At 71.8% G+C, this 54,094-nt stretch carries 58 protein-coding genes and 2 pseudogenes (2 of these 60 only partly in view); 26 read left to right on the top strand and 34 right to left on the bottom strand.

Annotated features, from left to right (window positions below; translation table 11 throughout):
• The 3 genes in view from HN013_RS19445 to HN013_RS19435 are tightly spaced (at most 2 nt apart) and all read right to left on the bottom strand, a layout consistent with a single transcriptional unit that may run on beyond the window.
• Positions 1 to 1,371, bottom strand: partial view of a xanthine dehydrogenase family protein molybdopterin-binding subunit gene (locus HN013_RS19445; RefSeq protein ID WP_171167903.1) — the 5' portion only. Its footprint begins 816 nt before the window's first position; 1,371 of the gene's 2,187 nt are visible here — the first part of the coding sequence; it begins with the start codon at positions 1,369 to 1,371; its stop codon lies off the left edge, out of view.
• A gap of 2 nt (positions 1,372 to 1,373) precedes the next feature.
• Positions 1,374 to 2,357, bottom strand: coding sequence for a xanthine dehydrogenase family protein subunit M (locus tag HN013_RS19440; protein WP_171167901.1), 984 nt, complete (start codon positions 2,355 to 2,357; stop codon positions 1,374 to 1,376).
• Positions 2,350 to 2,871: a (2Fe-2S)-binding protein gene (locus tag HN013_RS19435; protein ID WP_171167955.1), complete on the bottom strand. Its 522-nt coding sequence runs from the start codon at positions 2,869 to 2,871 to the stop codon at positions 2,350 to 2,352. The genes HN013_RS19440 and HN013_RS19435 overlap by 8 nt, the downstream gene beginning before the upstream one ends.
• A gap of 357 nt (positions 2,872 to 3,228) precedes the next feature.
• Here HN013_RS19435 and cobC point away from each other — a divergent pair, with 357 nt between their 5' ends.
• Positions 3,229 to 4,311, top strand: coding sequence for an Rv2231c family pyridoxal phosphate-dependent protein CobC (gene cobC, locus HN013_RS19430; protein WP_171167899.1), 1,083 nt, complete (start codon positions 3,229 to 3,231; stop codon positions 4,309 to 4,311).
• Between the two features lie 117 nt (positions 4,312 to 4,428).
• On the opposite strand, the gene HN013_RS19425 is transcribed toward cobC, so the two are convergent.
• The 3 genes from HN013_RS19425 to HN013_RS19415 form a co-directional block, all read right to left on the bottom strand.
• A complete protein-coding gene (locus tag HN013_RS19425; RefSeq protein WP_249375157.1) occupies positions 4,429 to 5,670 on the bottom strand; it encodes a serine hydrolase in 1,242 nt (413 codons plus the stop codon).
• Positions 5,671 to 6,008: 338 nt separating this feature from the next.
• A complete protein-coding gene (locus HN013_RS19420; RefSeq protein ID WP_171167897.1) occupies positions 6,009 to 7,022 on the bottom strand; it encodes an SCO1860 family LAETG-anchored protein in 1,014 nt (337 codons plus the stop codon).
• 227 nt (positions 7,023 to 7,249) lie between these two features.
• The gene (locus HN013_RS19415) at positions 7,250 to 8,143 is read right to left on the bottom strand and encodes a LysR family transcriptional regulator (RefSeq protein WP_171167895.1); all 894 of its coding nucleotides are present in this window, start codon (positions 8,141 to 8,143) and stop codon (positions 7,250 to 7,252) included.
• 163 nt (positions 8,144 to 8,306) lie between these two features.
• On the opposite strand from HN013_RS19415, the gene HN013_RS19410 reads away from it, so the two are divergent.
• Complete coding sequence (locus HN013_RS19410; protein ID WP_171167893.1) at positions 8,307 to 9,002, top strand: SDR family NAD(P)-dependent oxidoreductase; 696 nt, start codon at positions 8,307 to 8,309, stop codon at positions 9,000 to 9,002.
• A gap of 82 nt (positions 9,003 to 9,084) precedes the next feature.
• Here HN013_RS19410 and HN013_RS19405 read toward each other — a convergent pair whose 3' ends face one another.
• On the bottom strand, positions 9,085 to 10,431 hold the full coding sequence (locus HN013_RS19405; RefSeq protein ID WP_171167892.1) for a ricin-type beta-trefoil lectin domain protein: 1,347 nt from the start codon (positions 10,429 to 10,431) through the stop codon (positions 9,085 to 9,087).
• Between the two features lie 150 nt (positions 10,432 to 10,581).
• Positions 10,582 to 11,394, bottom strand: a complete 813-nt coding sequence (locus HN013_RS19400) for an alpha/beta fold hydrolase (RefSeq protein ID WP_171167890.1) — start codon at positions 11,392 to 11,394, stop codon at positions 10,582 to 10,584.
• Between the two features lie 128 nt (positions 11,395 to 11,522).
• Between HN013_RS19400 and HN013_RS19395 the strand changes: the two genes are divergently transcribed.
• The gene (locus tag HN013_RS19395) at positions 11,523 to 12,428 is read left to right on the top strand and encodes an oxidoreductase (protein ID WP_171167888.1); all 906 of its coding nucleotides are present in this window, start codon (positions 11,523 to 11,525) and stop codon (positions 12,426 to 12,428) included.
• 205 nt (positions 12,429 to 12,633) lie between these two features.
• On the opposite strand, the gene HN013_RS19390 is transcribed toward HN013_RS19395, so the two are convergent.
• Together HN013_RS19390 and HN013_RS19385 are read right to left on the bottom strand one after the other, a co-directional pair.
• Positions 12,634 to 13,737, bottom strand: a complete 1,104-nt coding sequence (locus HN013_RS19390; protein ID WP_171167887.1) for an amidohydrolase family protein — start codon at positions 13,735 to 13,737, stop codon at positions 12,634 to 12,636.
• 76 nt (positions 13,738 to 13,813) lie between these two features.
• A complete protein-coding gene (locus tag HN013_RS19385; protein WP_171167878.1) occupies positions 13,814 to 14,854 on the bottom strand; it encodes a methyltransferase in 1,041 nt (346 codons plus the stop codon).
• A gap of 263 nt (positions 14,855 to 15,117) precedes the next feature.
• On the opposite strand from HN013_RS19385, the gene HN013_RS33710 reads away from it, so the two are divergent.
• The 4 genes from HN013_RS33710 (at position 15,118) to HN013_RS19370 (ending at position 18,497) form a co-directional block, all read left to right on the top strand.
• On the top strand, positions 15,118 to 15,252 hold the full coding sequence (locus HN013_RS33710) for a hypothetical protein (protein WP_283247586.1): 135 nt from the start codon (positions 15,118 to 15,120) through the stop codon (positions 15,250 to 15,252).
• The gene (locus tag HN013_RS19380; RefSeq protein WP_312018646.1) at positions 15,249 to 16,520 is read left to right on the top strand and encodes a histidine kinase; all 1,272 of its coding nucleotides are present in this window, start codon (positions 15,249 to 15,251) and stop codon (positions 16,518 to 16,520) included. Before HN013_RS33710 ends, HN013_RS19380 begins: the two co-directional genes overlap by 4 nt.
• Positions 16,517 to 17,191, top strand: a complete 675-nt coding sequence (locus HN013_RS19375) for a response regulator transcription factor (RefSeq protein ID WP_312018645.1) — start codon at positions 16,517 to 16,519, stop codon at positions 17,189 to 17,191. Before HN013_RS19380 ends, HN013_RS19375 begins: the two co-directional genes overlap by 4 nt.
• A gap of 79 nt (positions 17,192 to 17,270) precedes the next feature.
• Positions 17,271 to 18,497 (top strand): TerD family protein, encoded by a 1,227-nt coding sequence (locus HN013_RS19370; protein WP_171167947.1) that lies wholly within the window; start codon positions 17,271 to 17,273, stop codon positions 18,495 to 18,497.
• 93 nt (positions 18,498 to 18,590) lie between these two features.
• On the opposite strand, the gene HN013_RS19365 is transcribed toward HN013_RS19370, so the two are convergent.
• Positions 18,591 to 19,619, bottom strand: a complete 1,029-nt coding sequence (locus HN013_RS19365; protein ID WP_171167876.1) for an LLM class flavin-dependent oxidoreductase — start codon at positions 19,617 to 19,619, stop codon at positions 18,591 to 18,593.
• Between the two features lie 560 nt (positions 19,620 to 20,179).
• Here HN013_RS19365 and HN013_RS19360 point away from each other — a divergent pair.
• The 3 genes from HN013_RS19360 (at position 20,180) to HN013_RS19350 (ending at position 23,752) form a co-directional block, all read left to right on the top strand.
• Complete coding sequence (locus tag HN013_RS19360) at positions 20,180 to 21,094, top strand: hypothetical protein (RefSeq protein ID WP_171167874.1); 915 nt, start codon at positions 20,180 to 20,182, stop codon at positions 21,092 to 21,094.
• Positions 21,095 to 21,174: 80 nt separating this feature from the next.
• Positions 21,175 to 22,227, top strand: coding sequence for a glycosyltransferase family 4 protein (locus tag HN013_RS19355; protein ID WP_171167945.1), 1,053 nt, complete (start codon positions 21,175 to 21,177; stop codon positions 22,225 to 22,227).
• Positions 22,228 to 22,288: 61 nt separating this feature from the next.
• Positions 22,289 to 23,752 (top strand): hypothetical protein, encoded by a 1,464-nt coding sequence (locus HN013_RS19350; protein WP_171167872.1) that lies wholly within the window; start codon positions 22,289 to 22,291, stop codon positions 23,750 to 23,752.
• On the opposite strand, the gene HN013_RS19345 is transcribed toward HN013_RS19350, so the two are convergent.
• Entirely contained in the window at positions 23,734 to 23,967 is a 234-nt protein-coding gene (locus tag HN013_RS19345; protein WP_171167870.1) for a DUF397 domain-containing protein, read from the bottom strand. The two genes, HN013_RS19350 and HN013_RS19345, sit on opposite strands and share 19 nt — an antisense overlap.
• Positions 23,865 to 24,791, bottom strand: a complete 927-nt coding sequence (locus HN013_RS19340) for a helix-turn-helix transcriptional regulator (RefSeq protein ID WP_312018644.1) — start codon at positions 24,789 to 24,791, stop codon at positions 23,865 to 23,867. The genes HN013_RS19345 and HN013_RS19340 overlap by 103 nt, the downstream gene beginning before the upstream one ends.
• Before the next feature lie 119 nt (positions 24,792 to 24,910).
• On the opposite strand from HN013_RS19340, the gene HN013_RS19335 reads away from it, so the two are divergent.
• The gene (locus HN013_RS19335) at positions 24,911 to 25,210 is read left to right on the top strand and encodes a hypothetical protein (RefSeq protein WP_171167866.1); all 300 of its coding nucleotides are present in this window, start codon (positions 24,911 to 24,913) and stop codon (positions 25,208 to 25,210) included.
• Positions 25,207 to 25,353, top strand: coding sequence for a hypothetical protein (locus HN013_RS19330; RefSeq protein WP_171167864.1), 147 nt, complete (start codon positions 25,207 to 25,209; stop codon positions 25,351 to 25,353). Before HN013_RS19335 ends, HN013_RS19330 begins: the two co-directional genes overlap by 4 nt.
• 90 nt (positions 25,354 to 25,443) lie before the next feature.
• Here HN013_RS19330 and HN013_RS19325 read toward each other — a convergent pair whose 3' ends face one another.
• The gene (locus HN013_RS19325) at positions 25,444 to 26,073 is read right to left on the bottom strand and encodes a class I SAM-dependent methyltransferase (RefSeq protein ID WP_171167862.1); all 630 of its coding nucleotides are present in this window, start codon (positions 26,071 to 26,073) and stop codon (positions 25,444 to 25,446) included.
• Between the two features lie 36 nt (positions 26,074 to 26,109).
• On the opposite strand from HN013_RS19325, the pseudogene HN013_RS19320 reads away from it, so the two are divergent.
• A pseudogene (locus tag HN013_RS19320) lies at positions 26,110 to 27,021 on the top strand (IS5 family transposase).
• A gap of 56 nt (positions 27,022 to 27,077) precedes the next feature.
• On the opposite strand, the gene HN013_RS19315 reads toward HN013_RS19320, so the two are convergent.
• Positions 27,078 to 27,818, bottom strand: coding sequence for a class I SAM-dependent methyltransferase (locus HN013_RS19315; protein WP_171167860.1), 741 nt, complete (start codon positions 27,816 to 27,818; stop codon positions 27,078 to 27,080).
• Positions 27,819 to 28,105: 287 nt separating this feature from the next.
• Here HN013_RS19315 and HN013_RS19310 point away from each other — a divergent pair.
• Positions 28,106 to 28,322, top strand: a pseudogene (locus tag HN013_RS19310) (transposase); the annotation flags it as partial.
• Between the two features lie 197 nt (positions 28,323 to 28,519).
• Here the strand turns inward: HN013_RS19310 and HN013_RS19305 are convergent.
• Positions 28,520 to 29,035, bottom strand: a complete 516-nt coding sequence (locus tag HN013_RS19305) for a hypothetical protein (RefSeq protein WP_171167859.1) — start codon at positions 29,033 to 29,035, stop codon at positions 28,520 to 28,522.
• A 2-nt stretch (positions 29,036 to 29,037) separates the two neighbouring features.
• On the bottom strand, positions 29,038 to 29,535 hold the full coding sequence (locus tag HN013_RS19300; RefSeq protein ID WP_171167857.1) for a hypothetical protein: 498 nt from the start codon (positions 29,533 to 29,535) through the stop codon (positions 29,038 to 29,040).
• Between the two features lie 350 nt (positions 29,536 to 29,885).
• Between HN013_RS19300 and HN013_RS19295 the strand changes: the two genes are divergently transcribed.
• Entirely contained in the window at positions 29,886 to 30,914 is a 1,029-nt protein-coding gene (locus HN013_RS19295; RefSeq protein WP_171167856.1) for a hypothetical protein, read from the top strand.
• A gap of 316 nt (positions 30,915 to 31,230) precedes the next feature.
• Positions 31,231 to 31,656, top strand: a complete 426-nt coding sequence (locus tag HN013_RS19290) for a pyridoxamine 5'-phosphate oxidase family protein (protein ID WP_171167854.1) — start codon at positions 31,231 to 31,233, stop codon at positions 31,654 to 31,656.
• A 183-nt stretch (positions 31,657 to 31,839) separates the two neighbouring features.
• Here HN013_RS19290 and HN013_RS19285 read toward each other — a convergent pair whose 3' ends face one another.
• The 4 genes from HN013_RS19285 to HN013_RS19270 all read right to left on the bottom strand — a co-directional run bounded on the left by HN013_RS19285 (position 31,840) and on the right by HN013_RS19270 (position 34,546).
• The gene (locus HN013_RS19285) at positions 31,840 to 32,556 is read right to left on the bottom strand and encodes a tRNA-dependent cyclodipeptide synthase (RefSeq protein ID WP_171167851.1); all 717 of its coding nucleotides are present in this window, start codon (positions 32,554 to 32,556) and stop codon (positions 31,840 to 31,842) included.
• 41 nt (positions 32,557 to 32,597) lie between these two features.
• Complete coding sequence (locus tag HN013_RS19280) at positions 32,598 to 32,918, bottom strand: DUF6092 family protein (protein ID WP_171167843.1); 321 nt, start codon at positions 32,916 to 32,918, stop codon at positions 32,598 to 32,600.
• On the bottom strand, positions 32,875 to 33,456 hold the full coding sequence (locus HN013_RS19275) for a nitroreductase family protein (protein WP_171167841.1): 582 nt from the start codon (positions 33,454 to 33,456) through the stop codon (positions 32,875 to 32,877). Before HN013_RS19275 ends, HN013_RS19280 begins: the two co-directional genes overlap by 44 nt.
• A 391-nt stretch (positions 33,457 to 33,847) precedes the next feature.
• Positions 33,848 to 34,546, bottom strand: coding sequence for a DUF4097 family beta strand repeat-containing protein (locus HN013_RS19270; protein ID WP_171167840.1), 699 nt, complete (start codon positions 34,544 to 34,546; stop codon positions 33,848 to 33,850).
• Positions 34,547 to 34,782: 236 nt separating this feature from the next.
• Between HN013_RS19270 and HN013_RS19265 the strand changes: the two genes are divergently transcribed.
• Positions 34,783 to 35,298: a GNAT family N-acetyltransferase gene (locus HN013_RS19265; protein ID WP_171167838.1), complete on the top strand. Its 516-nt coding sequence runs from the start codon at positions 34,783 to 34,785 to the stop codon at positions 35,296 to 35,298.
• Positions 35,299 to 35,343: 45 nt separating this feature from the next.
• On the opposite strand, the gene HN013_RS19260 is transcribed toward HN013_RS19265, so the two are convergent.
• Entirely contained in the window at positions 35,344 to 35,754 is a 411-nt protein-coding gene (locus tag HN013_RS19260) for a helix-turn-helix domain-containing protein (protein ID WP_171167836.1), read from the bottom strand.
• A 113-nt stretch (positions 35,755 to 35,867) separates the two neighbouring features.
• On the opposite strand from HN013_RS19260, the gene HN013_RS19255 reads away from it, so the two are divergent.
• Positions 35,868 to 36,728, top strand: coding sequence for an NAD(P)H-binding protein (locus HN013_RS19255; RefSeq protein WP_171167834.1), 861 nt, complete (start codon positions 35,868 to 35,870; stop codon positions 36,726 to 36,728).
• Positions 36,729 to 36,885: 157 nt separating this feature from the next.
• On the opposite strand, the gene HN013_RS19250 is transcribed toward HN013_RS19255, so the two are convergent.
• The gene (locus tag HN013_RS19250) at positions 36,886 to 38,373 is read right to left on the bottom strand and encodes a hypothetical protein (RefSeq protein WP_171167832.1); all 1,488 of its coding nucleotides are present in this window, start codon (positions 38,371 to 38,373) and stop codon (positions 36,886 to 36,888) included.
• A 375-nt stretch (positions 38,374 to 38,748) separates the two neighbouring features.
• Here HN013_RS19250 and HN013_RS19245 point away from each other — a divergent pair, with 375 nt between their 5' ends.
• Positions 38,749 to 40,656: an endonuclease/exonuclease/phosphatase family protein gene (locus HN013_RS19245; protein WP_171167943.1), complete on the top strand. Its 1,908-nt coding sequence runs from the start codon at positions 38,749 to 38,751 to the stop codon at positions 40,654 to 40,656.
• Positions 40,657 to 40,787: 131 nt separating this feature from the next.
• Positions 40,788 to 41,675, top strand: coding sequence for a 4-hydroxy-tetrahydrodipicolinate synthase (dapA, locus tag HN013_RS19240; RefSeq protein ID WP_171167830.1), 888 nt, complete (start codon positions 40,788 to 40,790; stop codon positions 41,673 to 41,675).
• A 31-nt stretch (positions 41,676 to 41,706) separates the two neighbouring features.
• Here dapA and HN013_RS19235 read toward each other — a convergent pair whose 3' ends face one another.
• The 5 genes from HN013_RS19235 to HN013_RS19215 form a co-directional block, all read right to left on the bottom strand.
• Positions 41,707 to 42,372 (bottom strand): hypothetical protein, encoded by a 666-nt coding sequence (locus tag HN013_RS19235; protein WP_171167828.1) that lies wholly within the window; start codon positions 42,370 to 42,372, stop codon positions 41,707 to 41,709.
• Positions 42,369 to 42,554 carry a hypothetical protein gene (locus HN013_RS19230; protein ID WP_171167826.1) on the bottom strand — a complete coding sequence of 62 codons (186 nt, stop codon included), beginning with the start codon at positions 42,552 to 42,554 and terminating at the stop codon, positions 42,369 to 42,371. The genes HN013_RS19235 and HN013_RS19230 overlap by 4 nt, the downstream gene beginning before the upstream one ends.
• 128 nt (positions 42,555 to 42,682) lie before the next feature.
• Entirely contained in the window at positions 42,683 to 43,711 is a 1,029-nt protein-coding gene (gene dapD / locus HN013_RS19225) for a 2,3,4,5-tetrahydropyridine-2,6-dicarboxylate N-succinyltransferase (RefSeq protein ID WP_171167824.1), read from the bottom strand.
• A gap of 28 nt (positions 43,712 to 43,739) precedes the next feature.
• Positions 43,740 to 44,333, bottom strand: a complete 594-nt coding sequence (locus HN013_RS19220) for a TetR/AcrR family transcriptional regulator (protein ID WP_171167822.1) — start codon at positions 44,331 to 44,333, stop codon at positions 43,740 to 43,742.
• A complete protein-coding gene (locus tag HN013_RS19215) occupies positions 44,333 to 44,656 on the bottom strand; it encodes a multidrug efflux SMR transporter (protein ID WP_171167820.1) in 324 nt (107 codons plus the stop codon). Before HN013_RS19215 ends, HN013_RS19220 begins: the two co-directional genes overlap by 1 nt.
• Positions 44,657 to 44,770: 114 nt before the next feature.
• Here HN013_RS19215 and HN013_RS19210 point away from each other — a divergent pair, with 114 nt between their 5' ends.
• From HN013_RS19210 to HN013_RS19195, 4 genes are read left to right on the top strand one after another with little or no spacing between them, the layout of a single operon-like run.
• Positions 44,771 to 45,991, top strand: a complete 1,221-nt coding sequence (locus HN013_RS19210) for a S8 family peptidase (RefSeq protein ID WP_171167818.1) — start codon at positions 44,771 to 44,773, stop codon at positions 45,989 to 45,991.
• Positions 45,992 to 46,050: 59 nt separating this feature from the next.
• Positions 46,051 to 46,695: a TetR/AcrR family transcriptional regulator gene (locus HN013_RS19205; RefSeq protein ID WP_171167816.1), complete on the top strand. Its 645-nt coding sequence runs from the start codon at positions 46,051 to 46,053 to the stop codon at positions 46,693 to 46,695.
• Complete coding sequence (locus tag HN013_RS19200) at positions 46,692 to 47,366, top strand: VC0807 family protein (RefSeq protein ID WP_171167814.1); 675 nt, start codon at positions 46,692 to 46,694, stop codon at positions 47,364 to 47,366. The genes HN013_RS19205 and HN013_RS19200 overlap by 4 nt, the downstream gene beginning before the upstream one ends.
• 29 nt (positions 47,367 to 47,395) lie before the next feature.
• Complete coding sequence (locus HN013_RS19195; RefSeq protein ID WP_171167812.1) at positions 47,396 to 48,829, top strand: FAD-dependent monooxygenase; 1,434 nt, start codon at positions 47,396 to 47,398, stop codon at positions 48,827 to 48,829.
• Positions 48,830 to 48,842: 13 nt separating this feature from the next.
• Here HN013_RS19195 and HN013_RS19190 read toward each other — a convergent pair whose 3' ends face one another.
• Positions 48,843 to 49,151 (bottom strand): hypothetical protein, encoded by a 309-nt coding sequence (locus tag HN013_RS19190; protein WP_171167810.1) that lies wholly within the window; start codon positions 49,149 to 49,151, stop codon positions 48,843 to 48,845.
• Positions 49,152 to 49,563: 412 nt separating this feature from the next.
• Between HN013_RS19190 and HN013_RS19185 the strand changes: the two genes are divergently transcribed.
• Both HN013_RS19185 and HN013_RS19180 read left to right on the top strand, forming a co-directional pair.
• Positions 49,564 to 49,995: a hypothetical protein gene (locus tag HN013_RS19185; protein WP_171167808.1), complete on the top strand. Its 432-nt coding sequence runs from the start codon at positions 49,564 to 49,566 to the stop codon at positions 49,993 to 49,995.
• A 112-nt stretch (positions 49,996 to 50,107) separates the two neighbouring features.
• Positions 50,108 to 51,175 carry an agmatine/peptidylarginine deiminase gene (locus tag HN013_RS19180; RefSeq protein ID WP_249375156.1) on the top strand — a complete coding sequence of 356 codons (1,068 nt, stop codon included), beginning with the start codon at positions 50,108 to 50,110 and terminating at the stop codon, positions 51,173 to 51,175.
• A gap of 49 nt (positions 51,176 to 51,224) precedes the next feature.
• On the opposite strand, the gene HN013_RS19175 is transcribed toward HN013_RS19180, so the two are convergent.
• The 5 genes in view from HN013_RS19175 to HN013_RS19155 are tightly spaced (at most 21 nt apart) and all read right to left on the bottom strand, a layout consistent with a single transcriptional unit that may run on beyond the window.
• Complete coding sequence (locus tag HN013_RS19175) at positions 51,225 to 51,557, bottom strand: metal-sulfur cluster assembly factor (protein ID WP_171167804.1); 333 nt, start codon at positions 51,555 to 51,557, stop codon at positions 51,225 to 51,227.
• A complete protein-coding gene (gene sufU / locus HN013_RS19170; RefSeq protein ID WP_171167802.1) occupies positions 51,554 to 52,033 on the bottom strand; it encodes a Fe-S cluster assembly sulfur transfer protein SufU in 480 nt (159 codons plus the stop codon). Before sufU ends, HN013_RS19175 begins: the two co-directional genes overlap by 4 nt.
• Before the next feature lie 21 nt (positions 52,034 to 52,054).
• Positions 52,055 to 53,311 carry a cysteine desulfurase gene (locus tag HN013_RS19165; RefSeq protein ID WP_171167799.1) on the bottom strand — a complete coding sequence of 419 codons (1,257 nt, stop codon included), beginning with the start codon at positions 53,309 to 53,311 and terminating at the stop codon, positions 52,055 to 52,057.
• Complete coding sequence (gene sufC, locus HN013_RS19160) at positions 53,308 to 54,075, bottom strand: Fe-S cluster assembly ATPase SufC (protein WP_171167797.1); 768 nt, start codon at positions 54,073 to 54,075, stop codon at positions 53,308 to 53,310. Before sufC ends, HN013_RS19165 begins: the two co-directional genes overlap by 4 nt.
• Positions 54,076 to 54,082: 7 nt before the next feature.
• On the bottom strand, positions 54,083 to 54,094 hold the 3' portion of the coding sequence (locus tag HN013_RS19155) for a non-heme iron oxygenase ferredoxin subunit (RefSeq protein ID WP_171167795.1). It continues 318 nt past the right edge of the window; the window shows 12 of its 330 coding nt (coding positions 319-330); its start codon lies off the right edge, out of view; it ends in the stop codon at positions 54,083 to 54,085.

The raw sequence follows: 54,094 nt of genomic DNA, 5'->3' as shown, positions 1-54,094 counted from the left end.
CAGGTCCATGCCCGCGCTCTCCACCACCGCGCCGCCGTCCCGCGCGACGGTGATCCGGGCCTTGCAGGACGACTGGTAGAAGAAGAACGACGTCCCGGCCATGCCGTAGCCCACCAGGGTCCGGCCCCGGCGCATGGAGCGCGGCTCGGGGTCGCGGCGTGACCAGCCGAACTCCGCGGCGCCGACGCGGTAGCACTCGCGCAGGTCGTTGCTCGACCACTGCTGTCCGGTCACCGGGTGCTCGTCGGCGTAGTTGCGCTGTCGCAGGTCGAGGGGGTCCATGCCCAGTTCGTGGGCGAGTTCGTCCAGGGCGCACTCCAGCGCGAAGTTGCCCTGGGCGTCGCCGGGTGCGCGCATCGAGCCGGGTGCGGGAACGTTGACGCGGACCTGGATGTCCCGGGCGGAGATATTGGGGCTGGCGTAGGCCGACTGCGCGGGCTGGGAGACGGGTTCGTAGTTGATGTCGGCGATCGAGAGGGTCTGCCACGCCCGGTGGTCCACGGCGGTGATCCGGCCGTCGCGGGTGGCACCGAGCCCCACGGTCTGCCTGGTGTCGGGGCGGTGGCCGACCGACGTGAACATCTGCTTGCGGGTCAGCACCAGCTTCACCGGCCGTCCCACCTGACGCGAGGCGACCGCGGCGAGGACCGTGTGCCCCCAGGTGCGCAGCCCCGCGCCGAAGCCGCCGCCGAGGTAGGGGGCCAGGACCCGGACGGTGTCCGGCGGTGTGCCGAGGGTCGCCGCGAGGTCGGCCCGGGTGCGGGAGGGGCCCTGGGTGCAGTCGTGGACGGTCAGCCGGTCGCCGTCCCAGGAGGCGACCGTCGCGAACGGGCCCATGGGATGGTTGGTGTTCGCCGCCGTGCGGTAGGTCTGCTCGACGCGCACGGGTGCGGTCTCCAGGGCCTTGGCGACGTCGCCCGTGCTGCCGTCGGTCCCGAACGGGTCGTGGAGGTGCTCGGCGTCGGGGTGGTCGATGTCCACCACGGGGGTGTCGGGCGCGTAGACGGCCCTCACCAGCCGGGCGGCCTCGGTCGCCTGCTCGAAGGTCTCGGCCACCACCACCGCGATCGTCTGGCCGTGGTGGAGGATCCGGTCGCCCTGCAACGGGGGCGGCGGCAGCGAGGCCGCCCGGTCGGGCACCTCGTGCAGCGCGGGGGCGTTCTCGTGGGTGATCACCGCGAGCACGCCGGGGGCGGCCTTCGCGGCCGTGGTGTCGAGGGAGGTGATCCGCCCGGCGGCGACGGTGCTCTGCACCAGGACGCCGTGGACGAGGTCGGGGCAGGTGTGGTCCGTGGGGTAGGTGGCGCGGCCGCTCACCTTGACCCGCGCGTCGACGCGGTCGATCCCCTCACCGAGCTCGGGTCGGGCCATGGTCAGGACTCCTCCGCCAGGGTGCTCAGCATCCGTACGACCGCTCTCCTGCCGAGCTCGATCTTGAATCCGTTGCCGGACCGGGCCACCGCCCCGCTCAGGGCCGCCTCCGCGGCCGCCGCGAAGGTGTCGGGGCCGGGCGGCGCGTCCCGCAGCAGTTCCTCGGCCCGGGGCACGCGCCAGGGGACGGTGCCCACGCCGCCCAGGGCGAGCCGGGCCGTGCGGATCCGCCCGCCGTCGATCACGAGGACGGCCGCGACGGAGGCGAGCGCGAACTCGTAGCTGGCGCGGTCGCGGACCTTCAGGTATCCGGAGCGGGCCCCGCGGGGCAGCAGCGGGATCTCCAGATGGGTGATCAGTTCTCCGTGCGCGAGGACGTTCTCGACGTGCGGGGTGGAGCCCGGAACCCGGTAGAACTCCGTCAGCGGCACCACGCGCTCGCCGTCCCGTCCCCGGACGCGGACCGTGGTGTCCAGGGCGGTGAGGGCCACGGCCACGTCCGAGGCGTGGGTGGCGATGCACTGCGGGCTGGTGCCCAGGACCGCGTGCATCCGGTGGTAGCCGTCCAGCGCGTCGCATCCGGTGCCCGGCTCGCGCTTGTTGCAGGCCACGGAGGGGTCGCGGAAGTAGCGGCAGCGCGTGCGCTGGAGGAGGTTGCCGCCCAGGGTGGCCATGTGCCGCAGCTGTGGCGAGGCGCCCTTCAGCAGCGCCTCCCGCACCAGCGGCAGCCGGTCCCTGACGGCCTCGTGCGCGGCGAGCTCCTCCATGGTGGTCAGCGCTCCGACGACGAGGGTGTCGTCGTCGGCCCGGATGTCGCGCAGGGGCAGCCGGGTGATGTCCACCAGCCGTGCGGGCCGGAACACCTCGTCCTTCATCAGGTCCACCTGCGTGGTGCCCCCGGCGAGGTAGGCGGCGTCCGGGTCCGCCGTGACCTCGGTGACCGCCTGGTCGACGGTGGTGGCCCGGACGTACGCGAAGCTACGCACGGTCGCCTCCGGCCGCCACGTCGCGGATCGCCGCCACGATGTTCGGATAGGCGCCGCAGCGGCACAGGTTGCCGCTCATGAACTCGCGGATGTCGTCGTCGGAGCCCGCCCGGCCCTCCTCGATCAGGGCGACGGCCGACATGATCTGCCCGGAGGTGCAGTAGCCGCACTGCAGGCCGTCGTGGCGGGCGAACGCGTCCTGCATCGGGTGCGGCGTGCCGTCCCGCTCCAGCCCCTCAATCGTCCGGACCTCGCGGCCGTCGGCGCTCGCGGCGAGGGTCAGGCAGGACAGCACCCGCCTGCCGTCGAGGTGCACCGTGCAGGCCCCGCACTGTCCCTGGTCGCAGCCCTTCTTCGTGCCGGTGAGCCCCAGCCCGTCCCGGAGGGCGTCCAGCAGGGTGGTCCGGGTGTCCACCTCGATCCGCCGCTCGGTGCCGTTCACCCGGAGGGAAACCGGCACCCGGACGACCGGCCCGGGCGGGGACACCCGCGCCGGGGGAGCAGATCCATCCATGGCCACCGCCAACCTCCATGCTGACCATATAGGTACATAAGCTGACATTTACCACGAGCCGGGTGCGATCCTACGTGCGGCTGCCGGGCAGACGGCGCAGACACGTCGGCCCCGACGGATCCGGTCGCCCGGCGCCGCTCCGGCCGGACGGGCGCCGGGTGGGCGCGGCCGGTCCCGTCCGGCCGGCGGCACTGCCCGCCGCCTGCCCGCCGCCGTCCCCGACGCGGGGGCCGGAACCCGGCGGCTGCCGGAGCGCGGAGAAGGGGAGGGACCGCGACATCCCCCGCGCCGGACCCGGTAACGTCTCACCCACGGAAGCACCGCACAGCGAGGCACAGCGAGAAGGTATCCCCGGTCATGCACATATCCCCCGACCCCGACCTGCGTCACCACGGGGACGCCGAAGTGCGCGGTACGGGAGAGGAGTTGACCGACCTCGCGGTCAACGTCCGTACGGGCACTCCCCCTCAGTGGCTGCGCGACCGCATCGCCTCCTCCCTCGACACCCTCGCCGCCTATCCGGACGGCCGGGCCGCCCGCCGGGCGGTCGCGGCCCGGCACGGCCTCCCGGAGGAGCGGGTGCTCCTGACGGCCGGGGCGGCCGAGGCGTTCGTCCTGATCGCCCGGGCCCTTGGGGTGCGCCGCCCGGTGGTGGTGCATCCTCAGTTCACCGAGCCGGAGGCGGCCCTGCGGGACGCGGGCCACTCCGTGGAGCGGGTGGTGCTCGACGCGGCCGACGGGTTCCGGCTGGATCCGCGTGCGGTCCCGGGCGACGCGGACCTGGTCGTCGTCGGCAACCCGACCAATCCCACCTCCGTCCTGCACCCGGCGACCGCCCTGGCCCGGCTCGCCCGGCCCGGACGGACGCTGGTGGTGGACGAGGCGTTCATGGACGCGGTCCCCGGCGAGGGCGAGTCCCTGGCCTCCCGCACCGATCTGCCCGGCCTGATCGTCCTCCGCAGCCTCACCAAGACCTGGGGTCTGGCGGGTCTGCGGATCGGCTACGTCCTGGCGTCCCCCGGGACCGTCGCCCGGCTGGAGCGGGCGCAGCCGCTGTGGCCGGTGTCCTCGCCCGCCCTGGTGGCGGCCGAGGCGTGCAGCGCGGCCCCGGCGCTCGCCGAGGCGAACCGGGCGGCGCACCGCATCGCCTCGGACCGGGCCCATCTCGCCTACCGGCTGGCCGAGTTCGACGAGGTCACGGTCTTCTCCCCGGCGTCCGGCCCGTTCCTCCTGATCCGCACCCCCGGCGCCACCGCGGTGCGGACGCGGCTGCGCGGGCTCGGCTTCGCGGTCCGCCGGGGCGACACGTTCCCCGGCCTGGGTCCTGACTACCTCCGGCTGGCGGTCCGGAACCGGGCGACCACCGACCGCTTCGCGGAGGCGCTGAAGGAAACCCTGAAGGAATCCCTGCCCGAGGGCGGGACCCTGCTCCGGAAGTGACCGCGGGCACGGCCGCCCCCCTCAGCGGCCCCGCGGCCACCCCCTCGACCGGCCCCTCCGCCGTCCCGTCGGCCGGCCTCCGTCAGCCGCGCTCCCACCCTCGCCCCTCGCGTCTCCCTAGGGCTTGGCCGCGCCCACGAAGGCGGCCCCTGTCGTCCGCAGCACGTAGGGCAGCTCACTCTTCCCCGGCCGCCCGGACCAGCCGAAGGAGTAGGTGAGGCGCCTGCTCCGGTCGCGGGTGGCGAAGAGCCCGTTGACGTAGCCGGGCCGGGACCCGGTCTTGCCCCATATCTCCAGGCCGTCCGGGGTGCCGTCGGGCAGGACGGCCCGCATCAGGCCGCCCTTGCTGTAGCAGGCCGGGCCGGGCCGTCCCTGGGCGTCCGGGCAGTGGTTGGCGTCCGCGTTGACGACGTCCCGGCCGGGGAGCCGGAAGAGCAACTCCTGCTGGGCGGGCCGGAGGAGGCGCCCGGCCAGGAGGGCGTCGAGGAACCGGTCGAGGTCGGCCGCCGTGGAGACCATCCCGCCCTCCGCCCACGGGGAGGGGCTCTGCTCGGTGACGTCCTCCAGCACCGTGCGGGGCACGCCGGAGGAGTCCTTCTCGGTGACCTGGAGATAGCCATGGGTGTGCCGCCCCGCCAACGAAGTGTCGTCGGCGGCCGGCAGGTACGTGCGGCCAAGGCCGAGCGGCCGGACGATGCGGGCGCGGATCTCGTGGGCGAGGCTCCTGCCCGTCACCCGCTCGACCAGCAGGCCGGCGACGTAGGAGTTGACACCGTTGTACTGCTGTCGTCGGCCCGGATCGGACAGCCGCTGTCCCTTCATCGACAGGCGGACGATCTCCTCGGGCGCCCAGTGGTCGCGGCGGTGGCCGGCGTACCACTCGTTCGAACCATCGCCGGTGAGGACGGCCGAGGGGGGTGCGGGGAAGCCGCTGGTGTGGTCGAGCAGCATGCCGACCGTCACCCCGTCGTAGGTGTCCGGCACCAGGTCGGGGAGGTAGTGCCGAACCGGCGACACGAGGTCGACCTGCCGCTCCCCCGCGAGCTGCAGCACGACCGTGCCGGTGAACAGCTTGCTGATGCCGCCGATCCGGAACGCGGCGTCGGCGCGCACCCGTTCACCGGTGGCCCGGTCCGCGACGCCCGTCGTGCCCCACCAGTGCCCGTCCGCCCCCGCCACCCGCACCAGCGCGCCCGTCACGTCGTCCTCCGGCAGGCCCTCCAGCGATTCCCGCAGCGCCTGCCGGTCCAGCGGTGACGCCGCACTCGCCTGCGCGGCGCCGCCCATGCCGACCACCGTCACCATCGCCGCCGCGACCGCGGTCCAGGCCCCGCGGCGCTTCCCCGTCTTCGTTTCCATGACAGAGAGTCTTCCGCCGGGTGGGGCCTGGTCCCATCCGGGACGTCCCCCAGACCGCCCTGAAACCCTCTCAGGGTTGTCCCGGATCCACGCTCCCGAGAGCGCGACGGCGGAGGGGCGCCTTCCAGACGGAGGTGCGCCCCTGGGTCCAGGGGAGGGGCGTCTCCCCTGAACCCGGAGGAGGGGGCGCCCCCAGGCCCCGGACGGAGGGGACGCTCCCAGGCCCCGGACGGAGGAGCCCCCCCAAGGTCCAGGCAACGGAGGAGCACCCCGAGGTCCAAGCGCCGAAGGAGCGCCCCCGAAGCCCGAGGGCGGAGGAGCACCCCCGCCCTCACCCGTCAGTCGCGGCCGCGAGCCGCCGCCGTCCGCCGGCGTGCGGCGACGAGCGCACCGCCGCCCCCGACGACCAACAGCCCGGCGGCGCCGGCGATCCAGGGCGTCGCGGAGGAGCCGCCGGTCTCGGCGAGGTCCCGCTTCTCGGCGACTGTCTGGGCTTTGACGCCGGTGCCGGAGGCGTTCGTGCGCGAGGCGTCCTTGGGGGGCTTGCCGGGGGTCTCCTTCGCGGGGGCCGGCGCGTCCTTAGCAGGCTTGCCGCCGCCCGACGGTGTCTCGCAGCCGGCCCGGACGAGGGTGACGCGGCCGTGCACCTCGGCGACGTTCAGCTTCAACGGGTTGACGTCCACGGCCAGTTCGAGGGCGGTGGCGGCCCCGGTGCGGGAAGTGGTCACGGTCTTCGACAGGTCGAGCCGGACCCGGCCGACGCCCGGCACGTCGACGTCGGTCGTGCCGCCGGTGCGCAGGGTGACCTTCTTGCCGAGCACCGAGACGCTGCCCAGCAGGTTGGCGGTGGCGGTCGGCCGCTGACCCACCCGGCAGACCGCCTCCGACGTGACCTGCTGGACCTCGATCAGCGAGAGCAGCGGCAGGCCGGGGACGTGCACCTTGGCGTGGAGGAGGTTGGCGTACCCCCTGGCCGCGCGGTCGTCGGCGGTGGCGCGGGCCGTGGCCGCGTCGGCGCGCAGGATCTCCACGGGCCTGCCCTGCTCGGCGCCGCCCACCCGCACGGAGAGCGCGGTCTTCGCGGCGCTCCGCGGGGCGTGCACGTCGTTGAGCGCGGCGTTGACCGGCACCCGGACGGTCTTGTCGAGCAGCGAGACGTCGAGCCCGGCGCGCAGGACGACGGCGTCGGCCTTGCCCGGGTGGTGGTCGCCGGTGGCGTGGGCGGGCGCGGTGCCCCCGGCCAGGGCGGCGAGGGCGATCAACGCGCCGCCGGTGCCCCGCGAGGCCGCGGACAGACGGGCCGCCCGGCGGGAAACGGGCATGCCGAAGGAAGAGCTGGTGGTGCTGGACACGGGTGTGGAACTCCCCACGAGAGAAAGGAGCCGACGGCGCGCCAATGGGGGACATCGCGCGCCGTCGGCATCGACCACGTCATGGTCGTTCCCGGACGGGTGAACGGGGAGTGTTCTTGAGGCACTTCACCCCAAAGGGTGGTTTCCGCCTGTCAGTTCGAAGCAGATGAAACAGGAGCGCACTCCCGCCCGGCGGGACACAGCACCCGAAGCAACCGCCCCGCCGCTCACCCCTCAGCCGCGCGCGGACCGGTCACCGCCGGTCCCGGCTCCGCCTCCGCCCTCGTCCACGTCCCCGTCCTCACGTCGCCGGAGTACCGGCGCAGAGTGGCGGTGGCGATGTCCAGGAAGTCCCCTACGGGTCCTGAGCAGTTGTTCTCCGGGACCGCCAGGCAGGTCTCGACGGGCAGGGCGTCGGTGACGGACAGGTAGACGAGGTCGGGGCGGGAGTACGAGCCCGCGATGCTGAGGGGGACGAGCGCGATGCCCTGCCCGGAGGCGATGAGCTCGAACTTCTCCTCCAGTGAGGACGTCCGCCGCGTCCTGGCGTCGAGGATCGGCTCACCGTCGAGATCGGCCGACGTGAGGGTGTGACGGCCGGCCAGCGGATGCGTCACGGGCATGCACGCGACCTTGGTCTCCTGGCCGATGGGGACGGTGCGCAGCCCCGCGTCGTCGAAAGGGCGCCGGAGGAACCCGACGTGCGCGCGGCCGTCGCGGAGCGGCGCGTCCTGCTCCCACCAGCGCAGCGGGAAGACGTCGATCCCGACCTCCGGGTGGCTCGCCGCGAACGCCCGGATCGCGTCCGACACGTGCAGGCCGGGCGAGAAGGCGACGACGAGCCGCTGCTCGCCCCGCGCGGCCTCGTGCACGCGCCGCAGCGCCGCGTCCACCACCGTGGTGATCCTTCGCGCCTCGTCGTGCAACTGCCGCCCCGCCGGGGTCAGCTCGACGCTGCGCGTGGTCCGCGTGAACAGCGGGCACCCCAGCTCCTGCTCGAACGCGCGGATCTGCCGGCTGAGGACCGGCTGCGCGATGAACAGCGCCTGTGCCGCCCGGCCGAAGTGCCGGTGCTCGGCCACCGCGACGAAATAGCGGAGCTTTCGCAGATCCAGATCCATGCCCCAACGGTATCGATATGGGCGGAAGAGTATTGGACGCCTGATCGAACCGCTCGGAGACTTGAGTCCCGCCGGAAACCACTCCGGCCCCGGCGCCGGCGAACGACCGACGGCTGCCGCGAACAACGCCTCACGGCAGCCCCGACCCACGAACAGGAATCACATGACCGACACCCGCAGGACCGCCCTCGTCGTCGGCGCCTCCCGGACCCTGGGCCTCGCGCTCGCCGCCGAGTACCTGCGCCGCGGCTGGGACGTCATCGGCACGGTCCGCGGCAGCCGGCGCACCGGCCTCCACGAACTGGCCGAGACGTCCGGAGGGCGGCTGACCGTCGAGTCGCTGGAGATGACCGATCCGGAGCAGATCCTGGCGCTGCGCGACCGACTGGAGCGGCGCACCCTCGACCTGCTCTTCGTCAACGCCGCCATCGCGCGCGGCGACATCCCGATCGGCGAGGTCCCGACGGACATGTTCACCGATGTCATGGTCACCAACGCACTCGGCCCGATGCGCGTCGTGGAGGTCTTCCGCCCGCTGGTCGCCCCGGCCGGGACCATCGGTGTCATGTCCTCCGACCAGGGGAGCATCGCGCTGAACACCGACGGCGGGCAGGACGTGTACCGGGCCAGCAAGTCCGCGCTGAACCAGCTGATGCGCTGCCACGCCGCCCGTCACGCCGAGGACACGCGGACGCTGCTGCTCATGGACCCGGGGTGGGTGCGCACCGAACTCGGTGGCCCCGAGGCGGACCTCAGCGTGGAGGAGAGCATTCCCGGAGTGGCGGAGACGATCGAGGGCCACCGGGGGAAGTCCGGCCTCCACTTCGTCGACTACCAGGGCCAGGTCGTGCCCTGGTAGCCCCAAGCGGCGTTCCGGCCCGGGGCATCACCGTGCCGGGCACCCGACGGTGGTGAACTGCCCTGAGCCGGAAAGGCGTCCGCTACTTCGGAACGTTCCAGAGCTGGCGCTTGTAGGTGTTGGCGGTGTGCAGCTGGATCTTCGTGCCGTTGGCGGTGCTGCCGCCGGTCACGTCGAGGACCTTGCCCGACGCGACGTGCACGATCTGCCCCTTCGCGTTGACCGACCAGCGCTGCGCGGCACCGCCGTTGCAGTCGAAGAGCGAGATCCTGTTGCCGTCGGTGGCGGCGTTGCGCGCGTTGTCCAGGCACTTGCCCAGCGCGCGGAACGTGCCGTCCTTCGCCCGGATCCAGGACTGCCCGGCGGAGCCGTTGCACGTGTAGAGCTGGATCTGGGTGCCGTTGGCCGGTTTACCGCCCTTGACGTCGAGGCACTTGCCGCCGAGGCCCGTCACCTTGCCCTGGGGCGGGACCGCCACACCGGCGCCGGCGGCGAGGTGGCGCAGGCCCTGTACGTCGAACTGCTGGACGTACGTGCCCGCGCGCTTGTCGTGGTAGCCGCTGTTCGTCTCCGTGCACATCACCGGCTTCTGGCCGGAGTCCTTGCCCGTGACGCAGTCGCCGCGCTTCGCGCTGCGGTCCGCGTGGGTCAGGCCCATGGTGTGGCCGAGCTCGTGGCTGATGTGGTTCCGCAGGAACGTCTCGCCCCAGGAAGGCGAGGGCTTGCCGTCCTTGGTGAAGAACGAGCTGTCGATGTAGGCGTGTCCGCTGGTCACGGTGCTCGGGATCGACGAGGAGATGAAACCGCAGCTGAGGTTGGCGGTGCCCGAGCCGTCGCGGACGACCTTCCAGCCGGTCTGGCCGTTGTCCGCCGGCGGCACGCACGGGCGCTTGAGCACACCGATGACGATCTCGCCCCTGGGCCGGTTGTAGTTCCAGCCCACGGGGGTGGTGTTGACGGAGACGGGCAGGTTGGTGACGCGCTTGAGGTCGGCGGCGGACGCCTTCACATAGCGGCCCAGCCAGTTCACGGACTGCTGGTCGTAGAACTTGATCGTGTAACCCGTCGCCAGGGACTTGGTCACACCGTTGGCCAGTTTCCACCCCTCGCCCTGGGGCGGACCGGCCACCGCCGCCCTCGTGTGCGCGGGCGGCGCGCCCAGCGACATGACTCCGTTGTGAAAGACCGTTCCATCCGTCGCGGAGACGCCGGAGTCCGCGTGGCCGGACGGGTCGCCCGCCCGGCCGGCGGCCGCCGGGCCCGCGCTCGTCGGCGCCTTGGCGGTCTCCGGCCCGGAGAGCGTCTTGGCGGTCTCCGGGACGGAGCCCTCGATACCGAACGCACTGGGTGAGACGGCCGCCGTCATCCCGATCGCCGCCACGGCACCCGCGGTGGCGACGGCTATTCGGCGCTTGCCGGTAAGTCGCATGTCCTGATCGGCCTTTCCCCGTTGCTTCACTGACCGCCCCGGGCGTTCACCTTCCGGTCGCCGGGGGCGGTGTGATCCTAGGCCGTCGGTCGGACAATCGATCACGCCGGGATGCGCTGCTGAGGAGGAGGCGTCGAGTCCGCTACGCACTCAGCCCGCGAGCGCCCCGCGCAGCGCCACCGCGAACTCCGCCGGGTGCGTCAGGTAGCCCACGTGCCCGCCCGGGAACTCCGTGACCCGGGCGCCGGTCTCCTCCGCCAGAGCCTCCGTCGTGCGGTGCAGCAGCGTCCTCGGCCGCTCCTCGCCGGCCACCAGGACGAACCGGCCCGCGCGCAGCGCCCGGACGTCCGGCCGGAAGCGGGTGAAGGAGCGCAGTTCGTACTCCAGGCAGGTCTCCTGGTTGGCCCGGATGCGGGCCAGCATCTCCCGTACCGGTGCGGGGAGTTCCCCGTCCGGCTCCGGCGCGTCGTCCACACCGATCTCCTCCGTGAACCTCCGCATCGCCGGGCGCAGTCCCTCGCGCCGGTACAGCTCGTGGACCTCCTGGAACAGGGCGTGCCAGCGGTCCGCGTCGGGCAGCAGGTCGATCACGAACGGTTCGTGCGCGACCAGCGCCCGTACCCGGCCGGGGTGCCGGGCCAGGAGGTCCATGCCGGTCATGCCGCCGTAGCTGGTGCCGAAGACGTACGCCGGCTCCCCGCCGGCGACCGCGTCCAGCAGCAGGTGGGCGTCGTGGCCGCGGTCCTCGATCGTCTGGGGCGCGGGTGGGGCGGTGAGGCGGCTGCGGGAGTTGCCGCGCGGGTCGAAGGTGATGACGGTGTGGTGCTCGGCCATCAGGCGGGCCAGCGGTACGAAGAGGGCGGCGTCGCCGTCGCCGCCGTTGATCAGCAGGAGGGGCGGGCCCGCTCCGCGTACCTCGTAGTGGATCTCCGCGCCGGGAACGGTCAGCGTACCTGTCTCCATAGGTCCTTCAGGGTGCCTTGAGGGGTGGGTGCCCGGCAACGGCGCCGTCGCCCTTCCGCCGTCCCGTCTCGTGCCATGATGCGGGGCTGGTGTGCTCGCCGTCGTTTCCCTTCGGAAGGATCCCGCGCATGAGCCCGTCCTGGGACGCTGACCTGCTGGTGGTCGGGGCCGGACCGGCCGGGGTGGCCGCCGCCGTGATGGCGTCGAGCCTGCGGATGCGATGCGTGGTCGTCGAGGCCGAGCGTGTGGGCGCGAAGCTGCGGACGATCGGGGCGTTGGAGAACGTGCCGGGCGGCTGGTCGACGGGCACGGCGCTCGCCGAGGCGTTCGCGGGCGACCTGGCGCGGCACCGGGAGCGGGGGTGTCTGAGCGTGCTGTCCGGCCGCGCGGTACGGGTGGCCGGGCATGACGACCGTGCCGAGGTCGTGCTCGCGGACGGCCGCGTCCTGGCGGCGTCCGCCGCGGTGGTGGCCACCGGCGTGACCGCGCTCGCGCCCGAGGACGCCGCCTGGGTCGAGGCGCGGGAGGCCGGGGTCCTGTCGCCGTTGTGGCGGGCGGCCGCCTCTGGCCTGGAGGGTCGGCGGGTCGTGGTGCTGGGTGCGGACCGGCCGCTGGGCACCTGGTTGCGGGCGCACCCGCGGGCGTCGGTGCGCTTCGACGTGCTGTTCCCCGAGGCCGACCGGTACAAGACCGACGAGGTCGCGGACGATCCGCGGCTTCGCCTGCACCTCGTCGAATGGGCCGGCGTGGCTCCGGATCCGGAGGGGTTCCGCGTCTCCGTCCGGCGACCGGGCGGCGGTGCGGACGCCTTCGTCGTCGGCACCGTGCTCGGCAATCTGGGGTCTCGGCCGGCTGTTGTGCCGGGGCTGGTTGTCGGGGCGGACGGGTATTGCCCGCCGGGTGGGCAGCATGCGCGGGTTTTTGTCGCCGGTGATCTGAAGGGGGCCCGGATGCAGCGGATCGCGGTGGCGATGGGGGACGGATCGCGGGCGGCGTTGGAGCCGTACTACTGGGCGCGGGGGCTTTCCGGCTGACCCGCCGCGGTCGGGGAGGGGGCGCGGCGGGGGTGACCCTTGCGGGTGGGGTGCCCCGGTCCCACCCTTTCACCGTTTCTGCAGGGGCTGCGCCCCCGCACCCCCCGAAGCACGCTTCGCGCGCTGTCCTCAAGCGCCGGACGGGCTGACTCCAGCCCGTCCGGCGCTTGAGGACAACCGCGCGCAGCGCGGTTTCAAGGGGCGCTCACCCCACCACCCGCCCCCGCAGAATCACCCGTCGCGGCGCCCCCAGCACCCGGACGTCCTCCCGCGGATCCGCGCCGTAGACGACCACGTCCGCCGAGGCGCCCTCCTCCAGCCCGGGACGGCCCAGCCACTCACGCGCGCCCCACGTCGCCGCGGTGAGCGCGGCGGAGGCGGGCAGGCCGGCCTTGACGAGTTCGGCGACTTCCTGGGCGACCAGGCCGTGGGCGAGCGAGCCGCCGGCGTCGGTGCCGACGTAGACGGGGATGCCGGCGTCGTGAGCGGCACCCACCGTCCGGTACCGCCGCTCGTGCAGACGTCGCATGTGGTCCGCCCAGCGGGGGAACTTGTTCTGGCCACCGTCGGCGAGCCGCGGGAAGGTGGCGATGTTGACGAGGGTCGGGACGATGGCGACGCCGCGCTCGGCGAAGAGCGGGATCGTCTCCTCGGTCAGCCCGGTGGCGTGCTCGATGCAGTCGATGCCGGCCTCGACGAGGGGGGCGAGCGATTCCTCGGCGAAGCAGTGGGCGGTGACCCGGGCGCCCAGCCGGTGGGCCTCGGCGATGGCCGCCTCCACGGCGCCGCGGGGCCAGCAGAAGGAGAGGTCGCCCGTCTCGCGGTCGATCCAGTCGCCGACGAGCTTGACCCAGCCGTCGCCGCGCCGCGCCTCCTGCGCCACGTACGCCACCAGGTCCTCGGGCTCGATCTCATGGGCGTAGTTGCGGATGTAACGGCGTGTACGGGCGATGTGGCGCCCCGCCCGGATGATGCGCGGCAGGTCGTCCCGGTCGTCGATCCAGCGGGTGTCGGACGGGGATCCGGCGTCGCGCAACAGGAGGGCGCCCGCCTCCCGTTCGGTGAGCGCCTGCTTCTCGGCGGTCGCCTCGTCGACGGCGCCGTGGGCGTCGAGGCCCACATGGCAGTGGGCGTCCACCAGGCCGGGCAGGGCCCAGCCCTCGACGGTGGTGACGTCCCGGGCGCCCACCGGGCGGTCGAAGGTGATCCGTCCGCCGGTCACCCACATCTCGTCGCGGACCCCGTCGTCGGGGTCGGGGCCGGTGAGCACCCGTCCCTTGATGTGGAGCACCGTGCTGTCGTGCGTCATGTCCTCTCCCGTCCCGGTCCTCTCCCGTCCCGGCGAGTGTCCCGGCAGATCTCCGGCCGTCGTCCCGGCAGGTGTTTCACTTGCGGCCGACGACCATCGACTCCGCGCCTGCCAGGTGCTGGGTCCGACTCTCCCGGAATCCGGCCTCCGCGAGCCAGCCCCGGCAGTCGGCGGCGGTGCAGTCGAAACCGCCCGGGGTCTCGATGAGCATGTTGAGGCTGCCCAGCAGCCCGACGAGGTTACGCCGCCGGTCGTCGTCGATGAAGCTCTCGTGGATGACGACCAGGCCGCCCTCCGGCAGCGCCTCGTACGCCTTGCGCAGCAGCATCCGCTTCGTCGGCAGGTCCCAGTCGTGGAGGATGTGGCCGAGGACGAGGACGTCGGCGCGCGGCAGCGGGTCGTGGAAGAAGTTCCCGGCCGCGAACGAGAGCCGGTCGGCGGGGCCGCAACGCTCGCGGTGCCGCTCGAAGTTGCCGCGCACGGCCTCCAGGTCGAACCCGGTGCCGCGCAGGTGCGGGTGGCGGTGGAGCAGGTGGCTGAGCATGGCGCCCTCGGCGCACCCGATGTCGGCGACGGTGCGGTGGGCGGACCAGTCCACCTTCTCGGCGAGCGCGTCGGCGGAACGCATGGTGAGCCCGGTCATCGCCTGCTGGAAGCAGGCCAGCCGCTCGGGGTCCTTGTAGAGGGTGCCGAACAGCTCGCCGCCGTCCTTGATCTCGTTCTGCGGCTCGCCGGTCCGCAGTCCGTCGGCGAGGCTGCCCCAGAAGCCGTAGAGCCGGTTGTCGTACATCTCCAGGGCGCGTCCCAGGTAGGTGTCCCGGGCGCGGTCGAGGTAGCGGGCGGCGGAGGGTGTGTTGGCGTACCTGCCGTCGGGGCCGTCCTCGCGCTCCAGCAGGCCGAGGGCCACCAGCGCGTCGAAGAAGTCCCGGGCGGAACGCGGGTGCAGGCCGAGCCGGACGCGCAGTTCCTCGGCGGTCAGCGGCTTTTCCGCGAGTTCCGTGAAGAGTCCGAAACGGACCGCCGAGAACAGCACCTTCGACGCCTGGAAGCCGAGGGCGATGCGCAATATCGCTTCGAGCGGGCCGGGGTCGCCCTGGACGCGTTCGGAATCGTTCATGTGCTCTCCTCCGTATACGGACGGTCGCATGACGTGTCGAAAGTGGACCACGCCCCACCGCTCCGTCCAGTCCCCGGGCCCCACTTCCGTCCCCGGGCCTCCCTTCCGTCCCCGCCTCGGCACGCGCGGCGGACCGGGCGCCCATAGACCTCCGCCGACGCCCCGGCCACCTCCCGGGGGAGGATCCGTTTCCGCCTCCCGACGGGGGCGGATCACCGTACGGGCCGACGCGTCGCCGTGCCTCTCCGGACCAGGATGGATCCATGACCGGTACGACGACGGGCTCGCCCCGCACCGCGCGCGGGACCGTCACCTACGCTGTGCGCATGATCGACAGACCGCCGGCCGGCGCGCCGCCCCGCGCGCACGCGCTTCCGCACGCCCGTACCGCGCCGTGACGCGCGGCTCCCGGCCGGGCCCGCGCGCCGTGCTGAGCCGCCGTGCGCGGCTGCGCTGGGTGCACCTGCTGATCGGCGGTGCCCTGGTGATGCCCTACTTCCTGCTGGCGAACGTGCTCCTCTCGCTCGTCCGGCACGGCGGGGGCAACAACCTGTTCCTCTCTCCCGTCACGCAGATCACGACCTTCGCCGGGGCGCTCCCGCTGGCCGCCCTCTCGGCGCTGCTGTTCCCGCTGATCCGGCCGCTGGAGAGCACGACCGCGCGCGCCCTGTGCGGCATCCCGGAGGGCGAGCTCGCCACCGGCCCCGCCCGCACCCTGGCCGAACGCGGACGCCCCGCGCTCTACTTCACCCTGCACCTCATGCTGGGCGGTCTCGTCAGCGGCATGTCGCTTGCCGCGCCGCCCGCCGCCGTCGCGCTGTGCCTGATGCCGCTGATGAACCCGGAGGCACCCGGCCGGCAGCCCTGGTTCGAGGTCCTCGGCGGCCCGTTGCTGCCGTTGCTGGCCCCGCTCGCCGGACTGGCGCTGCTCGCGCTGCTCGCGGTCACCTCGTGGGCGGCCGGCGGCCTGCTGGCCCGCTGCGCGCCCGCCCTCCTCGGCCCGACGGCCTCGGACCGGCTGGCGGCGGCCGAACGGCGGGCCCAGGAGCTGGCGATGCGCAACCGGCTCGCCCGCGAGCTGCACGACTCGGTCGGGCACGCGCTGAGCGCGGTGCTCCTCCAGGCCAGCGCCGCCCGCCGGGTCCTCGGCAGCGACCCGGAGTTCGCCCGGCAGGCGCTCACCGCGATCGAGGAGACCACGCGCGACGCCGTCGGCGAACTCGACACCGTCCTCGGCCTGCTGCGCGAGGACGGCCCCGCCTCCGCCGCCCCCGCGCCGACCCTGGCCGACCTGGACACGCTGCTGGACCGCACCCGGGCGGCGGGCGGCACGGTCGTCCTGACCGCGCCGGAGGGGCTGGCGTCCCTGCCGCCCGTCGTCTCCCGCGAGGCGTACCGGATCGTGCAGGAGGGCCTGTCCAACGCCCTGCGCCACGCGGGCCCGGTGCCCGTGCGGCTGTGCGTCACCACCGACACCGAGACCCTGGAGGTCACTGTGGAGAACCCCGTCGGGCACACCCCCGCCCGCACTCGCGGCGGCGGAGGCCGCGGGCTGAACGGCATCGCCGAGCGCGCCCGGCTGCTGCGCGGCAGCAGCACCGCGGGCGCGCGGGACGGCGTCTGGCGGCTGTCCGTGCGCCTGCCGCTGAGCGGTGGCGCCCGGTGACCACCGAAGCCACCCCGCTGCGCATCGTCGTCGCCGACGACGAACGGATGGTCCGCACGGCCCTGTGCTCCATCCTGAACGCCGAACCCGACCTGGAGGTCGTCGGCGAGGCCACGACCGGCGCCGAGGCCCTGTCCGTCACCCGTTCCCTGCGCCCGGACATCGTGCTGATGGACGTCCGGATGCCCCAGGTCGACGGCATCCGGGCCACCGAGCAGATCCTGTCGGCCATGGACGAGCCGCCGCGGATCATCGTCGTCACCACCTTCGAGAACGACAGCTACGTCTACGACGCCCTGCGCGCCGGCGCCTCCGGATTCCTCCTCAAACGGGCGGGAGCGGACGAACTGATCGACGCGGTCCGGCTGGTGGCCCGCAGCGACTCGCTGCTCTTCCCGTCGGCCGTACGCTCCCTGGCCGCCGCCTACGCCGGGGAGCGCGCCACCCGGGCCGAGGCGGACCGGCTGCGGGCCCGGCTCTCCGACCGCGAGGCGGAGGTGCTGCGGCTGATGGCGGCGGGCCTGTCCAACGCGGAGATCGCGGAGCGGCTCTTCCTGGGGGCGGCGACGGTCAAGACGTACGTGGCCGGGGTGCTCGCCAAACTGGGGGTGCGGGACCGGACCCAGGCCGTCGTGGCCGCGTACGAGACGGGCTTCGTGTCCCCGTCGTAACCCACGGGGAGCCGGGAAACGGAACCGCGGGTCATGGAACCGTAAAGCCCTGTCGTGCGTTGAACCGATCATGACCGCTATGACCCCCGGCTCGAACATCCCGCTCTCCGTCACCCGTGTGACGGTGGACGTCGCCGCCCCCGCGCGGCTCGACGTCTCGGGCCTGCTGCTCACCGCCGACGGCAAGGTGCGCTCCGACGACGACTTCGTCTTCTACAACCAGCCCGCGGGCCCCGGCGTGACCCACCGCGCCGGGACGGCGGGCACCCCCGACTCGATCACCGTCGACACCACCGCCGTCCCCGCCGGCATCGAGAAGATCGTCGTCACCGCGAGCCTGGACGCCCCCGGCACCACCTTCGCCGGCACCGAACCCACCGCGACTGTCCGCGACACCGCCACCGGCGCGCCCCTGGCCACCTTCACGCCGCCGAGACTCGGCTCCGAGACGGCCCTCGTCGTCGTCGAGGTCTACCGGCGCAACGGCGTCTGGAAGGTGCGCGCGGTCGGCCAGGGGTACGCCAACGGCCTGGCCGGCATCGCCACGGACTTCGGCGTGAGCGTCGAGGAGCCGGCTCCGGCTCCGGCCGCCGCCCCGATCACACCGCCCGCTCCGGCCGCCGCGCCGATGGCCCCGCCCGCACCCCCGGCACCGCCCGCGCCCGCCGGGGCGTTCGGCGCTCCCCCGGCCCCGCCCGCGCCGCCCGCACCCGCCACGGGCGCGCCCGGGAAGATCAACCTGGACAAGGGCCGGGTGAGCCTCCAGAAGAACCAGACCGTCTCCCTCGTCAAGGGCGGCCGTCCGCTCACCCAGTCCGTGCGCATGGGCCTCGGCTGGGAGCCCGCCTTCGGCGCCCGCGCCATCGACCTGGACGCCTCGGTCATCGCCTTCGGCCCCCAGCGCAACATGATCGACTCCTGCTACTTCGGCAAGCTGATGATCCTCGGCGGCACCGTCCAGCACTCCGGCGACAACCTCACCGGCGCCGGCTCCGGCGACGACGAGACCATCACCGTCCACCTCGGCGGCCTGCCGCCCGAGGTCACCGGCCTCGTCTTCACCGTCAGCTCCTACAGCGGCCAGAAGTTCACAAACGTCGCCAAGGCGTACTGCCGCCTGATGGACGGGCAGACCGGCGAGGAACTCGTCCGCTTCGACCTCACAGGCTCGGAGCCCAAAACGGGCGTACTGATGTGCAAGTTCATCCGCCAGTACTCGGGCGAGTGGGAGATGACCGCCATCGGCGAGTACGTGAAGTCCAAGACGGTCCGCGACCTGGTCAAGCCGGCGGCGCAGGCGCTCTGACGGCGTCCCCTGCCCCCCGGCCCGTCCGGCGTTTCGGGGGATGCGGGGGCTTGCCCCCGCAAGAAACGGTGAAAGGGAGGGACCGGGGCACCCTCAACTCCCCCCGGCCACCCGTGCCAGCCGCCGGTACGAGTCCAGCAGTGCGGCGCGGTCGAAAGTGCTGGTGGTGACCAGCACCTCGTCCGCGCCCGTGCGGTCCACGAGCGCGGCGAGTTCCGTCGCGACCTGCGCCTCGGTGCCGTGGACGTGCCCGCGCAACGCCGCTTCGTAGTAGCCGCGTTCGCGGTCGGTCATCGTCCGGGCCTCGGTCTCCTCGGCCGGGGCGAGGGGCGGGAAGACGCCGTGGGTACGGGAGTGGGCCAGCGCCCAGGCCTCGGGGACGAGGAGCCGGCGGGCCTCTTCGGCGGTGTCCGCGACGGCGACGTTGCCTGCGACGACGACGTACGGCTCGGTGCGCCCGGCGGAAGGACGGAACGCCTTCCGGTACCGCTCGACGGCGTCCACCATGGCGTCGTCGCCGCGCAGCCCGCCGATCACCAGAGCGGCCCCGGCCCGCGCGGCGATGTCCGCGCCCGCGTCGTTGGCGAGGACGAACAGCGGGACCCGCAGCCCCTCCGCCGGCCGGGCATGTACCTGCGGATGGGCGGACGCCCCGCCCGCGAACCACTCCGCCAGCTCGGCGAGCCGCTCCTCGAAGTCCCCCATGGCCTCCTTGCCGACGCCCAGCGCCCGCCGGATGCCGTCGGTGAACCCCACGGACCGGCCGAGGCCCATGTCGATCCGTCCGGGGAACAGCGACTCCAGCACCCCGAACTGCTCCGCGACGACGAACGGCCGGTGGTTGGGCAGCATGACGCCGCCGGTGCCGACGCGGATCCGCGAGGTGGCGGCGGCGACGGCGGACGCGAGCACGGTGGGGGCGGATCCGGCCACGCCGGGCACACTGTGGTGCTCCGAGACCCAGAACCGGTGGTAGCCGAGCGCCTCGGCCTCCCGCGCGAAGCGGACGGTGTCGCGCAGCGCCTCTCCGGGGTCCCGTCCCTGCCGGGTGCGGGAGCGGTCGAGGACGGAGAGGGGGACGGAAAGCGGAACGGATGTCGGGGTGGGGTCGGCGGCACTCACAGTGGGTGCAACACGGGCCGCGACCTCGTGATTCCTGCCCGCCCGGCACCTGGGAGCTGGCCTGTTCCGGTCCCGCCGGTCCCGGCCATCATGGACCGCTCCGGCCCGTCATGCCTTGGGCAGCGATGAGGCGCAGGCGCACGGTGGGACGGGTGACGGAGCTCTGCTGTTTGCTCCTGGCACATGCGTGGCGGATGCGCCGACCGATGCGGAGGCCGGTAAGCCGCCCATATGGCAGGGAACAATTTTTTTACGTGACGCCCCCCTTTCGCAAAGGTGAGCTCCGGGTCAGCCTTGTTCGACGCGGCGAATGCCACATCAATCCTTGTCCCGCTGCACACGAAGCCGGGAAGGTTGATATGCGGACACGGTCAAGACCGAGACATCGCAGTTGACGTCCGGGCCTCGGGGGAGGGCAATGCTGCACGCGCGCCGACATTCCACCTGACTCCTCCCGGACACCCGCCGGCCGCCGCGTCGTCCACACCCTCCCGAGCGAACTCCCCGCTGTTCTCCCCGCTTTCCGTAGTGAGTGCTGCCCAAGAGAGAGGAACGCCGCTGTGCCCGCTGTCCAGTCCACGCCCGCCGACGGCCCGGCCCCCGGTGACCGCCCCACCGCACCGTTCACGGTCACGCCGGGCGGACCGCCCGACGTGGTGCTCGCCCTCGCCGGCGAATCCGGCTACCCGGGAGTACGGCTCGAAGCCGGAGGCGACGGCCCGGTGTTACCGCAGGACGTCTACGTCGCCCTCCCCCGGGGAAAGGGCCTGGAGTTCTTCCCCGAGAGCGGCCCGAATTGTCTGCTGACCGTGCTGGGCGCCCACGGGACCGCGACCCCATATCCCGGGACCCTGTCGCCGGACGGGCGGTCCCTCACCTTCCAGAACGTCGACCCGGCCCTGCCGGGAAAGGGAGCGAAATCCGCGGCCTGGGTGGCGGTGACGGCTTCCGACAACGCCTTGCCGGGAAGCACGGAACTGCTCTTCTGCGTGGGTGACCGAACATCTCCCTCCACACTTGTCCGCGTCGTGGACGACATTCCCTTCTCCGTCTCCCCCGGAGGCCCGCCCGACGTGACGCTGGACCGCGACCACCCGGTCGGCTACCCGGGCGTACGCGTACGGGCCGACGACGACGGCACGGTCCCCCCGCAGGACGTCTACGTCACCCTCCCCCGGGGAAAGGGCCTGCGGTTCAACGCCGAGGGCGGCTCCCACTGCCTGCTGACCGTGCAGGACACCCACGGAACGACGCACCCCTTCCCCGGGCACGCGGCGGCGGACGGGCAGGCCCTCATTTTCCCGGGCGTCAATCTTTTCCTGTCGGGAAAGGGAACGACGTCCACGGTCTGGGTCGCCGTGAAGGCGACGGCCGGTGTTCCGGCGGAGCCGAAGGAATCGACGGCCCTGACTTTCTGTGTGGGCGTCCGCACCTCGCTCTCCACGCCCGTCGACGTGGACGCGCGGACCTGGTGACCATGCGGAAGGAGCACCAGCACGTGGACGCGGTGGCACCCCGCCCGCCCCGCCCGGCCACGCCCGTCCGGACGCGGAGCATGTCCATCACGGCCCGGGTGTACGGATATCCCCCGGCCCACAACGCGGGATCCGAGTGGATGCTGCACTCGATGCTCCGCCCCCTGAGCGAACGCGGCCACCGGGTCACCGTCTGGCTGTCCCATCCCGGAACCATCGAGAAGAGCTACGAGATCGACGGAGTGCGCGTCGTTCCGTACCAGGAGGGCACCGAATTCGCCACCGAGGCGCAGAGCGCGGACGTTCTCCTGTCCCATTTCGAAAACGTTCCTCTCGTGTCCGGTCTCGCCAAGGCCCGCCAGATACCCGTGATCGTGATCTGCCACGACAATTTCGCCACGAGTTACCACAACGCGGCCGGAGCCGACCTCGTCGTCTACAACAGCGAATGGATCCGGCGGGACGGCGAGATCCACTACGCGCGCTATCCCGCCGAATTCCTGCCGGGGCGCACGATCGTCGTCCGCCCCCCGGTCATCGCGGAGGACTACCGGACGCAACCGGGCGACCGCGCGACCCTCGTCAACCTCAATCCCGACAAGGGCGGCGACATCTTCTGGCAGGTCGCCGCCTGGACACCCGACTGGGACTTCCTGGGCGTCAAGGGCTCCTACGGCACCCAGGTCCTGCCGCCGATGCAGCTGCCCAACTGCGAAGTCGTCAATGGCGTCCCCGGGAACGACATGCGCACCCACGTCTACAACCGGTCGCGCGTGATGCTCATGCCGAGCCTGTACGAATCGTGGGGACGCGTCGCGGTGGAGGCGATGGCGTCCGGAATTCCCGTCATCGCCCATCCCACCCCCGGGCTGGTCGAATCCCTCGGCGACGCGGGCATCTTCGCCTACCGTGACGACCTCCACGCGTGGATGCACGCGCTGAAATCCCTCAGGGACCCGGTGAACTGGGAACGCGCCTCCCGCCGGGCCAAGGCCCGTTCCGACGAACTGAGCGCGACCCCTGACCTCGACCTCTGGTGCGAGGCCGTCGAGTCGCTGTACGACGCCCGGCGCCGGCGGTCGTTCCGGGTGGCGGGCCCGCCCGCGGCATCCGTGCCCCTCTCCGCACGGTGAACCACCGCATCACCGAACAGAAACAGAGATTGCCCACGCTCCCCAGCGAAGGAGGATCTCCATGACGTCGAACACCCCCTCGGAGAAGGAATCCGCCGCCGGTCCCGCCGGCGACGGAAACCCGAACCTGGTGAAGGACGGAGGCTTCAGGGCCGCACCGCGCTTCAACTCCGACGAATGCGGTTTCAGCCGGGCCCTCGCCGCCGGCGGGGACAACACGCGCCTCGTCTACTGGGACTACGGCGGCAGCGGCAACGCCAACGGGCAGCCCGGCGGCAACCCGGGCGACTACATCGACGTCACCAACCACGAATACTCCTTCGCCCAGAGCGACGCGGAGGACAAGGTGGACAGCAGCAACGCGATCGACCTGGTCGGCCGCGGGAACGGCCGCCACGGATACGTCGGACAGCACCTCTCCGGGCTGATCACCGGCGCACAGTACGACGTCACCTTCTGGGCCAGCTCCCCCTGGTACAACGAGGACCCGCACTACACCACCATGTACTACAGCGTCAGCGACGGAACGGTCCGCGACGGCGGCAAGCCCTTGGACAACGACTACGTCGTCATTCCCCAGGCACGGCGCGACCCGATCCCCGGCGGCAGCTGGCGGCGGCAGTGGAAGCAGTACCAGAAGTCCTTCATCGCCCAGTCGCCCGACGCCTACCTCTCCTTCGCGGACGACACCGGCGACGGCTACTGGACCGGCACCATGCTGGCCTGCGTCTCGGTACGGCTCTCGGCGCCCGTCCACGACTACCGCATCTCCGGGACCGACCCGGCGAGCTCCGCCGACGCCCCCCTCTCCGCCCCGAAGGACACCCCCTTCGACAGCTTCCGCGTACGGTTCCTCGACGAGACCAACCAGCCCCTCTTCTCCCAGGACGTGACCCTGCGCCTCGAACCCCACTCCACCGGCTCCCACTTCTCGTACGGCGGCCAGGCGCCCCTCACCTACCCCGGCAAGACGGACGGCGACGGCTGGCTGACCGTTCCCGCCGGCACCCTCCAGGCCGGCCCCCAGGAAGGGCCCATGCAGATCTACGCGCGACTGCGCGGCACGGACCTGCACGGGCAGGTCGACCTGAGGGTCGGGGCGGCCACCGCCCGGTTCTCGGTGTCCCCCGGCGGCACACCGGTCACCCTGACCCGCCACGGAGAGACCCGCTACCCGGGCGTCCAGCTCCGGACGGACGCGGACGGTGGCGTACCGCCCCAGAAGATCCGCGTGACCCTCCCCCAGGGCAGGGGGCTGCGCTTCGTCTCCGAAGGCGGGTACCAGCTGACCGTCATGGACGCACACTTCGGCACAACGGCCTACAGCGGGACCCTGCAGCCCGACGAACAGTCCCTCGTCTTCGACGGCGTCGACCTCGCGCTCCGGGCCAAGGGCGCCACATCCACGGCCTGGGTCGCGGTGAAGGCCCTGCCGGACGCGCCGGCGCCGGCGGACACGGCTCTGACGTTCCACGTCGGCAACCAGACGTCGGCGTCGACGCTGATTCAGGTCCGCGCCGGGTGAACGGGCGGGCGCTCGGCTCCGCCTGTGGGGGCGGGGCCGAGCGCTTCGGTGAAGGCGCGCCAGGTGGGGGTGGGGAAGTGGAGGGTTGCAGAGTGCGGGCGCTTGCTGTCTCTTATCGAGACGAGGCCGGATATTCCGCTCGTTGCTTCGAGGCAATCGGCGTCACCGCCGCTGTAGGTGGATTTTCGCCATTCGATACCGCGCGGTGTGCGCACTTGTCGTACTCCTCAACCAGCCGTTCGATCATGGCGATCGACGGATCGGGGTGCAAGGCCGCGGCATGGACAAGGTCATAACGGTGAGCGTGCCGTGCCACGGCTGCACTGTCGTTCACGAGATGACCGTAGAGATCGCCTTCGAGGTACGCCATGTTCGGGGCGTTCTTGAAGGACAGCAGAGTCAGCGAGCCCCCCATGAGGGGATGACAACCTGCACCGAAGGGCAGGACCTGCACCTCGACATTGGGCGTCTTCGCCGCCTCCAGAACACGTAGCAGCTGGTCCCGCATGGCTGCGGGGCCGCCCACCGGGCGCCGGATCACCGACTCGTCCAGGACCGACCACAGGAGCGGCGCGTCAGATTTGACGAGGAGACGCTGCCGCCCCATCCGCGTCGCCACTTTCGCCGCCAACTCCTCCGCAGAGAGCCAGGGCTGTGCACTCCCGATGACTTCTCGAGCGTACGTCTCGGTCTGCAACAGCCCGGGTACGTGATGCGCCATGTACTTGTGCATGGCGGTGGCCTTGGCCTCGAAGTCGAAGAATTTGAGGAAAACGTCCGTCACCGGCGCCCGCTTGATGTGCTCCCGCAGGGCGATGAGCTCCCCCTCTGCCCCCAGCAGCTCATCCAGTCGGGTCGAAATGTCCTCATGCGGCACTTCCTTGCCCAGTTCGAACTGGGCAATCCGGCTGTGCGCAATGGGGACCTTGGCCCCCAGCTGCTTCTGGGTCAATCCCGCGCGAAGGCGAAGCTTCCGCAGCTTCGACCCGTACAAAGCCGGCAGGGAAGCCAGCGGGTCAAGTTCCTTGGGTGCAGGCACAGTTGCCATCCGTTTACGCTCGGCGCTGCCGAAAACCGTTACCCCTGGTGAGCGTAGCGCCACCGCGTGATGCTGAGAACGGAAACGGAGCGAACGAGCCCCCCACGGAGTACCCACCCATGCCCAAGGACCACCGCTGCCCCGACACCCCCGACCTCCCCGCCCTGCGGGAGGTCACCGCCCGCCTCGCGGCCGAGCTGCACGACGCGCTCGCGTCGTACGGGCTCGACGTCCGGGTGACACCCGAACCGCCCATGGACGGACGGGTGTTCGTCTCGATCCTCGACCCGCTCGGCGGAGAGGAGGCCAGGGTGCTGGCCGCCGCGCTGCGGGCGTACAAGGCGACCCGGCCGGAGACGCTGAGCCCGCGCATCGCGGCGGCGAACGCGCGGAGCCGCCGCCGGGACGGTCTGCGGTGATCGGGAAGAGGGCGGCGGCGGGGCCGTGCGCGGAGTGCCGGCGGATCAAGGAGCTGTACTACCGCGCCTGGCGCACGGGCGACCGGAGGACGGCCGTGGAGCTGACGGCGGAGATGGGCCGCCATCTCCGCCGGGCGCACTAGGGGGTGTCTGATAATTCCGGTCTGATCAGCGAGATTCGGCTGAGCTGGCAATCTGGAGGTGCGCCGATCGGCTGGGGGACTGGGCAGTGGCTACGAACGGCGGGCTAGTAGATGGGCGTCGAGGAAGCCCCGATCAGAGGCTGGATCGTGGAGCAGCCGGGCGAAGGGATCGAGCCCAGCATCGCCCAGCAGTTCGGCGAGGCGATCCACCGGCCAGCTGTAGGCGGGCGCCACCTTGTGGTCGAACCGGACCGGTTCTTGTCCGTCGGTCCCGAAGAAGGAGACCAGGAGCAGACCGTCCGGTGCCAGGACGCGTACCTGTTCGGCGAGCAGCTCCGGTAGTTCCCCCGGAGGGGTGTGGATCATTGAGTAGTGGGCCAGTACGCCGCCGAGCGCGGCGTCCTCGATCGGCAGGGATTCCGTCCGCGCCTCTTGGAAGCGCAGCGCCGGATGGGCCTGCCGGGCGTGGTCGACCATGCCGGGGGCAAGGTCGAGTCCGAAGGCGTCCAGGCCGAGTTCGTGCAGCATGGCTGTCAGATGTCCGGGCCCGCACCCGACGTCCGCTGTCCGCAGGTTGCCCGTCGCGCGCACCAGTTCGGCGAAGGTGCCGATCATGGCTCGGGAGAAAGGCTGTGTTTCCAGCCGGTTTGCGAACAGCGATGCGTACAGCTCGACGACACCGTCGTAGGCCGTCCTGGTCTCGTCCTGATGATTCGCCACGGGCAGGACTCTATAGCCGGTCTGATAATTGATCTTGTGGCAGGTCGAGGTGAGTTGACGGATGCGGCATGGAGGCGGATGGAGCCCCTTTTGCCTCAGGTGGACGGACGGGGCCGTCCGTGGCGTGATCACCGGCAGGTGGTCAACGGGGTGCTGTGGCGGCTGCGGACCGGGGCTCCGTGGCGGGATCTTCCCGACCGGTTCGGGCCGTGGCAGACCGTCTACGAGCGGTTCGCCCGCTGGGAGGCGGACGGCACCTGGGCACGGTTGCTGGAGCATGTTCAGGTCCGCGATGACGCGGTGGGCCGGGTGGAATGGACCGTCTCCGTCGACTCCACCATCAACCGAGCCCACCAGCACGCAGTCGGCGCCCGCAAAAAGGGGATGCGAACGGGGACGAACTGGAAGTTCCGGGCCGCTCGCAGGCGCGCCAGGCCCTCGGCCGCTCCCGAGGCGGGCTGACCACCAAAGTCCATCTCGCCGTCGATGGCCGGGGCCTGCCCCTGTCGATTGTGCTCACGCCCGGCAACGTCAACGACGCTACGGCGTTCGGCCAGGTCCTCGACGGCATCCGCACCCCGCGCCTCGGCACGGGCCGCCCGCGCACGACACCGGACCGTGTGCTGGGTGACAAGGCGTATTCCAGCAGGTCCATCCGTCATCTGCTGAGGCGCCGGGGCATCGCTGCCACGATCCCCGAGCGCCGCGACCAGGCGGCGAACCGCCGCCGACGCGGAGCCCTCGGCGGCCGGCCGCCGGCCTTCGACAAGGTCACCTACCGCGACCGCAACGTCGTCGAACGATGCTTCGCCCGCCTCAAGCAGTTCCGCGCGATCGCGACCCGGTTCGACAAGCTCGGCGACCGCTACCGTGCCGGAGTTGTCCTGGCTTCCTTGATCCTCTGGCTCCGCGAGTCCACGGGTTAATCATTTGTCAGACAGGCCCTAGAGCCTTTCCGGCGAGGGAATGCCTTCACGTCTCGGCTCGGCTCGGCTCGGCGGAACTTACGGTTTGTGGGTTACCCAGAGCAGTTCCGCCGGCCAGCGGTGTGCCCAGTCGGGTGGGTCGGTCTCGTTGTAGCCGTTGGGTGTTCCACGTTCGGGCCGCGGCTCGATGAGGTCGTCGATGATGAGACCCGCGCCGCGCAGGACCTTGACCCAGTCGCCATAGGTGAGCTGATAGCTGGTCGCGCCGTCGTCTTCGGCGATGGTGTTCAGCCCGAAGTAGTCCTTCTGCAGCGTCGTGGTCACGCGGCCGGCGGCTTCGTCGTAGCAAGCTTCGAACCATGGACTGGCGACGTTGAACACCAGGCGCCCGCCTCGGCCCAAGACGCGTGCGGCCTGCGGGACGGCCAGATGCGGGGGCGCCCAGCTGAGCCCACCGAAGTCGCAGAACACCAGGTCGAAGCTGTCGGCGGCGAAGGGGAGTTGTTCGGCGGCGCCTTGCACCAGCGAGTAGCGGTCCGCTCCCATCGCGCGGGCTGCTGCGGCGAGTTGGGCCTCGGACAGGTCGAGCCCGACCACCGTGGCGCCCTCGGCGGCGAGCGCTCTGGACCACTGGCCGGCGCCGCAGCCGAGTTCGAGGACGCGCTTGCCGGTGACGTCGCCCAGGGCGTGCAGGTGCGCGTCGGGGATGGAGTACATGCCCCACAGCCGGGGTGTGGCGCCGATTCGCGGGTCGTGCTCGTGCTGGTAGGCGCTGCTGATCTGGTTCCAGAGCCGCCGGTTGGCGGGGATGCTGTCCACGTGCCGACTCCAGCACTGCCTGCCGGGGGTGGTCAACACGATTAGGGCACTGGCCCGGCCCTCGCCTCGGTCCGGCCCTGGCTCGACCCACGATCCGCAGGACGAGCCCTGGCCTCGCCGTTGCACTTGGCGCGGGTAGCGGGTTCTGTGCGGTAACGCGAAAGTGACTTCTGCGCTGAGATGATGAACCTTGTCGAGGGGTTCTGTCGGTCCAGCGGAAGGCACTTTCTGCGTGCAGGGTATTGGTTCACGTCCCAAACTCGCCGTCAGCACCGCATGGATCGGAACTCACCCTCGCAGCCATCGACCTCCTCGCCTGGACCCGCGTCCTCCTCCTGGACGGCGAACTCGCGACCGCCGACCCCAAGAAACTCCACTACCGGCTCCTGCACGTCGCCGCCCGCCTCACCCGCGGCGGCCGCCGCCTCCACCTGCGGATAGGGGCGACCTGGCCCTGAAGACCTCGCCGCCGCCTCCCACCGCCTCGCCGCCCTACCCCGTCCCGCCACGCCACGCCAACTGACCAACCGCCCCGGCCACCCCCGACACGAAGGACCTTGGAGAACCCGACCACCGCGCCGGGCCCTCACCATGTCCACCGGCCGACACGGCCTCGAACAACTCGCTCAGCCACTCAACAACCCCAACTGAAACGGCGAGGTCAGGTGGGATCTTGCGCCGTCAGCCTCCGAGATGGCCGGTCACAGGCTGAAAACTGCTCCACGCCAGACCCATCCGGCGCCGAGGACTGTGTCACGCAGAGGGTTCTTCATCTCCCGCGAGTCGAAGCCGAACGTCTCGACCATTCGCCGACGGCCGTCGGGCCCCCGCTCGTACGTCCACTGCTTGGAGACCGTGGTCATCGCCCCATGGCCGTACTCTGCCGACGTGGCGATCCTGGGCGTGTCGCCGACCCATGTCACCTCCCATTGCTGGTCGAGGGTGCGCACCTCGTGCCTCCCCGGGACCAGTCGCATCCGAATCCGGAACTGCCGGTCCAACCGGCTCCGGGCGAAGAAGGTGTGCCAAGCGGGTTCCTCGATCCGCCACTCCGCCACCAAGTCCGCCTTCTCCTTGGAAGGAGCATCGCGTACGACATATGGCACGTCCGGGCCGTTGAGCGCGAGCAGCGCGGACCGCAGCTCGGCGGCGGGCAGCGGTGCCATATCGCTGCCGGGGTGCCGGGTGCCCGTGTACTTGTCCCAGAATCGGCCCATCGCTACGCCCCCGCCCTGGTGTCCGGGCGAACCGTGCGCAGAAACTCCTGGAAGTCGCCTACGACACTGCCCTCCTGCGCCGCAGTGGAGGTCAGGATCAGTCGGATCACCGCACGCTTGTGCGAACTGCCGGGATCCAGCATGGCCAGGTAGACCTGAGCCTGCACGAGGTCGCGGCGCGCACCGCCGGTGACAGCCGACAGCGTCAGCCTCTGGACCAGACCGGGCTCGGCTCCGGAGCCGAGCTCACCGCGACTGGTCACCGCCACGGACTCGGCGATCTCGCGCAAACGCTGCACCGCCTCGTCGGCCACGTCGGCCGGCATCGCCTCGTCCGGCCAGAAGTCGCCGTCGATGGTGATGTTGGCCGTGAACCCGGCGTCCGGCTGCGGGTGCAGCACGACGAAGGCCACGCCGGGAGCGCCGACTTCGTCCGGCGGGGCGGGTCGCCAACCCTCCGGCAGACTGAATTCGATCGGCACCGGCAGTGTTGTGGGCATTGCGGCCCCTCCTTTCGCATAAGTACATCAGGTGACCAGGCCGACGATGCCGTCCTTGATGTCGCCAGCCGTGTCCACCACGGAACTTGCCGTCCTCCCCCTTCTCGAAGGTCACCTTGGCTTCCACGCCCGAGCCGGCCCATGCCTCGGCCCTACCGCCGACGCCAATACTGCCGACCTCCGCGCCTCCGGCGGCGGAGACCTTGGCGCCTGCGAACGCCTTCACGCTGGCGTTGACGCCTTTCGGGCCCGCCCCGGCGCCGGACGGGGCCCATACCGGTCCTGAACGACGGGAGTTGACCGGCCGCGAGGATCGGCCGGTTGTCAGTGGCCCTTCTTATGCTGACGCCATGGCAATCACCAAGCAGACACTTGCGGAGGCCTGGCAGCGGACGGCCGCCGGACACGCCCTGCTCCACGAGGTCGGGCTGCCGCCCGTGGCTCTCTCGGACGACGAGCTGGATGCGTGGGCCGAGCGCGCCGAGGAGGCGGAGGGCGGCAGCCTGTGTCTGCTGGTGGACGAGGACGGCACGGTGCGTGGCCATGACCCCTACGGGGAGGTCTTTGCGACCCGAGACCTTGAACAGGTGCTTTACCTGATCGCAGAGGCTGCGATAGGCCGGCACAGCGGTAGCCCCGAGGAGACGGCCGTCGCGCTGGAGCGGATCGATCCGGAGTGGGGCAGACGGTTCCGCACCGGCGGCCTGGACGGCACGGGGACGGTCGAGGCGTGCGGGGGCGACCCGTGGGAGGGGCTCGCCTGGATCGCAAGGTCCTGGCGTGAGCAGCACCCGTACACGATCCTTGCCTTCTTCCGCGCGGCGCCCGGGCGAACCGTCGACGCCGAGCGGCTGGCCCTGTTGTACGGGGCCGATCCCGCGCAGGTCGCGGCCGGCACGCGCCTGAAGGACCTGCAGTCCGTGGACAGCGGCCGGACCCACTGGGACCGCCAGTGGGAGAGCTGCTGTTTCGGGCAGGCAAACGGGTGGACGTTCCTGCTCTACCACGACATGCCGCCGGGGTCCTTCGCCGACAAAGAGGCATACGCGGCGCTCGGGATCGAGGAGAGCGTGTGGCTGACCGCCACCTCCGCGAAGGCCATCTACACCTTCGACTACATACGGGACGGTCGCCGCGTCGACGACGACTGGGGCATGCTGGAGCTGATCTCGTACGAGCGTGGCCGTGCCCCCTATCTGCGGGGCGGCGAGCTGGACTTCCTCAACCGGGCCGTGCGCCGTGCCGAGCTGGACCACCCCGGACTGACCGACACGTTCGAGCTGTACTTCCACGCCTTGGAGGAGTCCCTCGGCCTGTGTCTGCCGCGCCGGGACTTCGTGGAAGGGGAGGTGCGGGCCGCGTACTGGGCCAAGGAATAGTGGTGAGTACGGCGAGGGGCGCTCATGGGGCAGAAGCAGGTTCTGCAGACGGGGGCGGGCAGTGGCGGGAGATGCCGACGGAGTTCGGCGCCTGGCCGACCGTTCACAACCGCTTCCGGCAGTGGCGTTCCGACCGCCCTTCCCGGCGGCCTCGCCGACGGGGGCGAGGGCGCCTCTGCGGTAGCCGAGGGCGGCCAAGGCGGTGAGGCCGGCGCTCCACCCGCCGGGAGACTGAGCCCGTCCATGCGGGGCTCCTTTCGGAACTCGCCGGATCGCCACGCTCCCGTAGCCGCCCGCCGTCGTTAGGGTCGGCCGCATGACGCTGACGATGCGGGAACGAGAACTGTTTCTGGCGGAGCCTCACATCGGTGCGCTGTCGGTGGCCGAACGGCCGGAGCGCGCGCCGCTGACCGTCCCCATCTGGTACCAGTACGCGCCGGGTGGCGAGCTGTGGGTGCGGACCGGGCCCGACTCCAGGAAGGCGCGGGCGATCCGGGGTGCGGGGCGCTTCAGTCTGATGGTGCAGCGGACGGAGCCGACGGTGCGCTACGTGTCGGTGGAGGGGCCGGTGACCGGGGTGGAGGAGGACAGTCCTGAGCGGTCGCGGGAGATGGCCGCGCGGTATCTCCCGGAGGACAAGGTTGATGATTTCGTCGAATTCGACCGGACGCGGCTTGGGGGGCATGTGATCATCCGCATGCGGCCGGAGCACTGGGTCTCCGCCGACCTCGGGGGCTTTTGACGCCTGCGGCGGGCTGTGCCCCTGTCCCGCCCTTTCACCGTTTCACGGGGCTCTGCCCCGGACCCCGTGAAAGCGGCTTCGCCGCTTGTCCTCAAACGCCGGACGGGCTGAAGTCAGCCCGTCCGGCGTTTGAGGACGCGCGCCGCAGGCGCGCTCACCCGAGGGCGCGGGCCCCGCAGGCGTTCACGCGCCCGCGAGCGACATCTCCCTCGGGCGGACGATGGCGAACGCCTGGCCCGGGGCGGCACGGAAGCCCTCGGGGGAGCCCGCGAGGTAGGCGGAGATGGGCGTCTCCATGTGGTACAGGACGACCGAGGTGGAGACGCCGAAGATGGCCGGGCAGTCGGTGAAGAGGGGCGCTTCGGCCTGGACGTACTCCAGGCCGGCCCGCAGATGGGCCTCCGTGACGGCGCCGGAACGGTTGTCGAGGATGTCCTGGACCATGGCGCGGCAGGTGGTGGCGAACTCCGCGTCCTCCGCGAAGGCGCGGTCGGTCTGCCGGCGGACGGCCTGGTAGGCGGGGAGGTCCATGAGTTCGGACAGGGCGCGGACGCGGAACCGGTCGGCCTGGGGGCCGAGCCGCTCCAGGGACCGCTTGATGCGCCGCCGGACGTCGCGGAGGGTCGCCTTGACGGATTTGGCGGCGCTCTGGGGGGTGCGGCCGTCGGCGAGAAGCATGGTGTCCAACGCGGTGTCGACGTAGACGACGTCGATCTCCCGGAATTCCCTCTCGGCCCATAACAGGAGGGCGGTGAGGCGGTCCTGGTTGAAATAGCTGTTGCCGGCGCTTATTCCTATGAGGGCGTGCTCTCCGCGCGGCACGATACGCCGGCAGTTCTCGCCGAGCGGCTCCCCGTGCATCTCGATGCGGGAAGCCTCCGTCAGCACATGCGGCGACATGTTCGGTTCTCCTCTGGGGGGTTCGGTGTTTCCGCTCGGGATCAGGCGGAGGAGGCGTTCTTCAGTGTTTCCGCCATCTTCAGACAGAGTTCGTCCAGCACCTGGCCGAGGTTCACGTCGCCGCCCATGGGCGCGAACATGAGACCGTCCAGGCGCTCGCGCACCTCGGTGAGCCCGGGGGTGCTGCCACCGGCGCTCTCCAGGATCTCCAGCGTCCGGCGGGCCGCGTCGGCGCAGCGGAACGCGCCGTAGTCGGCGGGCTCGTCGAGCAGTCCCCGGCCGCTGCTCAGCAGATAGGCGGCGAGGAGGGCGATGTCCTCATGCAGTCGGTTCTGCGGCGCCACGGTTTCCCCAGACTTCATAGCTGATCACCTCGTTCTTGTTTCGGCGGTCGGACGGCACGGGGGGCTGCGCGGGGCGCCCGACGGGCACGAGCAGTACGGGTTCGAGCGGGTCCGGGAGGCCGAGGAGCCGGCGCAGGACCTCCTCCCGGAAGCTGCTCACCGGGCAGCCGCCGAAGCCGAGAGCGTGCGCGGAGAGGAGCAGGTTCTCCACGGCCATGGCCACGCAGAGCTTCGAGGTCTCGTAGATCTTCCGGGAGATCTCTCCGGTGAACCCGGCCGTCAGGCGGCGGTCGACGCAGGCGACGACGACGAACGCCGGGGTGCCGATGATTCCGGGGGAAAAGGCCCGCAGGCGCCGTACGTTCTCCGGGTCGCGGACCACAACGAACGACCAGGCCTGCTTGTTGGAGGCGGTGGGCGCGGCGAGCATGCATTCCAGCATCCGGTCGATGAGTTCGTCATCGATGGGCTCGGGCGCGTAATTCCGGAGAACGGTCCTGCTCCGGATGACCTCATGGGTCTCGGGCAGCGTTTCCGGCAAGGGACTTTGTGGCATCACTTCCCTTTCTCTTGCCCCTGTGGGCGGCAAACGCCACTTGTGTACCCCACGTTCACCGACCCACTCAAGAAGTCAACACGGCAATATCCCTCGACACCAACCGGAACAGGTCGCTCAGTAAGGAATCGGGCGAATGGCCGAAGAGTCGCTACTGCCTTGGGCCTTCACCTGGCAGGCACACACACCCCGGAGCCTGTCCACCGCCGCCCGCCCGCCCCCGGGCGGACCGTCTGGCACAACGGGCAATCCGTTGTCCAGTACGCCTTTTCGGCCGCGCGCAAGGGCCGACGGGTCCCTCAACGGAGGGTGTTCTACGGCGATTCGAGGCTTATGTGCGCTCTCCGTCTCGGAATGTGGGAATGATGACGCCCTCCACTCAACTCCCCCTCTACGAGGTGACCGTGACGTTCCCGCCCTGCGTGTGCGCCTTGATCTTGTGCGAGGAGCTGTCGTCCGACGGGACGGTAACCTTCCGCTTGCCACCCGACGTGGTGGCCTCCACCGCGTAGGAGCCCTGGGGCAGCCGGACCCGGACGTCGCCGCCCCGCGTGCTGTCGTCCACCCGGTCGGGTACGGCGGTGAACTCGGTCGTGACGTCCCCGCCCCTGGTACGCGCGGTCACCGAGCGGGAGGCGGAGTTCTCGACCCGTACGTCGCCGCCGCTGGTCTCCGCGACGACGGGCCCGGACGTCCCGTTGACGGTGAGGTTGCCGCCGGAGGTCTTGAGGTGGACGGACACGGTGGGCGGCGCCAGCACGGTGATATGGACCGTGCACCGCTGCCCGGAGTTTCCGCAGTCGGTCTTCCGCAGCGTGAACCGGCCGTCCTTCAGCTCGTGTTCCGGGTTCGGCTTGTTGCCCGCGTACTCGTACTTCTCCGTCACGCGGACCTTGCCGCCCTTGTCGACCGGACGCACGGTGATGTCGCCCCCGAAGGTCTCCGCCTCGACGGCGGTGACCTTGCCGTCCACCGTGTACGTGCGCTCGGCCTTCTTGGTCGGGCCGTCGGCGAGCGAGCAGCCCGTCGCCAGGAGGCCGGCCAGCGCGGCCGCGGAGAGAGCGATGAGGGATGTGCGGTTCCGAGCCATGGGAGGTGCGTTCTCCAGTGCGGGAGGTCAAGGGTGTTCCGGTGCGTGCACCATCCTCGCCGCCGCCCGGTGGTCAGCGCGTCACCACGCGGGTTGATCCTTCTTCCGCCGCCCCCTAGGGGTCGCCCCCGCTTGCCTCGGGGGCGCGGCGGACCCGCAGTGGCTCCCGCCGACCGCCCCTGCGGGTCCGTACAGTTGACCGCCCGTACCCGCGACCGAACGAACGGCTACCCCTGATGAACCGGCCCGAAGGACTGTGGACCACCCGCCCCGAGACCGACGCCGACGTCGCCGCGGTGCGCGCGATCGAACTCGCCGCGTTCGAGACGCCCCTGGAGGCGGACCTCGTCGACGCGCTGCGGGCCGATCCCGCGTGGATCCCCGGCCTGTCCGTGGTCGCGCTGACTCCGGACGGCACCCCCGTCGGCCACGCGCTGCTGACGCGTTGCCACATCGGCGAGGAGCCGGCGCTCTGTCTGGCCCCCGTCGCCGTCCTGCCCGCGTACCAGCGGACGGGCGCCGGGACCGCGGCCGTCCGGGCGGTCCTGGAGGCGGCGCGGGCACGCGGCGAGCACGCCGTCACGGTGCTCGGGCACCCGGAGTACTACCCGAAGTTCGGCTTCGGCCGGGCGTCCGCGCACGGGATCCGGGCCCCGTTCGAGGTGCCGGACGAGGCGATGATGGTGCTGGGACTCACCGACCGGCCGTTGCCCGCCGGGACGATCCGGTACGCGGCGCCCTTCGGGCTCTGACCGCCCGGCGGCGCGGGTGGCGAGCGGGCACCCGCGTGACCCGGTTCACTCCCGTCGCGCGTCGTACCCCTCCTGCGCCGCCACGACCTCCGGTACGTGCCCCTCGACCCACCGGGCCAGCGTCCACACCTGCCGCGCCGCCTGCTCGCCGAGCGCGGTCAGCGTGTAGTCGACGCGCGGCGGGATCAAGGCATGCGCGTGCCGGTGCACGAAGCCGTCGCGCTCCAGGGTCTGGAGGGTCTGGGCGAGCATTTTCTCGCTGACCCCGCCGATGCGGCGGCGCAGTTCACCGAAGCGGTGGGAGCCGTCCAGGAGGGCGGCGAGCGCCAGGGTGCCCCAGCGGCTGGTGATGTGTTCGAGGATCAGCCGCGACGGGCAGTCCGCGATGTTGACGTCGGCGAACTCCGGTCCCAGGGGGTGCAGGGGTGGGGTGGCCGCCTCTTCCCTTACGTCCATGACAGGAGCTTACTTCAAAGTGGGTACTCACCAGGAGTTAGTACACCTCCTAGGGTGAGTGTGACGGAGCGCGCTTCTCCCCTCACCCGTCATCACTCGCCCCTGGAGGATTCATGAGCATCGTTGTCACCGCTGCCACCGGAAAGCTCGGACGGCTCGTCGTCGAGGAACTGCTGGCCAAGGTCCCGGCCGACCAGGTCGTCGCCGTGGTCCGGAACCCCGCCGCTGCCGCCGGCCTCGCCGATCGCGGTGTCACCGTGCGGACCGCGGACTACAACGACCCGCAGAGCCTGAAGGAGGCGTTCCGGGGCGGCGACCGGGTCCTGCTGATCTCCGGCAACGAGATGGGCAGGCGGGTCGCCCAGCACACGGCCGTCGTCCGGGCCGCGGCCGCGGCCGGTGTCGCGCAGTTCGCCTACACCGGCATACTCGGCGGCCCCGACGCCGACTTCGACCTCGCCGACGAGCACAAGGCCACCGAGCAGGCCGTCCTGGACTCCGGCGTCCCGTACACCTTCCTGCGCAACGGCTGGTACTCCGAGAACTACACCGAGAACCTCGGTCCCGTCCTGGAGCACGGCGCCGTCCTCTCCAGCGCCGGTGAGGGGCGGGTGGCCTCGGCCGCCCGGGCGGACTACGCGGCGGCGGCCGCCGCCGTACTGACCGGTGAGGGGCATCTCGGGCGGGCTTACGAGCTGAGCGGGGACGTTGCCTGGAGCCTCGACGAGTATGCGGCCGAGGTGGGCCGGCAGAGCGGGAAGCCGGTCGTTCACCGCAGTCTGCCGCCCGCGGAGCACCAGGCCGTGCTTGTCGACGCCGGGGTGCCCGCGCCTGTCGCCGCCGCGCTCGTCGGGGTTGATGTCGCGGCTGCGCGGGGCGTTCTTTCGGGCACCAGTGGTGAGCTTCGGCGGCTCATCGGGCGGCCGACGACTCCGATCGCCGAGTCGATCGCGGTGGCGTTGCGGGTGCGCTGACGCGCGGGGGGGGTGCCCCGGTCCCGCCCTTTCACCGTTTCTTGCAGGGGCTGCGCCCCCACACCCCCAGAGCGCGCCTGCGGCGCGCGTCCTCAATCGCCGGACGGGCTGAAGTCAGCCCGTCCGGCGATTGAGGACAACGGCGCGCAGCGCGGTTTCACCCCCGCGACCGCGCCTTGAACGCCGCCTTCCGAGCCGCCTTGGCAACCTTCTTATCGGGGTGCAACCGCCCCATCGCCTCCAGCACATCCCCCGTCGACGGATGATCGACTCGCCACACCGAGTCGAAGAACCCACTGTGCTGCCCCACCAGCCCCTGCACCAGCTCCCGCAGCTCCTCCGAATCCCCCTCCGTCGCGAGCTGCGCGGCAATCGTGTCGACGGTGAGCCAGAAGACCATCGCCTCCCCCGGCTCCGGAATGTCGGAGGCGCCGCGCTCGGCGAGCCAGACCCGGGCGAGCCCGCCGAGCTGCCCGTCGTCGAGGACCTCGCGGAGGGCGGGCTCGGCGGCGGCGGGGACGAGGGAGAGGGCCTGCTGGCAGGCGAGGCGGCGGAGGGGGGCGGACTCGTCGTCGCCGCGGGCGGCGGCGAGGAGTTCGCGGGCGGCGGTGGGGGCGTCGCGGCGGGCGAGCCAGAGTTCGGCCTCGGCGCGGGCGGCGGAGGTGGGGTGGCCGGGGAGGGCGGTGAGGAGGGCGGCGGCGTCCTTCTCGGCCAGGTCGCCGACGGCGGGGGCGTCGACGCCGGCCTCCAGCATGCGGGTGCGGACGGCGAAGAGGCCGAGGGGGGTGAGGGCGACCATGCCGTAGCGGGTGACGTCCTCCTCCTCGGGGGCGTCGGAGGCCACGCCGTCCACCGATTCGCGGATGTGGCCCTCGCCGTCGACCTCCTCGATCAGGGCCTCGTCGACGGGCTGGTAGTCCACCAGGCCGGTCGGGGCGAGCAGCCGGAACTGGTCGTCCAGGCGCATCATCGCGTCGGAGACCTCTTCGAGGATGTCGTCGGTGGGCTCGTCCATGTCGTCGGGGACGATCATGGAGGCGGCGAGCGCCGGCAGCGGGACGGGCCGCTCGGCGGCGCCCTCGTCCAGCGCGGTCAGCAGGTAGAGGTTGCCGAGGACGCCGTCGAGGAAGTCCGCCTCCTCCTCGGGGTTCCAGTCGACGGCGTCGAGGTCGAGGTCGCCGCCCTCGGAGATCTGGTCGACGATGTCGGCGAGGTCGGGGGCCGCCGCGTCGGCCATGACCGTCTCCAGGCCGCCGAGCCACAGGTCGAGGACGTCCTGCGGGCTGCCCGAGGTGAGCGTGGTCAGCTCCTCGCCCGCGACGGCGGTGCCGCTGGGCTCGTCCGACGTCAGGGTGTCGGCGTCCTCCCGCTCGGTGAACTCCACCAGGCCCGTGTCCAGCGCGAGCTGCCACGCCTCGGCGGTGTGTGCGGGGCCGTCCTCGTCGCCCTCCAGCCCGAGCAGTCCGGTCGCGGTGCGCAGCTGTTCGGCGAGCAGTTCGCCGCCCGCGCCGACCGGGGTGCCCTCGCCGGCCCAGCGGGCCAGTCGGGCGGCGCGGGCGAACAGCGGCGCGGAGAGCGCGTCGCGCGCGAGCTCCGCGTCGGAGTGGAGCCGCACCGGCGGCATGGTCGGGCGGTCTGCGGGCATCAGGGGGGTCATCTCCTCGGGGTGACGGCACGGGGCGTGCCGGGGTGCGGGCGTGACGAAGGTCATGATCGAAGTTGGCGTGGCCCCGGCCACTTCCCACGGGCGGCGAGCGCACAGGGGTCGCCGACGGCGCACGTACCGCCCCAGCGTAGACGGCTTTCCCCACCCGTCGCCCGGTTCACCGACCCGTAGGGGGCCGTACACCCGCACGACCTTGACAACTGACGTGTTCACGCAAGAAATTGACGCGCGTAGAAGTGGGTCCGCGCGTCCCGGCGGACCACCGGCACCACTCCCACCCCTCACATCCGTCCTCCGGAGGCTTCCGTGCCCAGCAGTCGGCGCCGTAACAGCCGTATCGGCCGTACCAGTCGCATCAGCCGTCCCAGCCGTCCCAGCCGTCCCAGCCGCAGAACCGTCACCACCGGCACCCTCATCACCGCGGCACTCGCGGCCGGCCTGCTCACCGCCCCCACCGCGGACGCGACCGGCACCAGCGGCACCAGCGGCGCCACCGGCACCCGTATCCACGACATCCAGGGCACCACCCGCCTCTCCCCCCTCGCGGGGAAGCAGGTGTCCGAGGTGCCGGGCGTCGTCACGGCGATACGTTCCTTCGGCTCCGCCCGCGGCTTCTGGTTCCAAGACCCGCGGCCCGACGGCGACGACGCCACCAGCGAGGCGGTCTTCGTCTACACGGGCCCGACGACCCCATCCGTCACCGTCGGCGACGCGGTGCTCGTCTCGGGCACGGTCACCGAGTACTACCCGGGCGGCGAGTCCGCCGGACTCCAGTCGGTCACCGAGCTCACCAAGGCCACCTGGACCGTCGCCTCCTCCGGCAACGCCCTGCCCGCCGCCTTCACCCTCAACGCAAAGACGCTGCCCGAGAGTTACGCGCCGTCGAACCGCGGCGGCTCGATCGAGAAGCTGCCGCTGCGCCCCGGCCGCTACGCGCTCGACCGCTTCGAGTCACTGGAGGGCATGCGGGTCGCGGTCCGCGACGCCCCGGTCACCGGCGCCACGAGCAGCCACAAGGACCTCTGGGTCACCGCCGACCCCCGCCACCACCGCACCGCGCGCGGTGGGGTGCTCTACGGCTCGTACGCCGACCCCAACGCGGGCCGGGTGAAGGTCACCTCACTGCTCCCCTTCGCGCAGCGGCCGTTCCCGGTCGCGAACGTGGGCGACCAGCTGACCGGCGTCACGGCGGGGCCGCTGGACTACGACAACTACGGCGGCTACGCGCTCCAGGCCACCGAGCTCGGCACGCTCGCCGACCGGGGGCTCAAGCGTGAGACCACCCGCAAGCAGCGGACCGGCGAGCTCGCCGTCGCCACGTACAACGTCGAGAACCTCGCGCCCCAGAACCCGCAGACGAAGTTCGACCGGCTGGCCTCGGCCCTGGTGACCAACCTCGCCTCGCCCGACATCGTCGCCCTGGAGGAGGTCCAGGACGACAGCGGCGCCAAGAACGACGGGACCGTCGGCGCCGGGGCGACACTGAAGAAGCTCACCGACGCCGTCGCGAAGGCGGGCGGGCCGCGGTACGAGTGGCGGCAGATCGACCCGGTGGACGGCAAGGACGGCGGCCAGCCCGGCGGCAACATACGGACCGCCTTCCTCTTCAACCCGGCGCGCGTGAGCTTCACGGACGCGAAGGGCGGCGACTCCACCACCGCGGTGAAGGTCGTCCGCGACCACGGCAGGGCCGCACTGTCCGCCTCGCCCGGCCGCGTCGACCCGGCGAACGAGGCGTGGGAGAACAGCCGCAAGCCGCTGGCCGGCCAGTTCACCTTCCGCGGCGAGCGGGTCTTCGTCATCGCCAACCACTTCAACTCCAAGGGCGGCGACCAGGGCCTCGACAGCCGCTTCCAGCCGCCCGCCCGCACCTCCGAGGTCCAGCGCGGCAAGCAGTCCAAGGCCGTCAACACCTTTGTGAAGCAGCTCCTCGCCGCGGACCGCAAGGCCAAGGTGATCGTCGCGGGCGACCTCAACGACTACCAGTTCTCCCCCGCGCTCACCACGCTCACCTCCGGCGGGGTGCTGACCGACCTGGTCGGCCTGCTGCCCGCGAAGGAGCGGTACGGCTACGTCTACCAGGGCAACTCCCAGGTGCTGGACCACATCCTGACCAGCCCCGCCATGAACGGGAGGAACGGCGCACGCGGCAAGGCCGGCAAGAGCGGCAAGCGCACGGACTACGACATCGTCCACATCAACGCGGAGTTCGCCGACCAGGCGAGCGACCACGACCCGCAGGTGCTGCGCTGGACGCCGTAACACCCTTTGAGCAGGGATCCCTTTAGCAGCGCTGAATTGTCGGCGTAGAACGAGTCAATGGACCTGTACGGTCGAAGGAGCCCAGAATCGGACCGAGTTACCGAGTTCTCCCGATTCCGGAGTGTGACGCCATGCCGCCCACCAGCCCCTTCGGCCGTACCGTCTGCGCGATGGTGACCCCCTTCACCCCCGACGGCCAACTCGACCTCGACGGCGCGCAGCGCCTGGCCGACCACCTCGTCGGCGCGGGCGGCTGCGACGGGCTGGTGCTCAGCGGGACCACCGGGGAGTCGCCGACCACCACCGGCGCCGAGAAGGAAGCGCTCGTCAGGGCCGTCACCGAGGCCGTCGGCAGCCGGGCCCGGATCACGGCGGGCGTCGGCTCCAACGACACCCGGCACACCGTCGAACTCGCCCGCGCCGCCGAGGCGGCCGGGGCGGACGGGGTCCTGGTGGTGACGCCGTACTACAGCCGCCCGCCGCAGGACGCCGTCGAGGAGCACTTCCGGACGGTGGCCGACGCGGTCGGGGTGCCGGTGATGCTCTACGACATCCCCGCGCGCACCGGCACCCGCATCGAGGCCGAGACCATGCTGCGGCTGGCCGAACACCCGCGTATCGAGGGCGTGAAGGACTGCTCCTACGACCTGCTGGGCAGCGCCAAGGTCATCGCGAGGACCGGACTCGCCTACTACTCGGGCAGCGAGGAACTCAACCTCCCGCTGCGCTCCGTGGGCGCGGTGGGGTACGTCAGCACGGTCGCGAACGTGGCGGGCCCGCTGCTGGCCGCCGCGCTGGACGCGTTCGAGGCGGGCGCGCACGAGGAGGCGGCCCGGCGGCACCGGCGGGCCCTGCCGCTGATCGAGCTGATGATGGCCGACGGGCTGCCGGGAACGGTGACGGCCAAGGCGCTGCTGGGGGCGCTGGGACTGCCGGGCGGACCGGTGCGGGCGCCGCTGCGGGCGGCGGATGCCGAGCGGACCGAGCGATTGCTCAAGGCCTTCCGGGCGACACAGTAGCTCCCGCCCGGCGCGGCCGGCCGGGGGCGCCTCATACCCCGGACCGGCCGCCGAGCTTCGCCAACTGCCCCTGGAACCAGTCCAGTCGCGCCTGCAACAGCGCCGCCTCCGCGAACAGCTCCGGAACGGACGCGTCGGCAGCCTCTTCATACGGCCCGGCCGCGTCCTCCGCGACGATCGTGACGCCCTCGCCCGCCAGCCGCGCGAACTCCGCGAGCGACACCCCCGCGCGGACCGGCCCGCACCCGCCGCAGTCCGCCGCGACCACCCGCCACCCCGGCAGCCCCCAGTCCGCGTCCGTGAACCGCGTCGCGGTCCGCCCGCAGGCGCACGGCCCCACCCGGACGGCACGCACCCGCTGGCGGCCGTAGCGCATCCCGCGCTCGTAGCGGATGTACGGGCCGAGGACGCTCACCTCCAGGACGACCGCCCGGCGGTGCTGCCCGGCGCAGGTGAGGCCCAGCGCCGCCTCGGCCGAGTGGAGGCAGTGGAAACCGCAGTCGCAGCGGCGGGCCGGGGCGCGGTGCCGCCGCCCGTAGACGCAGTGCGCGTCGTCCAGGACGCCGTAGGGGGCGCCGCCGCCCAGGGAGACGCCGGTGAAGCCGGCCCGGGCGCCGTCCCGGGAGAGCACCGGGTAGGCGATCTTGTAGCCGGTGGGCGGCTCGGCGGGGCGCTCCTGGGGGAGCCGCAGCCTCATCGCCCGGCCGGGACGGCTTCTTCGGGCACCCGGTCGGGGGCGACGGCGAAGCTCTCGGCCTCTGCCGTCCCCGTCGTCCGCGCCGTCCCCGTCGTCCGCGCCGTCCCCGTCGTCCCCACAGTCTCTTCGGCCTCTTGGGGCTCCTCGGCGAAGCCGACGGCCAGTGGTTTGCCGAGCTTCATGACGCCTCCCGTGGGTCGGCGGGACTTCCCGTGGACCGGACGGCTCCCATGGTGGCGCAGCCGCTCCGGGACACGCCAGAGCGGCCGCACCGCGGAAATCCGCCGTACGGCCGCTTGTGCGAGGTGCGTCAGTTGTGGCTGTGCAGGGCCTCGTTGAGCCCGCCCCAGGTGCTCTTGTACGGGCGGGCCTCGACGGCACCCGTGGTGGAGTTGCGGCGGAAGAGGATGTTGTTGGCGCCGGAGAGCTCCAGCGCCTTGACGATCTCGCCGTCCGGCAGGGTGACCCGGGTGCCGGCGGTCACATAGAGGCCGGCCTCGACCACGCACTCGTCGCCGAGCGCGATGCCGATGCCGGACTCGGCGCCCAGCAGGCAGTTCTTGCCGACGGAGATGATCTGCTTGCCGCCGCCGGAGAGGGTGCCCATGGTGGAGGCGCCGCCGCCGATGTCGCTGCCGTCGCCGACGACGACGCCCGCGCTGATGCGGCCCTCGACCATGGAGGTGCCCAGCGTGCCCGCGTTGAAGTTGACGAAGCCCTCGTGCATGACGGTCGTGCCGCGGCCGAGGTGGGCGCCGAGGCGGACGCGGTCGGCGTCGCCGATGCGGACGCCGGACGGGACGACGTAGTCGGTCATGCGCGGGAACTTGTCGATGCTGGTGACCTGGAGGTGCAGGCCCTCCGCGCGGGCGTTCAGGCGCACGGTCTCGACCTGGTCGACGGCGACCGGGCCGAGCGAGGTCCAGGCGACGTTGGCCAGCAGGCCGAACACACCGTCGAGGTTGGCGCCGTGCGGCTGGACCAGCCGGGACGACAGCAGGTGCAGCCGGAGGTAGGCGTCGTGCGCGTCGAGCGGCTTCTCGTCGAGCGAGGCGATGACCGTGCGGACCGCGACGACCGTGACGCCGCGGCGGGCGTCCGGGCCGACCGCCGCGAGGGCGGACTCGCCCAGCAGCTCGGCGGCGAGCTCGGCGGTCAGCTCCTCGGTGCCGGACGGGCCGGGCGCGTCGGCCAGCGCGGGGGCCGGGAACCAGGTGTCGAGGACGGTGCCGTCGGCGGCGATCGTGGCGAGGCCGGCGGCGACGGCACCGGGGACGGGGGTACCCCCTGCCCGAGCGGAGTCGAGAGCCTGGGGGAGGGGGACAGCAGCATCGGTCATGTCCGAAAACCTAACCGGAGGGGCCCGCTCAAGGCGAACCGGAGTCCCGGGTGCCGTCTCCCGGGCCGCCCGGCGGACGCCCGCACCCGGCGAGCCGCGCCACCGCGTCCCGCACCTCGGCCCGGTCGAAGGGCCTGCCGCTCACCAGATGCTGCAGCAGCAGCCCGTCGAGCAGGGCGACGAGGGCGCGGGCGGTGGCCTCGTCGGCCGTGCGCCGGTGGACGGTCCGCACCATCTCGGCGACGCACTCGGCGGCGACGGGGCGGACGGCCGGACGGCGCAGGGCGGCGGCGTAGAGCTCGTACTCCAGCTCCAGGCGCGAGCGGTCGCCGGCCAGGGCCTCCCCGACGAGATCCGCGACGGCGTCGGCGAGCGGTGCGTCCGGGGGCAGCTCCCGCTCCCACGCGGCCAGGCCGTCCAGCCACTCCCGCGCGGTGCTGCGCACCGCCTCCACCAGCAGGTCGTCGAGGGTCGCGAAGTGGTACGTCGTGGAGCCGAGCGGGACGTCCGCCTCGGCGGCGACCGCCCGGTGGCTGAGCGCCCCGAGGCCGCGCGCGGCGACGACGCGCACGGCGGCGGCCACGATGCGGTCGCGGCGCTCCGGGTCGTAGCGGCGGGGCATCAGTGGGACGCTCCCCCGAGGTTGAGGACGACGACCCCCGCGATCACCAGGAGGATCCCGGCGATCCGGGCCGCGTTGGCGGCCTCCCCCAGGAAGAGCACGCCGATCACCGCGACCACGGCGGTGCCCGCGCCGGACCAGATGGCGTAGGCCGTGCCGACGTCCATCTCCTTGAGGGTCCGGGCGAGCAGGAGGAAGGCGAACAGGTACCCGGCGGCCGTCCCGAGCGACGGCCACAGCCTGCTGAAACCGTCGCTGAACTTCATGCACGTGGTGGCGGCGATCTCGGAGGCGATCGCGCCGGCCAGGGTCAGGTACACCATGCGTACGATCGTACACAACGTTGCGTACAACCGTACGCAACGCCGTGGCCGGCGCCTCCGCCACTCGGCCCAGCCCGGATCGCGGACGGCCACCCAGCCCTCTATCCAGGGGGCATGAGACCGCCGAGCCCCCGCCTGCCGCTCCTCGTCCTGCTGACGGCCCTCGCCCTCGCCGCCGCCCCGGCTCTCCCGGCCCCGGCGGATCCCCGCCCGGAGCCCAGGGCCCGCGCGCCGCTGCACCGGACGGCCGGGCAGGGGGTGGCCGGGCACTACATCGTCACGCTGCACAAGGGCGTCAGCCCGCGGGCGCTGACCACTCGGCTGGGTGTCACGCCGGACACCGTCTACCAGCACGCGCTGCTCGGATTCGCCGCCTCGCTCACCCCCGCCCAGCTGGACGCCGTCCGCAAGGCCCCGGACGTGGAGTCCGTCGAGGAGGACGCGGTCCTCCGTCAGTCCTCCGACGCACCGGCGGCCCACGCGGGCGCGGCCGCCTCCTGGGGGCTGGACCGCGTCGACCAGCGGAAGCTGCCCCTGGACGGGCAGTTCGCCGCCGCCGGCACCGGCGAGGGCGTCACGGCGTACGTCGTGGACACCGGGATCGATTACACCCACCCCGAGTTCGGCGGCCGCGCCCGGAAGGGCGTCGACCTGGTCGACGCGGCCGGCGACGGCTCCGACTGCCTCTCCGGGTCCGGGCACGGCACCCACGTGGCCGGGATCATCGGCGGCGGGGAGCACGGCGTCGCCCGCAAGGTGTCCCTGGTCAGCGTGCGGGTGCTCGACTGCGACGGGACGACGTCCGCCTCGCGCTTCGTGGAGGGCCTGGACTGGGTCGCCCAGCACGCCGGGCCCGCCTCCGTGCTCAACGCCTCCCTCAACGGCCCCTACTCGGCCGCCACCAACGCCTCGGTGGCCGCGGTCGCCGGCCGCGGCGTGCCGCCCGTCGTCTCCGCGGGCAACGCCCAGCCCTCCTCCGCGGCCACCGACGCCTGCGCCAACTCCCCCGGCAGCGCCCCGGGAGCGGTGGTCGTCGGGGCCACCGACCGGAACGACCGCATGACCTCCTTCAGCAACTGGGGCTCCTGCCTCCGGCTCCTCGCCCCCGGCCTCGACATCGTCTCCGCCCGCGCCGGCGGCGGCACCAGGACCATGAGCGGCACATCACAGGCGTCCCCCCACGTGGCGGGCGTGACCGCGCTCTACAAGGCGGCGCACCCGGACGCGACCGTCCAGACGGTGGCCGACTGGCTCGACGCCCAGGCCACCCGGGGCGCGATGAGCGGCCTCCGGGACCGGACGCCGGACCGGCTGCTGTTCATGGGAAGCCCGTAGGGACTGCTTGACCAAGCCATTACTTGCTCGCCCGAGCAAAATGCCCGTACCTTTTGCTCATGCGAGCAAAAAGCAGCGAACCCAAGCAAGGTACGCCCCCCGCCGCCGACCGGACGTTCATCGAGGCGGCCAGAAGGGCGCAGATCGTCGACGCCGCGATCGAGGTCATCGCGGAGGTGGGCTACGCGAAGGCGTCCTTCACCAAGATCGCGCGGCAGGCCGGGCTGAGCAGCACCGGGATGATCTCGTACCACTTCGCCGGCAAGGACGACCTCATGCGGGAGGTCGTGGCCGAGGTGATGCGGGTCGCCGACGCCTACATGCGGCCCAGGATCGAGGCCCACTCGACCGCTTCCGGGCGGCTCCGCGCCCACATCGAGTCCAACTTCGAGCTGCTGGACGCCTACCCCAGGCACCTGCCCGCCATGGTGGAGGTGCTCACCGGGATCCGGGGCGGGAGCCCGTCGGCGCGGGAGTTCACCGCGGCCATGGACGAGATGACGAACACCCTGGTCGACGCCGTACGCAGGGCCCAGGAAGCCGGTGAATTCGGGGAGTTCGACCCGGTGACCATGGTGCTCGCGCTCCGCGGGTCCATCGACTCGCTGGTGACGAGGGCCGCCCGGGACCCCGGCTTCGACGCCGCCGCCCACGGCCGTGAACTCGCCGACCTCTTCGACCGCGCGACCAGGAGGACCCCGTGAGCACCGGGCCCATGACCGCCACCGCCCCGCCGACACCCACCGAGCGGCGGAGGACCGCCGCCCTGCGCAAACACCTCGTCCTCCAGCTCCTCTTCGAACTCGCCCTCCCCCTCGGCGCCTTCTACGGCCTCCAGGCGGCCGGTACCAGTCAGTGGGCCGCGCTGACCGTGGGCAGCCTGCTCGCCGTGCCCTGGCTCGTCCACGGCATGATCCGGCGCCGCCACGTCGACGCGCTGGGGCTGTTCACCCTCTGCCTGATGCTCGTCGGGGCTCTGATGTCCCTGGTCACCGGCGACCCGCGCGTCCTGCTGGTGCGCGACAGCTGGCTCTTCGGCCTCATCGGCCTCTGGATCCTCGGCACCCTGCCGACCCGCCGCCCCTTCTTCATGTTCATGGCCCGGACGGTCGTCACGGCCAAGCTGGGCGAGACCGGCTGGCGCGCCTGGGCCTCCCGCTGGGACACCGAGCCCGCCTTCCGCCGCCGCGCACGGGTGCTCACCGCCGTCTGGGGCGCGGTCTTCACCCTCGACGCCGCGGTCCGGGTGATCCTGGCCCTGACACTGCCGGTCGGTTCCGTGCCCCTGGTGAGCACGCTGCAGTGGCTGGCCGTCCTCACCGGTCTGCTCCTCTTCCACAAGAGCTACGTCACCCGGCACGGGCTGAAGGCCTGAGCAAGCCTCAGGAGGAGAGGAATCCGGTCATGAACCCTGACGTGATCGTCGTAGGAGCCGGCCCCACCGGCCTCATGCTCGCCAACGAACTCGGCCTCGCGGGCATCCGCACCGTCGTCCTGGAACGGACCCTCGAACGCAGCGGCCAGTCCCGCGCACTCAACCTCCAGCCGCGCACCGCCGAAGTCCTGGACCTCCGCGGCTGGTTGGTGCCGATAGCCCAGCAGGCCCTCGCCTCCCTGCCGCACGGGCACTTCGCCGGCATCCCGCTGGACTACTCGCTCTTCGACACCCGCTTCCCTTACCAGGTCGGCATACCGCAGGCCCGCGTCGAGCGGTTCCTGGAGGACCACCTCGCCGCGTACGGCGTCCCCGTCCTGCGCGGCCGTGAACTCACCGGCCTCGCCCAGGACGCGGACGGGGTCACCGCCACCGTCACCGGCCCGGACGGCACCACCACGCTGCGCGCCGCCTACCTGGTGGGCGCGGACGGCGGGCGCAGCCGGGTGCGCAAGGAACTCGGTGTCGGGTTCCCCGGCCGCGACGGCCGGTTCTCCATGGTCGTCGCCGACATCGTGCTGGAACCCGACCCCGCGCTGCCCACCGAGTGGCGCCTCCCCTCGTTCGATCCCCTGGAGGGACCGGCGGCACGCCTGACGTGGCTCGGCGACGGCGTTCACCGCTTCCTGTTCACGAGCCAGGACCAGACCGTTGGCCGCGCCGCCCCGGTCACCGCCGAAGAGGTCCGTACCGCCCTCTCCAGCGGCCCCGGCCCCCACTTCCGGCTCCGCGAGGTTCGCCTGGCCTCCCGCTTCACCGACGCGTCCCGCCAGGCGGCGCAGTACGTCAACGGCCGGGTGTTACTGGCCGGCGACGCCGCCCACATCCACCTCCCGGCGGGCGGCCAGGGCCTCAACCTCGGTGTGCAGGACGCCTTCAACCTGGGCTGGAAGCTCGCCGCCACCCTCCACGGCTGGGCACCTCCCGGCCTCCTCGCCACCTACCACGACGAACGCCACCCCGTCGGCGCGGCGGTCCTGGAGAACACCAGGGCCCAGGGCGTCCTGCTCAACCCCGACGACGACGCCCGCGCCCTGCGCTCCATCGTCGCCGGCCTCCTCTCCGAACCCACCGCCAACCGCCACATCACCGGCATGATCTCCGGCCTCGCCATCCGCTACCCCATGGCCCCCGGCACCCCCGCCCACCCCCTCCTCGGCGCCCGCCTCCCGGGCTTCGAACTCCCCACCGGGCGCGGCCTGTTCATCGCCCGCTCCCCCGACTCGCACCTCGACGCCCTCGTCGGGCGCTGGGCGGACCGCGTCGACCGGACCACTACTCCGTCGGATCCGGGCGCCGACACGGTCCTGCTCCGGCCGGACGGGTACGTGTGCTGGGCCGGCACGGCGTCGGGGGACGGCCTGGAGGCGGCGCTGGAACGGTGGTTCGGCGCCGGGGGGTGACCCCGGCGCCCGCTCACTCGCTCCGCCGCAGGACCACGTCCGGGCAGTTGTCCGGGTCCGTCTCCGTGAACAGCACCCGTTCGTCACCGTCCCGGCCGACCATGAGTTTTTCCAGCGGCTGACGCCCGAACGAATACGGCATGTCCCAGAAGTTCAGCGTCACCCATGCTCCGGCCTCGCCGCCGATCTCGTGCAGGCTCCACTCCCCCGTCTCGTCGAACGTCTTCTTCTTCCGGTAGGACGGGGAGTCCTCGTACGGCCAGTGCACAACGGAGAACGTCCCCTTGCCGTCGCCCGCGTCGTATCGAAGGCGCAACTTCATGCCGGACGGCCCTCTGTACTCCCCCGTCACCTCGGCTTCGGAAGCCCTGGCAACCGCCTGCGGGCACCCTCGCCCGTCCCACGTCAGCCATGCGAACCCGAGCAGACCGCCGAAGGCCATGACGGTGAGAGCCGCCCCGGTCATCAGGAACCGCGGCACGGAACCGAACAGAAAGCGGACACAGCGACGGAGCCGCCTGCTGTCACTCACCGCAGGAACCCCCTTCTCCGCAGCTCGTCGAGCATGAACGGCCGCCGAGACTACCGCGCACGCGCGTTCGCAGAAGCAGGGCCCCCTCCCGGAAGGGTCAACCCCTCGTGACGGAAAAGCACTCCTGCGACTACTGAGGCGCCCTACGCTCGGAAATCGCGAGCGAACAACCGTTCGCACCCGCAGGGGGGAGGAACCTCAGATGAAGACGTCCCCCACCGTCCGCCGCCTCGCCGGAACCGGAGCGGCCGTGCTGCTGCTGGGGGCCGGGGCGCTGGCCACCGCGCCGTCGGCCGCGGCGAAGAACTACTCGCTGGCGATCGACAAGGTGGCACTGAAGGCGCCGGGTGTGCTGGTGGACATCACGTACTCGTGTGACGAGGGGTCGGTGAACTGGGTGGTCGCCAACGCCGACGAGCTCCCCGATCAGGGGCACAACGAGACGAACGCGGCCGGCATCCTCAAGACGGACAAGCTCGTCTGCGACTACAACACCCACACGGCGCGGATGTACCTGACCACGGGCGGCGTCGGGGCGTTCGAGAAGGGCGACAAGGTGAAGGTGTCCCTGCACTACTTCGACCCGAACGACGGCTTCAGCGGCGTCCGCAAGGAGAAGACCGCGGTCCTGTAGGGCGGACGAGGGAGCGGGCCCGGCGCGGCGGTGCCGTACCGGGTCTGTCAACCACACTGGGGGCGAAGGGGTCATACAGCTCGAACCCAGTGAAAGGCCGACCATGCCCCACATGCCCGCCGAAACGCAGCCCCACGCCCGCACCTTCCTCGGCTGGCCGCCGCACGGGCCGGTCTGGGGGCCGTACACCGCCGCCGTGCGCGGGGATGTCGCCGCGATCGCACGGGTCGTGGCGGAGTACGAGCCGGTCGCGCTGCTCGCGTCGCCCGAGGACGCCGCCGGGGCGCGGGCGGCGTGCGGCGGGGCCGTCGAGATCGTGCGGATCCCCGTCGACGACCTGTGGCTGCGCGACTCGGGGCCGACGTTCGTCGTGCGGGACGACGGGCGCCCGGCCGGTGTCGACCTGCACTTCAACGGATGGGGGAACAAGCAGGCGCACCCCAGGGACGGGGTCCTCGCGGAGCTCCTGCTGGCGGCCCGGGGCGTCCCGCGGATCGACGCGCCGCTGACCGCCGAGGGCGGCGCGCTGGAGACGGACGGTGAGGGGACGCTGCTCGTCACGGAGAGCTCGCTGGTCAACGGCAACCGCAATCCGGGGCGTTCGCGGGAGGAGATCGAGCGGACGCTGAAGGACCTGCTGGGTGTCGGCAAGGTCATCTGGCTGGCGGGGGTCCGCGGCCGGGACATCACCGACTGCCACGTGGACGCCCTCGCCCGCTTCGCCTCCCCCGGCACGGTCGTGCTGAGCGCCCCGCCGCCGGGCGGCCGCCCGGACGACGTGTGGACGCGGGTGTACGCGCAGGCGCGCGAGGTCCTGAGCACCGCGACCGACGCCCGCGGACGCGCGCTGGAGGTCGTGGAGCTGCCCGAGCCGGACCCGGCGGAACTGGGCAGGCGCGGCGCGGATTTCCTCGGCTGCTACGTCAACTACTACGTGGCGAACGGCGTGGTCGTGGTGCCGCGCTTCGGCGACCGGCGGGCCGACGAGCGGGCGGTGTCGGTCCTGCGGGACCTGTACCCGGGGCGTGAGGTCCGGGCCGTGGAGATCCACGACCTCGCGGAGGGCGGCGGGGGCATCCACTGCGCCACACAGCAGCAGCCCGCCACCCCGGCGGTACCGGGGGACGGGCTGCTCGCGACGGCGGGTGCCGCGCTCAGACATCGAACGCTCAGACGCTGAATGCTCGGACGCTGAACACTCAGACGTTGAACGCTCAGACCATGAATGCTCAGACGTTGAAGCCGAGAGCGCGGAGCTGGTCCCGGCCCTCGTCCGTGATCTTGTCCGGGCCCCACGGCGGCATCCAGACCCAGTTGATCCGGAGCTCGTTGACGATGCCCTCGGTCGCGGACTTCGCCTGGTCCTCGATGACATCGGTCAGCGGGCAGGCCGCGGACGTCAGGGTCATGTCGAGGGTGGCGATGTTGGCGTCGTCGATGTGGATGCCGTAGATCAGGCCGAGGTTGACGACGTCGATGCCCAGCTCGGGGTCGACCACGTCGTACAGGGCCTCACGGACCTCTTCCTCCGTGGCCGGCTGGGTGGTCACTTCGTCGCTCATACGGACTTCCTCGTGCTCGCAGTGCTCTCGGGGTGCTCGCCCAGCGCCTGGGCCGTCGCGTCCTTCCAGGCCATCCAGCTCAGGAGAGCGCACTTCACCCGCGCGGGGTACTTGGAGACGCCGGCGAACGCGACCGCGTCCTCCAGCACCTCCTCCATGGCGTCGTCCGGCTCGACCTTGCCCTTGGACTGCATCAGCTCCAGGAAGGTCTCCTGGATCCGCCGGGCGTCACCGAGCTCCTTGCCGACCAGCAGGTCGTTGAGGACCGAGGCGCTGGCCTGGCTGATGGAGCAGCCCTGGCCCTCGTAGGAGACGTCCTCGATCGTCTCACCGGAGAGCCGGACGCGCAGGGTGATCTCGTCGCCGCACGTCGGATTGACGTGGTGCACCTCGGCGTCGCCGTCCCGCAAGCCCCTGCCGTGCGGGTGCTTGTAGTGGTCCAGGATGACGTCCTGGTACATCGAATCAAGCTTCACAATCCGCTGCCCATCTGCCCATCAGCCGAAGAAGTTCCGTACGTGCTCCAGGCCCTCGACCAGCGCGTCGACCTCGCCGGGGGTGGAGTACAGATAGAACGACGCCCGCGTGGTCGCCGGAATTCCGTACCGCAGGCAGACGGGCCGCGCGCAGTGGTGGCCGACCCGTACGGCGATGCCCTGCTCGTCGAGGACCTGGCCCACGTCGTGCGGGTGGATGTCACCGAGCGTGAAGGAGATCGCGGCGCCGCGGTCCTCGGCCGTGGTGGGGCCGATCAGCCGGAGGCCGGGGACCTCCTGGAGCCGCTGGATCGCGTACTGGGTGATCGCGTGCTCGTGCTGCGCGATCCGGTCCATGCCGATCGCCGACAGGTAGTCCACCGCCGCGCCGAGGCCGACGGCCTGGGCGATCGGGGGCGTACCGGCCTCGAACTTGTGCGGTGCCGGGGCGTACGTGGACGAGTGCATCGAGACGGTCTCGATCATCTCGCCGCCGCCGAGGAACGGCGGCAGGTCCTCCAGGAGCTCCTGGCGGCCCCAGAGCACGCCGATGCCGTCCGGGCCGCACATCTTGTGGCCGGTGAAGGCCACGAAGTCGGCCTGGAGCGACTGGACGTCCAGCGGCATGTGCGGCGCGGCCTGCGACGCGTCGACGACCACCAGCGCGCCGACCTCCTGGGCGCGGCGGACGATCGCCTCGACCGGGTTGACCGTGCCCAGGATGTTGGAGACCAGCACGAACGAGACGACCTTGGTCTTCTCGGTGATGATCTCGTCGATGTTGGAGAGGTCGAGACGGCCGTCGTCGGTCAGCCCGAACCACTTCAGCTTCGCTCCGGTGCGCTGGGCGAGCAGCTGCCACGGAACGATGTTGGAGTGGTGCTCCATCTCCGTGATGACGATCTCGGTGTCGTGGTCGACCCGGTAGGGCTCGTCGGCCCAGCCGAGCATGTTCGCCACGAGGTTGAGGGACTCGGAGGCGTTCTTGGTGAATATGACCTCGTCGCGGCTGGGCGCGTTGATGAACGCCGCGACCTTGTCGCGCGCGCCCTCGTACAGCGCGGTGGCCTCCTCGGCGAGGACGTGCACACCGCGGTGGACGTTGGCGTTGTGCCGCTCGTAGTACTCGTTGATCGCGTCGAGTACCTGGCGCGGCTTCTGGGAGGTCGCCGCGTTGTCCAGATAGACGAGCTTCTTCCCGTCGTGGACGATGCGGTCGAGGATGGGGAAATCCTTGCGGATCGCCTCGGTGTCCAGGAGCCCCGGAATCTTTGTCACGCGGTTGCGCCCCCCTTCGTCACATAGGCCTCGTAACCCTCGTTCTCCAGCTTGTCGGCGAGCTCGGCACCGCCGGACTCGGCGATACGGCCGTTGGCGAAGACGTGCACGAAGTCCGGCTTGATGTACCGCAGGATGCGGGTGTAGTGGGTGATCAGCAGGGTGCCGACCTCGCCGGTGTCGCGGACGCGGTTGACGCCCTCGGAGACGATGCGCAGGGCGTCGACGTCCAGGCCGGAGTCGGTCTCGTCGAGGATCGCGATCTTCGGCTTGAGGAGCTCCAGCTGGAGGATCTCGTGGCGCTTCTTCTCACCGCCGGAGAAGCCCTCGTTGACGTTGCGCTCGGCGAAGGCGGGGTCCATGTGAAGCCGCTCCATGGACTCCTTGACCTCCTTGACCCAGGTGCGCAGCTTGGGGGCCTCGCCGCGGATCGCGGTGGCGGAGGTGCGGAGGAAGTTGGAGACCGAGACGCCGGGCACCTCGACCGGGTACTGCATGGCGAGGAAGACGCCGGCGCGGGCGCGCTCGTCGACGGACATCTCCAGGACGTCCTCGCCGTCGAGGGTGACGGTGCCACCGGTGATCGTGTACTTGGGGTGACCCGCCAGCGAGTAGGCCAGGGTGGACTTGCCGGAGCCGTTGGGGCCCATGATGGCGTGGGTCTCGCCCTGCTTCACGGTCAGGTCGACGCCGCGCAGGATCTCCCGGGGACCGCCTTCGGCGTCGACGGAGACGTGCAGGTCGTGGATCTCAAGCGTTGCCATGGGGAACTCAGGACTCCTG

Origin of the sequence: Streptomyces sp. I05A-00742, assembly GCF_013055795.1 — a bacterium.
Taxonomy (GTDB): Bacteria; Actinomycetota; Actinomycetes; order Streptomycetales; family Streptomycetaceae; genus Streptomyces.
The sequence above is the reverse complement of the archived record's forward strand: the minus strand, read 5'-3'. Positions and strand labels throughout refer to the sequence as shown.

Excerpts from the sequence above, each read along its gene's own strand:
- HN013_RS19235 (WP_171167828.1), bottom strand. The coding sequence starts at position 42,372 with ATGAGGCTGCGGCTCCCCCAGGAGCGCCCCGCCGAGCCGCCCACCGGC.
- HN013_RS19355 (WP_171167945.1), top strand. The coding sequence starts at position 21,175 with ATGTCCATCACGGCCCGGGTGTACGGATATCCCCCGGCCCACAACGCG.
- HN013_RS19385 (WP_171167878.1), bottom strand. The coding sequence starts at position 14,854 with ATGAACGATTCCGAACGCGTCCAGGGCGACCCCGGCCCGCTCGAAGCG.
- sufC (WP_171167797.1), bottom strand. The coding sequence starts at position 54,075 with ATGGCAACGCTTGAGATCCACGACCTGCACGTCTCCGTCGACGCCGAA.
- HN013_RS19210 (WP_171167818.1), top strand. The coding sequence starts at position 44,771 with ATGAGACCGCCGAGCCCCCGCCTGCCGCTCCTCGTCCTGCTGACGGCC.
- HN013_RS19250 (WP_171167832.1), bottom strand. The coding sequence starts at position 38,373 with ATGCCCGCAGACCGCCCGACCATGCCGCCGGTGCGGCTCCACTCCGAC.
- HN013_RS19290 (WP_171167854.1), top strand. The coding sequence starts at position 31,231 with ATGACGCTGACGATGCGGGAACGAGAACTGTTTCTGGCGGAGCCTCAC.
- HN013_RS19280 (WP_171167843.1), bottom strand. The coding sequence starts at position 32,918 with ATGAAGTCTGGGGAAACCGTGGCGCCGCAGAACCGACTGCATGAGGAC.
- HN013_RS19180 (WP_249375156.1), top strand. The coding sequence starts at position 50,108 with ATGCCCGCCGAAACGCAGCCCCACGCCCGCACCTTCCTCGGCTGGCCG.
- HN013_RS19300 (WP_171167857.1), bottom strand. The coding sequence starts at position 29,535 with ATGCCCACAACACTGCCGGTGCCGATCGAATTCAGTCTGCCGGAGGGT.
- HN013_RS19205 (WP_171167816.1), top strand. The coding sequence starts at position 46,051 with ATGCGAGCAAAAAGCAGCGAACCCAAGCAAGGTACGCCCCCCGCCGCC.
- HN013_RS19175 (WP_171167804.1), bottom strand. The coding sequence starts at position 51,557 with ATGAGCGACGAAGTGACCACCCAGCCGGCCACGGAGGAAGAGGTCCGT.
- HN013_RS19260 (WP_171167836.1), bottom strand. The coding sequence starts at position 35,754 with ATGGACGTAAGGGAAGAGGCGGCCACCCCACCCCTGCACCCCCTGGGA.
- HN013_RS19370 (WP_171167947.1), top strand. The coding sequence starts at position 17,271 with ATGACCCCCGGCTCGAACATCCCGCTCTCCGTCACCCGTGTGACGGTG.
- HN013_RS19265 (WP_171167838.1), top strand. The coding sequence starts at position 34,783 with ATGAACCGGCCCGAAGGACTGTGGACCACCCGCCCCGAGACCGACGCC.
- HN013_RS19215 (WP_171167820.1), bottom strand. The coding sequence starts at position 44,656 with ATGGTGTACCTGACCCTGGCCGGCGCGATCGCCTCCGAGATCGCCGCC.
- HN013_RS19285 (WP_171167851.1), bottom strand. The coding sequence starts at position 32,556 with ATGTCGCCGCATGTGCTGACGGAGGCTTCCCGCATCGAGATGCACGGG.
- HN013_RS19275 (WP_171167841.1), bottom strand. The coding sequence starts at position 33,456 with ATGCCACAAAGTCCCTTGCCGGAAACGCTGCCCGAGACCCATGAGGTC.
- HN013_RS19295 (WP_171167856.1), top strand. The coding sequence starts at position 29,886 with ATGGCAATCACCAAGCAGACACTTGCGGAGGCCTGGCAGCGGACGGCC.
- HN013_RS19350 (WP_171167872.1), top strand. The coding sequence starts at position 22,289 with ATGACGTCGAACACCCCCTCGGAGAAGGAATCCGCCGCCGGTCCCGCC.
- HN013_RS19305 (WP_171167859.1), bottom strand. The coding sequence starts at position 29,035 with ATGGGCCGATTCTGGGACAAGTACACGGGCACCCGGCACCCCGGCAGC.
- HN013_RS33710 (WP_283247586.1), top strand. The coding sequence starts at position 15,118 with ATGACCGGTACGACGACGGGCTCGCCCCGCACCGCGCGCGGGACCGTC.
- cobC (WP_171167899.1), top strand. The coding sequence starts at position 3,229 with ATGCACATATCCCCCGACCCCGACCTGCGTCACCACGGGGACGCCGAA.
- HN013_RS19185 (WP_171167808.1), top strand. The coding sequence starts at position 49,564 with ATGAAGACGTCCCCCACCGTCCGCCGCCTCGCCGGAACCGGAGCGGCC.
- HN013_RS19230 (WP_171167826.1), bottom strand. The coding sequence starts at position 42,554 with ATGAAGCTCGGCAAACCACTGGCCGTCGGCTTCGCCGAGGAGCCCCAA.
- HN013_RS19410 (WP_171167893.1), top strand. The coding sequence starts at position 8,307 with ATGACCGACACCCGCAGGACCGCCCTCGTCGTCGGCGCCTCCCGGACC.
- HN013_RS19395 (WP_171167888.1), top strand. The coding sequence starts at position 11,523 with ATGAGCCCGTCCTGGGACGCTGACCTGCTGGTGGTCGGGGCCGGACCG.
- dapA (WP_171167830.1), top strand. The coding sequence starts at position 40,788 with ATGCCGCCCACCAGCCCCTTCGGCCGTACCGTCTGCGCGATGGTGACC.
- HN013_RS19190 (WP_171167810.1), bottom strand. The coding sequence starts at position 49,151 with ATGAAGTTGCGCCTTCGATACGACGCGGGCGACGGCAAGGGGACGTTC.
- HN013_RS19390 (WP_171167887.1), bottom strand. The coding sequence starts at position 13,737 with ATGACGCACGACAGCACGGTGCTCCACATCAAGGGACGGGTGCTCACC.
- HN013_RS19435 (WP_171167955.1), bottom strand. The coding sequence starts at position 2,871 with ATGGATGGATCTGCTCCCCCGGCGCGGGTGTCCCCGCCCGGGCCGGTC.
- HN013_RS19220 (WP_171167822.1), bottom strand. The coding sequence starts at position 44,333 with ATGCCCCGCCGCTACGACCCGGAGCGCCGCGACCGCATCGTGGCCGCC.
- HN013_RS19415 (WP_171167895.1), bottom strand. The coding sequence starts at position 8,143 with ATGGATCTGGATCTGCGAAAGCTCCGCTATTTCGTCGCGGTGGCCGAG.
- HN013_RS19405 (WP_171167892.1), bottom strand. The coding sequence starts at position 10,431 with ATGCGACTTACCGGCAAGCGCCGAATAGCCGTCGCCACCGCGGGTGCC.
- HN013_RS19425 (WP_249375157.1), bottom strand. The coding sequence starts at position 5,670 with ATGGAAACGAAGACGGGGAAGCGCCGCGGGGCCTGGACCGCGGTCGCG.
- HN013_RS19335 (WP_171167866.1), top strand. The coding sequence starts at position 24,911 with ATGCCCAAGGACCACCGCTGCCCCGACACCCCCGACCTCCCCGCCCTG.
- dapD (WP_171167824.1), bottom strand. The coding sequence starts at position 43,711 with ATGACCGATGCTGCTGTCCCCCTCCCCCAGGCTCTCGACTCCGCTCGG.
- HN013_RS19195 (WP_171167812.1), top strand. The coding sequence starts at position 47,396 with ATGAACCCTGACGTGATCGTCGTAGGAGCCGGCCCCACCGGCCTCATG.
- HN013_RS19270 (WP_171167840.1), bottom strand. The coding sequence starts at position 34,546 with ATGGCTCGGAACCGCACATCCCTCATCGCTCTCTCCGCGGCCGCGCTG.
- HN013_RS19400 (WP_171167890.1), bottom strand. The coding sequence starts at position 11,394 with ATGGAGACAGGTACGCTGACCGTTCCCGGCGCGGAGATCCACTACGAG.
- HN013_RS19255 (WP_171167834.1), top strand. The coding sequence starts at position 35,868 with ATGAGCATCGTTGTCACCGCTGCCACCGGAAAGCTCGGACGGCTCGTC.